This window comes from Photorhabdus viridis (assembly GCF_040256935.1).
In the GTDB taxonomy this organism is placed as follows: domain Bacteria; phylum Pseudomonadota; class Gammaproteobacteria; order Enterobacterales; family Enterobacteriaceae; genus Photorhabdus; species Photorhabdus viridis.
Genome location: NZ_JBEJZY010000004.1, coordinates 57,672 through 115,342, shown reverse-complemented (window position 1 = coordinate 115,342; position 57,671 = coordinate 57,672). Strand labels below are relative to the sequence as shown.

7 protein-coding genes (2 of these 7 cut by a window edge) are annotated in these 57,671 nt (G+C 52.4%); all 7 read left to right on the top strand.

Features of this window, described 5'->3' with window-relative positions; all coding sequences use genetic code 11:
* Positions 1–13,552: the 3' portion of an amino acid adenylation domain-containing protein gene (locus ABR397_RS02730; RefSeq protein ID WP_350304364.1), read on the top strand. Its footprint begins 5,978 nt before the window's first position; the window shows 13,552 of its 19,530 coding nt (coding positions 5,979–19,530); the start codon falls outside the window, past its left edge; it ends in the stop codon at positions 13,550–13,552.
* A 1,189-nt stretch (positions 13,553–14,741) separates the two neighbouring features.
* A complete protein-coding gene (locus tag ABR397_RS02725; RefSeq protein WP_350304363.1) occupies positions 14,742–31,052 on the top strand; it encodes an amino acid adenylation domain-containing protein in 16,311 nt (5,436 codons plus the stop codon).
* Between the two features lie 1,158 nt (positions 31,053–32,210).
* A complete protein-coding gene (pdtS, locus tag ABR397_RS02720; RefSeq protein WP_350304362.1) occupies positions 32,211–51,704 on the top strand; it encodes a photoditritide non-ribosomal peptide synthetase in 19,494 nt (6,497 codons plus the stop codon).
* Between the two features lie 918 nt (positions 51,705–52,622).
* Positions 52,623–53,831, top strand: a complete 1,209-nt coding sequence (locus tag ABR397_RS02715; RefSeq protein WP_350304361.1) for an aspartate aminotransferase family protein — start codon at positions 52,623–52,625, stop codon at positions 53,829–53,831.
* Between the two features lie 21 nt (positions 53,832–53,852).
* Positions 53,853–54,884: an arginine N-succinyltransferase gene (astA, locus tag ABR397_RS02710; protein ID WP_350304360.1), complete on the top strand. Its 1,032-nt coding sequence runs from the start codon at positions 53,853–53,855 to the stop codon at positions 54,882–54,884.
* Between the two features lie 3 nt (positions 54,885–54,887).
* On the top strand, positions 54,888–56,363 hold the full coding sequence (astD, locus tag ABR397_RS02705) for a succinylglutamate-semialdehyde dehydrogenase (RefSeq protein WP_350304359.1): 1,476 nt from the start codon (positions 54,888–54,890) through the stop codon (positions 56,361–56,363).
* A gap of 26 nt (positions 56,364–56,389) precedes the next feature.
* On the top strand, positions 56,390–57,671 hold the 5' portion of the coding sequence (gene astB / locus ABR397_RS02700) for an N-succinylarginine dihydrolase (RefSeq protein ID WP_350304358.1). The gene runs 62 nt beyond the window's last position; 1,282 of the gene's 1,344 nt are visible here — the first part of the coding sequence; the start codon lies at positions 56,390–56,392; its stop codon lies off the right edge, out of view.

The following is a 57,671-nucleotide window of genomic DNA, read 5'->3' as shown; positions in this document are numbered from 1 at the left end:
CTATGCGTTGTCACCGTTGCAGGATGGTATTCTGTTCCACCACTTACTGGCGAACGAAGGTGATCCGTATTTGTTAGCCGGCCAGATGGCCTTTGCTGACCGGTCTCTGTTAGACCGTTATCTGGCGGCGGTGCAACAGGTGGTTGAGCGCCACGATATTCTGCGTACCTCCTTTATTTGGCAAGGGTTGTCAGTACCGGTTCAAGTGGTTTGGCGGCAGGCGCCTTTGTCGGTCACTGAATTGACGTTGGACCCGGTTGATGGGCCGGTTGGTGATCAACTGGCAGAACGTTTTAATCCCCGTCATTATCGTCTCGATTTGGGGCAGGCGCCTTTGCTGTGTTTTGTGATTGCTCAGGAGACCGATGGCCGTTGGTTTTTACTGGAATTGCAACATCACTTGCTCGGCGACTATACCACAATGAAAGTGATGCACCGTGAAGTTCAGGCATATCTTGCTGAACGCGAGGACAGTCTGTCTTCCCCGGTTCCTTTCCGTAATCTGGTGGCGCAGGCCCGGCTGGGGGTGAGTCAGGCCGAGCATACTCGTTTCTTTACCGACATGTTGGCGGAGGTGGATGAACCTACACTGCCGTTCGGGCTGGCGGAGGTGCATCTTGATGGCTCGCAGGAGATGGAAGCCTACCGGATGCTGACGGCCGGGATGAGTGACCGTCTTCGCCATCAGGCCCGGCGTTTGGGTGTCAGTCTGGCAGCGTTGTGTCATCTGGCCTGGGCACAGGTCCTGTCGTGTACCAGTGGTCAGGAGAAAGTGGTGTTCGGCACCGTGCTGTTTGGGCGCATGGCGGCGGGAGAAGGCGCTGACAGTGGCATGGGATTGTTTATTAATACTCTGCCGCTGCGGCTGGATATGGATGAGACCCCGGTACGGGACAGCGTGCGGGCGGTGCATCTGCGGCTGGCCGGGTTGCTGGAGCATGAGCACGCTTCACTGGCGCTGGCCCAGCGGTGCAGTGGGGTTGCCAGTGGTACGCCCCTCTTTAGCTCGCTGTTGAACTACCGACATAGTGATCAGCTGGATCTGTTGGATGAAACGATGGACGGGATTGAATTCCTGGGCGAACAGGAGCGCACTAACTATCCCTTTGGGCTGTCGGTGGAGGATGATGGCGCCACATTGGGGCTGATCGCTCATGTGGTGCAGCCGTTTGAGCCGGATCGGATATGTGGTTATATGCAGCAGGCGCTGGAGAGTCTGGTGGAGGCCCTTGAACAGGCCCCGGAAACCCCGGTACGGGCGTTGAACATCCTGCCGGAAGCGGAACGCACGTTGTTGCTGAAAACTTGGAACGCCACGGAAAGCCCGTATCCTGATCCGTTATGTATTCATCAGCTGTTTGAGCAACAGGCAGAGCAAACCCCACAGGCCACGGCGTTAGAATATCAACATCAGTTCCTCAGTTATGCTGAATTAAATGCTTGCTCCAACCGCCTTGCCCATCAACTGATGACGCTGGGCGTCACACCGGATCAACCGGTGGCGATTTGCGTGGCACGTTCCCCGGTGATGGTAGCGGCGTTGTTAGCCGTGCTGAAAGCCGGTGGTGCTTATGTGCCGCTGGACCCAACCTACCCGGAGGAACGTCTGGCGTATATCCTAAATGATACGGCTCCATCGGTGGTATTGGCTGATGCAGCCGGTCGGTTGGCGCTGGGTGAAGAGATATTGGCTGGGCTGACGGTACTGGACCCGAATATTCTGCCGGACCAGCCGGACAGCAACCCGCAGGTTCCTACGTTGACACCCCGGCATCTGGCCTATGTGATTTACACCTCCGGTTCAACCGGGCAGCCGAAAGGGGTGATGGTAGAGCATCAGGCGGTGTATCAACGATATCTGGGTTTTAATGAGACTTATGCCGTCACCGCGCAAGACCGGGTGTTGCAATTTGCTGCATTTGCGTTTGATGTTTCGATCGAAGAATGCTTCTCGTCATTGTGCAACGGCGCCACGCTGGTGATGCGGGATGATAGCTGGCTGGCTTCGATGCCGGAATTTATTGCCTTAGCCGGGCAAAGCCGTATCACGGTGATGTCACTGCCGGCCTTATTCTGGTCTGAACTGGTGGTCAGAGATGACGGATTATCGTTACCGGATTGTCTCCGGCTCATTATCATTGGCGGTGAGGCGGTTAAAAAGAGCGCCATTCAGGATTGGTTTAGGCAGGAAACCCACCGGCCCCGGTTATTGAACGCGTATGGTCCGACGGAAAATACCGTGACGGCGACCTGTAAGGAAATACTCTCTCTGGCAGATGATAGTTCTATCGGCTGGCCGATTAAGAATACCTGCGTCTACCTGCTGAACAGAGACGGCCAACCCGTTCCATTAGGCTGCGTTGGCGAAATGTATATTGGTGGCGTCGGGGTGGCGCGGGGTTATCTGAACCGGCCGGAATTGAGTGCGGAATGTTTTATGCCGGATCCCTTTAGTCCGGTATCCGGTGCGCGGATGTATCGCACCGGGGATCTGGCCCGCTACCTGCCGGACGGTGATCTGGAGTTTCTGGGCCGTAACGACCAGCAGGTTAAAATTCGGGGCTTCCGGGTTGAGCTGGGTGAAATTGAGGCCCGGTTGATGGAACACCCGGTGGTACAAGAAGCGGCGGTGCTGGCATTGGATGATGGGCAGAACAAACGGCTGGTCGCCTATGTAGCGGCAGAAGCGAATGAGGGGTTGGCGGTCAGTTTACGTGAACATCTGAGTGCAGTTTTACCTGACTATATGGTACCAGTGGCCTTTGTACGCTTGGATACTTTCCCGCAAACCCCGAATCGCAAGCTGGATCGCCGGGCGTTGCCTGCGCTGGGGGAGGCGGCGTTTGCCCGTCAGGTCTATGAAGCCCCGCAAGGGAAGAGAGAAACGATGCTGGCGGCGGTCTGGTCTGAGTTGCTGGGTGTTGAGCAGATTGGCCGGCATGACAGCTTCTTTGCGTTGGGCGGCCATTCACTGCTCGCCGTGAGCATGATTGAACGATTGCGGCGTATCGGTTTGGGCGTATCGGTACAAGCGTTATTTCAGTGCCCAACCCTCTGTCTTCTGGCGCAGTCCCTGGTTCAGTATGATGAAATCCTGGTGCCTGATAACCCTATTACACCGGATACGGTGGCGTTGACCCCGGACCTGTTGCCGTTGATTGACCTGACTCAGCCTGAAATTGATCTGATCGTTGGGCAAGTGCCGGGCGGGATGGCCAATATTCAAGATATCTATGCCTTGTCGCCTTTACAGGACGGTATTTTGTTCCACCATTTGCTGGAGAGTGAAGGCGATCCGTATCTGTTAATCAGCCAGATGGCTTTTGCTGACCGGACACTGTTGGATAATTATTTGACGGCGGTTCAACGGATAATTGATCGGCACGATATTTTACGTACCGCTTTTATCTGGCAAGGATTGTCAGTGCCGGCGCAGGTAGTTTGGCGCCAGGCCCAATTGTCTGTCACTGAATTGACGCTGGATCCGGCCGACGGTCCGATCAGTGACCAGTTAACCCGGCGTTTTAATCCGCGTCATTATCGTCTTGATTTGGGTCGGGCGCCTTTGCTGCATTTTGTAATTGCGCAGGAAGGAGCCGGGGGACGCTGGATCCTGTTTGAATATCAGCATCATTTGATCGGCGACCATACCACGCTGGAAGTGATGAACCGTGAAGTACAGGCGTATCTTACCGGTCAGGAAAATAGCCTGCCTGAGCCGACGCCGTTCCGTAATTTGGTGGCGCAGGCCCGGTTGGGCGTCAGTCAGGCAGAACATATCAGCTTCTTTACTGAGATGTTAGCTGAGGTAGATGAACCGACACTGTCGTTCGGGTTGACGGAGGTGCATCGTGATGGTTCACAGGTGACGGAATCGCATCGAATGCTGACGACCGAACTGAATGACCGTTTGCGTAGTCAGGCCAGACATTTGGGCGTGAGTTTGGCGGCTTTGTGTCATCTGGCTTGGGCGCAGGTATTGTCGCGCACCAGCGGTCAGGAGAAAGTGGTGTTCGGCACGGTGCTGTTTGGACGTATGCAAGCGGGGGACAGCGCTGACAGCGGCATGGGATTGTTTATCAATACGTTGCCGTTACGGTTAGATATGGATGAAACCTCGGTACGGGACAGTGTGCAGGCAGCACATAGCCGACTCGCTGGATTATTAGCACATGAACATGCCTCACTGGCGCTGGCCCAGCGTTGCAGTAGTGTGCGGGCTGAGATCCCTCTCTTTAATAGTCTATTTAACTATCGGCATAATGTTTTGTCGGCAACAACAGATGAACTTATCAGCGGTATTGAGTTTATTGATGGACAGGAGCGGACCAACTATCCGTTAGCGTTATCGGTGGAGGATTTTGGCGAATCCTTAGGGCTGACTGCCCAGGTAGTGCAACCTATTGATCCGGAAAGAATATGCGGTTATATGCAACAGGCGCTGGAAAGTCTGATAGAGGCGCTTGAACAAGCCCCGGAAACACCGGTACGGACACTGAATATTCTGCCTGAAACGGAACATACGTTATTGCTGAAAACCTGGAATGCCACGGAAACCGCATATCCTGACCAGTGGTGTGTTCATCAGCTGTTTGAACAACAGGTGGAGAAAACCCCTGACGCGACAGCGTTGGTGTATGAAGAGCAAACCCTATGTTATGCGGAATTAAATGCCCGTGCTAACCGGCTGGCCCATCAACTGATTGCACTGGGCGTAGTGCCTGATCAACGCGTGGCGATTTGTGCTTCACGTTCACTGGCCATGGTGGTGGGATTGCTGGCGGTGCTGAAAGCGGGTGGCGCCTATGTGCCGCTGGACCCGGTCTATCCGTGTGAACGTCTGGTGCATATTCTGAATGATGCCGCACCGTCAGTGATATTGGCGGATGAGGCTGGATGTGCGGCACTGGGCAGGGAAGCACTGGCCGGACTGACGGTACTGGACCCCCATATTTTGCCTGATCAGGCAGACAGTAATCCGCAGGTCCCTGGGCTGACCTCCCGTCATTTGGCGTATGTGATTTACACTTCCGGCTCCACCGGTACACCGAAGGGTGTCATGATTGAGCATGGCTCTTTGTTAAATTTACATGGAACGCTGACAGAGAGCGCATTTGCGTGTTCGCCAGCGCCTTATCGGGTTAGCCTGAATGCCAGTATTTCCTTTGATGCGGCATTGCAAAACATACTTGGCCTGTTGAATGGCTACACGCTGGTGATTGTTCCACAAGATGTGCGCGCAGATAGTGCGGCCTTATTGCAATTTTTAATCAGGACAAATCTTGATGTGCTGGATTGTACGCCAATGCAATTAGAGATGTTGCTGGCAGCGGGTTTGTCTCAGCATCAAAAAGCGTTGACGTTGTTGATTGGCGGCGAACCCATATCAGTACAAACCTGGCGGACGGTAACCGGTATACCGCAACTGACAGCTTATAACGTCTACGGCCCAACCGAATGCACCGTGGAGGCAACGCTGGCCTGCATAGCGCCGGCGAATCCTTCCCCGACGATTGGTCGCCCGCTTGCCAATACCCGGCTTTATTTACTGGATAAATTTGGCTGTCCTGTACCGTTGGGCGTGGTGGGGGAATTGTATATTGGTGGCGCGGGTGTGGCGCGGGGCTATCTGAACCGGCCAGAATTGACTGCTGAACGTTTCCTGGTCGATTTGTTTAACGATAAACCGGGCGCACGGATGTATAAAACGGGAGATTTAGCTCGCTACCTGCCGGACGGTAATCTGGAATTCCTGGGCCGTAATGATCATCAGGTGAAGATCCGTGGCTTCCGCATTGAACCGGGGGAAATTGAAGCCCGGCTGATAGAACACCCAGAGGTACGTGAATCGGTGGTGCTGGCGTTGGGAGAAGGGCAGGATAAGCGTCTGGTTGCCTATGTGGTGGCGCAAGCGGATGACGGGTTGGTTAACCGTCTGCGCTCTCATCTGAGTACAATTTTGCCTGACTATATGGTGCCATCGGCCTTTGTGTGTTTGGATGTCTTTCCGTTAACCCCTAACGATAAACTGGATCGCCGGGCGCTGCCGGCACCGGGGGAAGAGGCGTTTGCCCGTCAGGTCTATGAAGCCCCGCAAGGGAAGATAGAAACGATGCTGGCGGCGGTTTGGTGTGAGTTGCTGGGGGTTGAGCAGGTCAGCCGGCATGACAGCTTCTTTGCTCTGGGTGGTCATTCACTACTTGTTGTGCGGATGATTGAACGATTACGACGTATCGGTTTGGGTGTATCGGTACAAACGTTATTCCTGCATCCAACACTTCATATTCTGGCGCAGTCCCTGGTTCTGCATGATGAAATCCCAGTGCCTGACAACTGTATTACACCGGATACGGTGGCGTTGACGCCGGACCTGTTGCCGTTGATTGATCTGACCCAGCCTGAAATTGACCTTATCGTCGGGCAGGTGCCGGGCGGGATCGCCAATATTCAGGATATCTATGCGTTGTCGCCGTTGCAGGATGGCATTTTGTTCCATCATCTGCTGGAGAATGACGGTGATCCGTATTTGTTGATCAGCCAGATGGTTTTCGCTGACCGGGCGCTGTTGGATCATTATTTAGCTGCGGTGCAACGGACAATTGATCGGCATGATATTTTACGTACCGCCTTTATCTGGAAAGGACTGTCAGTCCCTGCTCAGGTAGTCTGGCGTCAGGCCCAATTATCAGTGACTGAACTGATACTAAACCCGGCTGACGGCCCGATCAGTGACCAGTTAACCGGGCGTTTTGACCTGTGTCGGCATCGTATCGATTTGAGTCAGGCGCCCTTGCTACATTTTGTGATTGCGCAGGAAGGAGCAGAGGGTCGTTGGATACTGCTTGAATACCAGCATCATCTGATTGGTGACCATACCACGCTGGAAGTGATGGATCGCGAAGTACAGGCGTATCTTGCCGGTCAGGAAGCGTGTTTGCCTGCGCCGGTTCCTTTCCGCAATCTGGTGGCGCAGGCCCGGCTCGGTGTCAGTCAGGAAGAACATACCCGTTTCTTTACTGAGATGTTAGCTGAAGTAGACGAACCGACGTTGTCGTTTGGGTTGAAGGAGGTGCATCGTGATGGTAAGCAGGTGACGGAATCCCACCGGATGCTGACGAGCACACTGAATGACCGTTTGCGTAATCAGGCCCGGTGCTTGGGTGTCAGTCTGGCGGCGCTGTGTCATCTGGCCTGGGCACAGGTGCTGGCGTGTACCTGTGGGCAGGAGAAAGTGGTGTTCGGCACGGTGTTGTTTGGACGGATGCAGGCGGGTGATGGCGCTGACAGCGGTATGGGATTGTTTATCAATACGTTGCCGTTGCGGCTGGATATGGATGATACCCCGGTACGGGACGGCGTGCAGGCTGCACATAGCCGACTCGCGGGGTTATTAGTGCATGAGCATGCCTCATTGGCGCTGGCCCAGCGTTGCAGCGGAGTGCGGGGTGAGATCCCCCTCTTTAATAGTCTGTTGAATTATCGGCATAATACCCAACTGGAGACGTCGGATGAACTGATCAGCGGTATTGAATTTATTGGTGGACAGGAGCGGACCAATTATCCGCTAGCACTATCGGTAGAGGATTTTGGTGAATCCCTGGGGCTGACTGCCCAGGTAGTACAACCGCTTGATCCGGAAAGGATATGTGGTTATATGCAACAGGCGTTGGAAAGTTTGGCAGAAGTGCTGGAACAATCCCCGGAGACACCGGTACGAGCACTGAATATTCTGCCTGAAACGGAACGTACGTTGTTGTTAAGGACCTGGAATGCGTTTGAGACCGCGTATCCTGAGCAGCTATGCATTCATCAATTGTTTGAACAACAAGCGAAGGAAAATCCAGACACTATGGGTTTGGTGTATGAGGACCAGACCTTCAGCTATGCTGAACTGAATGCTCGGGCTAACCGGCTGGCGCATCAGCTGATTAGGTTGGGTGTCGTACCAGACCAGCGGGTGGTGATTTGCGTGGCACGTTCACCGGCGATGGTGGTGGGATTACTGGCGGTGCTGAAAGCGGGTGGGGCTTATGTGCCGCTGGACCCGGCCTATCCGGGTGAGCGTCTGGCGCATATTCTGATGGATGTCGCGCCGGCTATTTTGTTGGCGGATAATGTTGGACGTACAGCGTTGGGTGAGAAGGCATTGACAGAACGGGCTGTCCTTGACCCGAATATCCTGTTTGACCAGCCGGACAGTAACCCGCAGGTCCCTGCATTGACTTCACGGCATTTGGCGTATGTGATTTACACTTCTGGTTCGACCGGCACGCCGAAAGGGGTGATGGTCGAACATCGTAGCGTGGTTAATCTGGCTTTGGCTCAAATTACCCGGTTTGATGTTCGGGTAACCAGCCGGATATTACAGTTTGCCTCATTGGGTTTCGATGCCAGTGTGTCGGAAATGATGACCGCGTTGGGCGGAGGGGCCGGCCTGATTATTCCTGCCGATATAGTTCGTCAGGACCCGAACCGCCTTTGGCATTATCTGGAAGCACAGAAGGTGACGCATGCTTTTCTGACACCGGCTTTGCTTCAGGATGGCGCTGATTTACCGGCGCTAACGATAAAACCGACATTGATACTGGCGGGTGAAGCACCCAGTACGGCGCTGCTTCAGGTGTTGTATGGCCGGGTAAATCTGTTTAATGATTATGGTCCGACAGAAGTCACGGTGTGTGCCACCACCTGGCATTGTCCACCAGACTATACGGATACAGGGGTGCCTATCGGGCACCCGACGGCCAACACGCGGGTTTATCTGTTGGATGCTCACGGTCATCCGGTACCATTGGGAGCAGTGGGGGAATTGTATATTGGGGGGGCCGGTGTGGCGCGGGGTTATCTCAATCGTCCTGACTTGACCACTGAACGTTTCCTTATGGATCCGTTTAGCGAGAAACCCGGTGCACGTATGTACCGAACCGGGGATTTGGCCCGTTACCTGCCGGACGGCAACCTAGTATTTGTCGGCCGTAATGACCAGCAGGTGAAAATCCGGGGTTTCCGTATTGAACCGGGAGAAATCGAAGCGCATCTAACAGAGCACCCGGCAGTACGTGAAGCGCGGGTACTGGCGTTGAGGGACGGGCAGGATAAACGGCTGGTCGCCTATGTGGTGGCGCCAGAGGATGACGGGCTGATTAACAGCCTTCGTGCCCACCTGAGCGCAGCTTTGCCTGACTATATGGTGCCGACGGCCTTTGTCCGTTTGGATGCTTTCCCGTTAACCCCTAACGGCAAGCTGGATCGCCGAGTATTGCCGGCGCCCGGTGAGGAAGCCTTTGCCCGTCAGCACTATGAAGCCCCGCAAGGGGAAGCTGAAATTGCGCTGGCGGCTATCTGGCGTGAGTTGCTGGGGATTGAACAGATTAGCCGGTATGACAATTTCTTTGCCCTGGGCGGTCATTCGCTGTTGGCGGTGCGGATGATGAACCGGATAGTGGCTTTAGGTATTGAACTGCCGCTGAGCGCATTGTTTGAAGCCCCCGCTTTAATTGCCTTTGCTGAGGCAATGCGCACCCGGTTTGATGAACAGCGCAGGATATTGCCCGTCATCATGCCGATATCCCGTGAGGAGGTGTTGCCGCTATCATTCGCTCAACAACGTCTGTGGTTCCTTGCCCAGTTTGAGGGCGTTAGTGATACCTATCATATCCCGATGGTACTGCGCTTGTGTGGTCGGCTGGATATCGTTGCCTGGCAGCAGGCGCTCGACACGTTGTTTGCCCGTCATGAAGCGCTACGTTCTGTTTTCGTCTCCATTGACGGTCAGCCAAAGGTGCAATTGTTGGCTGCGGACAGCGGTTTGCCGTTGTCTCAACATGACCTGCGTGGGATCCCGGATGCTGAAACCGTGCTTGAACGCCTGAGCGCCGAGGAAACTTACACGCCATTTGATCTCGGTCATGGCCCGCTTATCCGTGCTTCGCTTATCCGGCTCACGGATGATGAATATCATTTTTTGCTCACTCAGCATCACATTGTGTCGGACGGCTGGTCTGTCGGCGTGTTGATGCATGAGTTAAGTACTCTCTATACGGCTTTTCTGGCCGGACAACCTGACCCGCTACCACCGTTGGCGATTCAATATCTTGATTATTCCGCCTGGCAGCGTCAATGGCTGTCGGCTGAACAGATTCAGGCCCAATCCGACTATTGGCGTACCATGCTGGTTGATGCGCCGGTACTGCTAGATTTGCCAACCGATCGGCCACGCCCTCCTCAGCAGTCGTTTACGGGGAATATTGTACCTATCGATCTGGATGCGGAATTGACACAATCCCTTAAGCGCCTGAGTGAACAGCAAGGCGTCACGTTATTCATGACCCTGTTGTCAGCTTGGGCGACGGTTCTGTCGCATTTATCAGGTCAGGAGGATCTGGTTATCGGCACACCGAGTGCAGGCCGTAGTCGCCAGGAAGTGGAATCCCTGATCGGCTTCTTTATCAATACGCTGGCGTTACGTATTGATTTATCGGGTGCGCCGAATGTGATTGAGTTGCTGGCGCGCGTGCGGCAAACCGCATTGGCGGCACAGATGCATCAAGACTTGCCATTTGAACAGGTGGTGGAAATTGTGCAGCCGCCACGCAGACTGGCGCATACCCCGCTGTTCCAGGTAATGTTTGCCTGGCAGAACAATGAGAGCCTGGAATGGAGGCTGCCCGAGTTGGTTGTCTCACCTGTTGATCCCGTTCTCGATATAGTCAAGTTTGATCTGGAACTGGAACTGTCTGAGGAGGAAGGCAGGATTGTGGGTATGCTGAGTTATGCCACGGCCCTGTTTGACCAACCAACAATCGAGCGCTATGTGGGGTATTTGCATACGGTATTGCAAGCGATGGTGGCCCATCCTCAACAGCCAGTTAGGGAAATTGATATTTTGGCCCCGGCAGAGCGCAGGCTATTGCTAGAAACCTGGAATGCCACTGAAACCGCCTATCCTGACCAGCTGTGCATTCATCATTTATTTGAACAACAGGCCGGGAAAACGCCGGATATGACGGCACTGGTGTATCAAGACCAGACTTTCAGCTATGCCGAACTGAATACCCGGGCTAACCGGCTGGCGCATCAACTGATTGCGCTGGGTGTAGAACCGGATCAGCGGGTGGCGATTTGCATAGCGCGTTCACCGGCAATGGTGGTGGGATTGCTGGCGGTGCTGAAAGCGGGGGGAGCCTATGTGCCACTGGACCCGGCCTATCCGGGTGAGCGTCTGATGCATATTCTGATTGATGCCGCGCCGATTATCTTGTTGGCGGATAATGCCGGATGTGGCGCACTGGGTGAGAAAGTACTGGCGAGTCTGACAGTGCTTGACCCGAACTCACTGCCAGACCAGCCGGACAGTAACCCTCAGCTACCTGCATTGACCGCACGGCATCTGGCGTATGTGATTTACACCTCCGGTTCGACCGGCACGCCGAAAGGGGTGATGGTGGAGCATCATAGTGTGGTTAATCTGGCTCTGGCGCAAATAACCCGGTTTGACGTGAATGTAACCAGTCGGGTATTGCAATTTGCTTCCTTTGGTTTCGATGCCAGTGTGTCGGAAATGATGACCGCGTTGGGCGGTGGGGCCGGCCTGATTATTCCTGCCGACTCGGTTCGTCAGGACCCATCACGCCTTTGGTACTATCTGGAAGAACAACGGGTGACGCACGCTTTCCTGACACCGGCTTTGCTCCAGGAAAGAAGCGATTTACCGGCGCTAACGATGAAGCCAACCTTGGTACTGGCGGGTGAAGCGCCCAGCACGGCGCTGCTTCAGACATTGCGAGATCGGGTAAATCTGTTCAATGATTATGGCCCGACAGAAATCACGGTGTGCGCCACGACCTGGCATTGTCCGTCAGACTATGCGGATACATGGGTTCCTATCGGGCGTCCGACGGCCAATACGCGGGTTTATCTGCTGGGTGCTCAGGGCCAGCCAGTGCCTTTGGGGGTGGTCGGTGAGCTGTATATTGGCGGCGCGGGTGTGACGCGGGGTTATCTGAACCGTCCAGAGCTGACGGCTGAACGTTTTCTGACAGATCCGTTTAGCGATAAACCGGGTGCACGTATGTACCAAACCGGGGATTTGGCCCGTTACCTGCCGGACGGCAACCTGGTGTTTGTCGGCCGTAATGACCAGCAGGTAAAAATCCGGGGCTTCCGGATTGAAGCGGGGGAAATCGAGGTGCGTTTGACTGAACATCCGGCGGTGAGTGAAGCGCGGGTACTGGCGTTGGGTGATGGGCTGGATAAGTATCTGGCGGCTTATGTGATAGCTCAGGAGAATGATGGATTGGTTAACAGTTTACGTGAACACCTGAGTGCTTTGCTGCCGGATTATATGGTGCCGGGCGCCTTTGTGTGTCTGGATGCTTTCCCGCTGACGCCTAATGGTAAGCTGGATCGTCAGGCATTACCCGCACCGGACGAAAAAGCCGTTGCTCGTCAGGTTTACGCCGCACCGTATGGGGAAACAGAAATGGCATTGGCGGCGATTTGGCGTGAATTGCTGGGGGTTGAACAGGTCAGCCGGCATGACAACTTCTTCGCCCTGGGCGGTCATTCACTGCTTGCCATACGAATGATAAATCTTGCCGCCGGTCAGGGGTTGATTTGTACCTTGAATGCTTTGTTCCAATGTCCTGTGTTGTCCGAATTGGCTGCGAAAATCACCTCAGATTTGCAGTCTCAGTCGCAAAGCAGCGCCATCCCGGTGCGACTGGGTGGAACAGAACTGCCGTTGTTCTTTGTGCCCAGTGGAATGGAAGACTATTCCTATGTCTTCGTGCTGGCTCAACATATCCGGCCGGGATATCCGATTTATGCGGTATCTTGGTCGTCCATCAATGAAGAAGCGGTGCCGACGATGGAAGAGCAGGCGACCAGAATGATCAGCTTGATGAAAGCGGTTCAACCGGCAGGCCCGTATCGGATATGTGGTTACTCTTCCGGCGGCATATTGGCTTATGCTATTGCCCAGCGGCTTTTGCATGCCGGTGAGACGGTGAGCTTCCTGGGATTGATTGATACGCCGGCGCCTCATTATATCAGGGAGCAGCCTATGCAACTCAAACATCAATTCTTTGACGAGTTAGTCAGGCAGTTTGGGGAAGAGCACACTCAGGAGATGGCGGCGTTGTACCGGCGAATTGATGAGCTGAATTTAGTGCAATTTATTGAAGTAGCACAAGAATTGGCGTTATACCCCGCCAATCTGCGCCCTGAATTAGTCGCAAAAAGTTGGGAGCAGATAGAGTGTTATGCGCAAATAGTTGGAGATTATGAGCCACAGGTATTAACGGTAACGCTGCATCAGTTTTATGCGATGGAACGTCCCCCTGCGAGTCCTTTTGCGACGGATGAAAAACCGAAGCCTTTAACTATTGACCCATCGTTAGGTTGGGCACAGATAATACCTGACTCTTCACTTCGGTTGATTGCTGTTCCGGGTAATCATTTTAGTTTATTGGAGGATAATGAGAATAGAATCGCCTTAGCTCAGGCCATGAATAGGGCGTTGGCAATCGGTTGTAGTGGGGAGGTATTATAATACAGATATATTAATCAATATTGAATGATTTAATATTTGTGTAATGATCCGGTATATATTGTTTATACTGGATTATTTCTATGCTAGAAAAGAATCAGGAAAATGATAATTTCATAATAAATTATTTGATTATATTTCTTCGTTATTGTTGTTATTTTCTATTATGTGATCTAAATCTAATTTTATTGTTAATTTTATTTTATTTTTTTGATTGAAAGGGTATCTAGACTAGGTATTTAGTTGTAGAGTAATTGTTGAAAATATTTATTCTGATAAAAATAATCGAAAATTTGATAATGGTAATGTTTTTACTGATGGTCATATAGGTTGATTTAATCAGCTTTAATTTTATGACCTCTCTTTGGTATATATTTTTTTATTTTAAATAACTAGGGATAATAAGAGTGAAAAAACGGTGGCGGATAGTCTCAATGTATATGTTAGTCGGTATTTTTGAACTGAATAACATTAAATTTTTTTCCTGCTTGTATCTCGTGATAGTCAATATCGCCAGATGTCCGATAAATCGCATCAAAGAGCGATTTCTTTGTAATTTTTGTAATTTAAATCAATATTATACGGAGTTTTTGATTATGCCTGTTACATTGTTCCATTCTTATGGAATAATATGTGGTGGAATTAATTGTGAATTATAATTGTTTCTTGGTGATATTGGATTAAATAACATTTCTATTTGTGGTGGAATTTAATTGTTATAAGTCAATGTGCTTAAGTTGGTGTGGATTTGTTTATGGGTATCTACACTAGAGGTGTAATTTATTGTTATAAAATAATATCATCTGTGATTATTTATAATCTGAAGTTATATTTTTATTAAATATGCATAATAAATGCAGGGAATTGGCTTGCTTTTAATTGTGTAATTTATCGTCAGTCAATGGGAATTATAGAGAATTAATCTAATTTATCTAAAAAATAGGAGCGAAAATGGAATTTTTTATTCCAGATCATAAATTGAATTATTTATTTGGTTGCCAGGGGAGTTAATGTTGTAGCGTTGTTAATGATATGGCTATTCACCGGGTTATGGCATCCAGTATTTGCGTATTTTGAATAGATGTCGGATATATCCATTTTTATTTCTTGGGGCAAGAAGTAAGGAAAATACTGGTGATGGCTGTCAGGAATGACAGTTTTCAAATTTCTAGCAAATTCGTTGGAGTAGTAAATGAAAGATAGCATTGCTCAAGCAGAAAGTGCTCTTAACGCTGAATTCTTCTCTCAGACATCAGAAAACATAATCAGCGCGAATGACGCTTTACCACAGACTAAAAATACAAAGAATATTCTCAAGGCGCTCACACCCGGTGAATTATTCTGGTATGAGCGCCTTGCCGCTTTGCAACCGCTCCAGTTACCTTTCGAGACCGTCGGGGAGCAAGCGGAGCCCAGATGGGCAATGAGCTTTTGGCAGTCTCCGTTGCCAAAAAATGGGGAAGAAGACCCATTGCGGACACTGTTGCAGGCATTTGTTATTTACCTTGCGCGCCTGACTCAGCAGACCGAATTCCAAATTGGTTGGGGCGTGAAGGCAAACGATAACCTGGCCGATCTGGCGCCTGTGGCGCCGATGACCATTGAGGTGGCGTTTGATAAGCCGTGGAGAGCGGTAGCTGACTGGATTGATAACGAGCTTGTCCAGTTGGCGCGGCACCGGGCATTTAGTCATGATCTCCTTATTCGCTTTCCTTCATTGCAGGCTATTCCAGCGTTGACAACCCGCTGGCCGTGGCAGATAGCCGTCTCGGTGATACAAGATGAGATACCGTGTGATCAGAAGGTATCCGGTGAATTGCTGACGCTCCAGGTGAATGCACAGGGCGTTTTTCGCTGGGTATACGATGAAAATCGTTTGAGCGGGGAAGGGGTTCTGCGGATGAGCGAACACTTACAGGTGTTGGCTGCGTCAAAAAGGCAGGGTGAGGAAATCCCCGTCGGACAGCTTAATGTGTTGTCTGAGGCGGAACGCACGTTGTTGCTGGAGACCTGGAACGTCACGGAAAACCCTTATCCTGACCCGTTATGTATCCATCAGCTGTTTGAACAACAGGCAGAGCTGGCCCCGCAGGCCACGGCGTTAGAATATCAAGAACAGATCCTCAGTTATGCAGAATTGAATAGCCGGGCCAACCGTCTGGCCCATCAACTGATTGCGCAGGGGGTCGCACCGGACCAGCGGGTGGCGATTTGCGTGGAACGCTCGCCGGCGATGGTGGTGGCTTTGCTGGCAGTGCTGAAAGCCGGCGGCGCTTATGTGCCGCTGGATTTAACCTATCCGGGGGAACGTCTGGCGTATATCTTGAATGATACGGCGCCGTCAGTGGTATTGGCTGATGCGGCTGGGAGGGCGGCGTTGGGTGAAGCCGCACTGGCGGGGCTGACAGTGTTTGATCCGAATACCCAGCCAGACCAGCCGGGCAGCAATCCACTGGTCCCGGCGTTGACGCCACAGCATCTGGCGTATGTGATTTACACCTCCGGCTCAACCGGGCAACCGAAAGGGGTGATGGTAGAACATCAGGCGATTTATCAACGTTATCTGGGTTTTAATGACGCCTATGCTGTCACGGCGCAAGACCGGCTGTTGCAATTTGCCGCGTTTGCCTTTGATGTTTCAGTGGAAGATTTCTTCTCGTCATTATGTAACGGGGCTACGCTGGTTCTTCGCGATGACAGTTGGCTGGCGTCGATGCCGGAATTTATTACCTTAATCCGGCAAAATCGTATTACGGTGGTGTCGCTGCCGACCCTGTTCTGGTCTGAATTGGCGGCCAGAGATACAGGGTTACCGCTGCCGGATGGTCTCCGGCTCATTATCATTGGCGGTGAAGCGGTCAAAAAGAATGCCATTCAGGACTGGTTCAGGCAGGAGGGCCATCGGCCCCGGCTGTTAAACGGTTATGGCCCGACGGAAAATGTGGTGACGGTGACCTATAAGGACGTGTTATCCCCAGCCGATGCGCATTCTATTGGCCGGCCGGCTAAAAATGCTCGCATCTACCTGCTGGACCCATATGGTCAACCGGTGCCGTTAGGCTGCGTGGGTGAAATGTATATTGGCGGCGTCGGGGTGGCGCGCGGTTATTTTAACCGGCCGGAATTAAGTGCAGAGCATTTTATGCCGGATCCTTTTAGCCCGATAGCCGGTGCGCGGATGTATCGCTCCGGCGATTTGGCCCGTTATCTGCCGGATGGTGATCTGGAGTTCCTAGGCCGTAATGACGAGCAGGTTAAAATCCGCGGCTTCCGTATTGAGCTGGGTGAAATTGAAACCCGGTTGCTGGAACACCCGATGGTGCAAGAGGCGGCGGTGCTGGCGTTGGATAGTGGGCAGGGCAAACGTTTGGTTGCTTATGTGGCGGCGGCGGCAAATGAGGGATTGACGTCCGATTTGCGCGCCCACCTGAGTGCCATTTTACCCGACTATATGGTACCGGCAGCCTTTGTGCGTCTGGAGTCCTTCCCGCAGACCCCGAATGGCAAGCTGGATCGCCGGGCGTTGCCTGAACCGGGGGGAGATGATTTTGCCCGGCAGATTTATGAAGCCCCACAAGGGGAGACTGAGATCGCCCTTGCCGCCCTTTGGCGTGAGTTACTGGGTATTGAGCAGATAAGCCGGCATGACAGCTTCTTTGCGTTGGGCGGTCATTCACTGCTTGGCGTGCAGATGATTGAACGCTTGCGTCGCTTGGGATTGACACTGGCGGCGCGCGATCTGTTCCAGTCGCCGGTGCTGTCAGACCTGGCCCAAACGTTGGGACGGCATCAGGCCGTGATAGTCCCACCCAATAGCATGACACCGGCCGCCACGGCGCTGACCCCAGCGATGTTGCCGCTGATTGAGCTGACTCAGACTGATATTGACCACATCGTCGGCCAAGTGCCGGGTGGGATAGCCAATATTCAGGATATCTATGCGTTGTCGCCGTTGCAGGACGGTATCCTGTTCCACCACATATTGGAAAAGGAAGGCGACCCGTACTTAGTGCTCTATCCGGTGGCCTTTGCTAACCGCGCTCTGCTGGATCGTTATCTGGACGCGGTGCAACAGGTAGTTGATCGTCATGACATTCTGCGTACGGCGTTTATCTGGCAAGGGTTATCTGTGCCGGCGCAGGTGGTTTGGCGTCAGGCGACCTTGCCGGTGACGGAATTGACGCTCGACCCGGCTGACGGGCCGGTTATTGATCAGTTAACCCGGCGTTTTGATCCGGATCACTATCGTCTTGATCTGAATCAGGCCCCGCTGTTGCATTTTGTTATCGCGCAGGAAACCGATGGCCGCTGGTTTTTACTGGAGTTGCAGCATCACCTGATCGGCGACCATGAAACAATGGAAGTGATGCACCGTGAAGTGCAGGCGTTTTTTGCCGGGCAGGGGGAGAGTCTGCCTGCACCGGTTCCTTTCCGCAATCTGGTGGCTGAGGCCCAGTTGGGGGTGAGTCAGACCGCGCATACCCGTTTCTTTACCGATATGTTGGCTGAAGTGGAGGAGCCGACGCTGCCGTTCGGGCTGACGGATGTGCATCATGATGGATCTCAGAAGACGGAATCCTACCGGATGTTAACCGCCGGGTTGAATGACCGTCTGCGCAGTCAGGCCCGGCGTTTGGGCGTCAGTCTGGCGGCATTGTGTCATCTGGCTTGGGCGCAGGTGTTGTCGCGTACCAGCGGGCAGGAGAAAGTGGTATTCGGCACCGTGCTGTTTGGGCGTATGGCGGCAGGTGAAGGCGCCGGCAATGGCATGGGGTTGTTTATCAATACCCTACCGTTGCGGTTGGATATGGATGATACCCCGGTACGGGACAGTGTGCGGGCGGTGCATCTGCGACTGGCCGGGTTGTTGGCGCATGAGCATGCGTCACTGGCGCTGGCCCAGCGATGCAGCGGGGTTACCAGCGGTACGCCCCTCTTTAGCGCTTTGTTGAACTATCGACATAATGTTCAACCGGATCCGCTGGATGAAACGATGGCCGGGATTGCGTTCCTGGGTGAACAGGAGCGGACCAACTATCCGTTTGTGCTGTCGGTAGAGGACGGTGCCGCCACGCTGGGGCTGACCGCTCAGGTAGTGCAACCGTTTGATCCGGAAAGCCTGTGCGGTTATATGCAACAGGCGCTGGAAAGTCTGGTGGAAGCCTTGGAGCAAGCCCCGGAAACGCCCGTTCGGGCATTGGAAATCTTGCCGGAAGCGGAACGTACCTTGTTGTTAAAGACCTGGAACGCCACGGAAACCGCGTATCCTGACCAATTATGTATTCATCAGTTATTTGAGCTGCAAGTAGAGAAGACCCCGAAGGCGACGGCGCTGATAGCAGGAGATAACACTTTGAGCTATACGGAACTGAATACCTGCGCTAATCGGCTGGCCCGTCAGCTGATCGAACAGGGAATTCGCCCGGATGACCAGGTTGCGATTCTGTTAGAGCGATCGATAGAACTGGTAGTAGCTCAGTTGGCTATTCTCAAAGTGGGGGCTGTTTATGTACCGATAGATCCCAGTGTGCCGGATGAACGGAAAAACTGGCTGATAAGCGATTGTTCAGCCAGGTTGCTGCTCACCGATACACGGGCGGCTATTCCGGCTAATCTGGCTGTTCCGCTATTGCGTTTCTCGGATGAGACAGACCCGGGCAGCGAGGAAGATGACATCAACCCTGGCTTACCGCGTTCCAGCGCCGGGTCAGCGTATATTATGTATACCTCCGGCTCGACGGGTATGCCCAAAGGTGTGGTGGTGCCGCATCGTGCGGTGGTCCGGCTGGTCATCAATAATGGTTATGCCGAAATTGGACCAGACGATCGGGTGGCCTTTGCCGCTAACCCGGCTTTCGATGCCAGTACGTTTGAAGTCTGGGCGCCGTTGCTCAACGGCGGCGCGCTAGTGGTTATCGACCATGCCGCGTTGCTGACGCCACAGGAGTTAGTACCGGCTTTCCAGACGCACCGCATCACGGTGTTGTGGCTGACTATCGGGCTGTTTAACCGGTTGGCGGCAGAGTTGTCCCCGGTACTTCCGCAGCTCAAGATCCTGATTGTTGGCGGCGATGTGCTGGATCCACATGTGATTGCCCAGGTTTTGCGTGATAGCCCTCCTCAACAATTGTTGCAGGCCTATGGACCGAGTGAGGGAACTACCTTTACCACGATATACCCTATCGTGGCGTTAGCACAGGGCGTGACCCGTATCCCGATTGGCCGGCCAATCGCGAATACCCGTGTTTATCTGCTGGATGCTTATGAGCAGCCGGTACCGCCGGGTGTGATCGGTGAGATTTATGTCGGTGGAGATGGCGTTGCTCAGGGTTATTTCAATCGGCCTGAGTTAACCGCCGAACGTTTCCTGGTTGATCCGTTCAGTGATAACCCGGATGCACGCATGTACCGCACCGGGGATTTGGCCCGTTACCTGCCGGACGGCAATCTAGAATTCCTGAGTCGTAATGATCAGCAAGTTAAGATCCGCGGCTTCCGGATTGAACCGGGTGAAATTGAGACGCGTCTGGCAGAGCATCCAGCGGTACATGAAGTCGCCGTGTTGGCTCGGGGGGAAGGGCCGGATAAACGGCTGGCGGCCTATGTGGTGGCGCCGGCGGATGATGGGCTGGTGAACAGCCTGCGTGCCCACCTGAGCGCCATTTTACCTGACTATATGGTGCCGTCGGCTTTTGTGCGTCTGGATGCATTTCCGTTGACGCCTAACGGTAAATTGGATCGCCGGGCATTGCCGGCCCCGGATAATGAAGCCTTTGCTTATCAAGTTTACGAAGCGCCCCAAGGCGAAACGGAAATCGCCCTGGCGGCGATTTGGCGGGAATTACTGGGGATTGAGCAGGTTAGCCGGCATGACAGTTTCTTCGCTTTGGGGGGACATTCGCTGCTGGCGATACGGATGGTTGAACGCCTGCGTCATCTGGGATTAACACTGACGGCGCGTGATCTGTTCCAGTTTCCGGTGCTGTTTGAACTGGCCCGGTCACTGGGACAGCATCAGGCTGTGACAATACCGCCTAACGTCATCACCCCGGCAGACACGACACTGACGCCGGCGATGTTGCCGCTGATTGATCTGACTCAGGCTGAGATTGACCGTATCATTGAACAGGCGCCGGGCGGGGTAGCCAATATTCAGGATATCTATGCCCTGTCGCCGTTGCAGGACGGTATTTTATTCCACCACTTACTGGCGAACGAAGGGGATCCGTATCTGTTGACGGGTCAGATGGCCTTTGCTGACCGGTCTCTGTTAGATCGTTATCTGGCCGCAGTTCAACGGGCGGTTGATCGGCACGATATCTTACGTACCGCTTTTATCTGGCAAGGATTGTCAGTACCGGCGCAAGTGGTCTGGCGTCAGGCCCAATTGTCGGTGACTGAGCTGACGCTGAATCCGGTTGACGGTTCGGTGAGTGACCAATTAACCCGGCGTTTTGATCCGCGTTATCATCGTCTTGACCTGAGCGAAGCGCCGTTATTACGTTTTGTGGTAGCGCAGGAGACCGATGGCCGTTGGATTGTCTTGCAATTGCTGCATCACCTGATTGGCGACCATGAAACAATGGAAGTGATGCACCGCGAAGTCCAGGCATACCTTACGGATCAGGCGGATAGCCTGCCTGCGCCGGTTCCTTTCCGCAATTTGGTGGCGCAGGCCCGGTTGGGCGTGAGTCAGGAAGCGCATACCCGTTTCTTTACCGAGATGCTGGCGGCGGTAGATGAACCGACGCTGCCATTCGGGCTGGCAGAAGTGCGCCGCGACGGCTCACAGGTGACGGAATTTCACCGGATGCTGGTGCCTGAGCTGAATGACCGTCTGCGCAGTCAGGCCCGGCATTTGGGGGTCAGTCTGGCGGCGCTGTGTCATCTGGCTTGGGCGCAGGTGTTGTCGCATACCAGCGGGCAGGAGAAAGTGGTGTTCGGCACGGTGTTGTTTGGACGGATGCAGGCAGGGGACAGCGCCGACAATGGTATGGGGCTGTTTATTAATACCCTGCCGTTGCAGCTGGATATTGATGAAACGCCGGTACGGGACAGCGTGCAGGCCGCCCATACCCGACTGGCCGGATTATTAGCCCATGAACATGCGTCACTGGCGCTGGCCCAGCAGTGCAGTGGGATTGCCAGCGGTACGCCCCTTTTCAGCGCCCTGTTGAACTATCGACATAATGTTCAACCGGATCCGCTGGATGAAACGATGGACGGCATTGAATTCTTGAGTGAACAGGAGCGGACCAACTATCCGTTTGTACTGTCGGTGGAGGATTTTTCTGAATCCCTGGGGCTGACGGCTCAGGTAGTGCAACCGTTTGATCCGGAAAGGCTATGCGGTTATATGCAGCAGGCGCTGGAAAGTCTGGTGGAAGCGCTTGAGCAAGCCCCGGGTATGCCCGTTCGGGCACTGAACATCCTGCCGGAAGCGGAACGTACGTTGCTGTTAAAAACCTGGAACGCCACGGAAACTGTATATCCTGATGCGTTGTGTATTCATCAGTTGTTTGAACAGCAGGTGGAGAAAACCCCGGAAGCGACGGCGCTGATAGCGGGAGAGAAGACGCTGAGCTATACGGAACTGAACGCCCGTGCCAACCGGCTGGCTCGTCAGTTGATCGAACAACAGGTTTGCCCCGGCGACCATGTTGCGCTCCTGTTAGAACGATCGATGGAGCTGGTGGTGGCTCAATTAGCTATCCTTAAAGCTGGCGGCGTTTACGTGCCGATAGATCCCAGTGTGCCGGATGAACGGAAAAACTGGCTAATAAACGATTGCTCAGCCAAATTGCTGCTCACCGATACACGGGCGGATATTCCGGCTAACCTGACTATCCCGCTGTTGCGTTTCTCGGATGAGACAGACCCGGGTAGCGGGGAAGATCGCCTCAACCCTGGATTACCGCGCTCCAGCGCCGGGTCAGCGTATATTATGTATACCTCCGGTTCTACCGGTACGCCCAAAGGGGTTCTGGTGCCGCATCGGGCGGTGGTCCGGCTGGTCATCAATAATGGCTATGCCGAAATTGGACCAGATGATCGGGTGGCCTTTGCCGCTAACCCGGCTTTCGATGCCAGCACGTTTGAAGTCTGGGCGCCGTTGCTCAATGGCGGCGCGTTAGTGGTGGTCGATCGTGTCACTTTGCTGACACCGCTGGAGTTTGTACAAGTTCTACAGGTTCAGCGAATAACGGCGCTGTGGCTGAGTGTCGGATTGTTTAACCAGCTGGCGGCGGAGTTGTCTCCGGTTCTGCCGCAAATAAAGCTCCTGATTGTCGGGGGAGATGCCCTTGATCCCCATGTTATCGGGCAGGTATTGAGCACGAGTCCGCCACAACAGTTATTGAATGGCTATGGGCCGAGTGAAGGCACTACCTTTACCACGACATACCGTATCACGGCATCAGCGCAGGGAGCGATCCGTATCCCGATTGGCCGACCGGTAGCCAACACGCGGGTTTATCTGTTGGATACGCATGGTCAGCCGGTGCCGTTGGGGGCGGTCGGGGAGATTTATGTCGGGGGCGATGGAATTGCTTGTGGTTATCTTAATCATCCTGAATTGACGGCTGAACGTTTTCTGGTTGATCCGTTCAGTGATAATCCGGATGCACGCATGTACCGTACCGGGGATTTGGCGCGTTATCTGCCGGACGGCAATCTCGAGTTTCTGGGCCGCAACGATCAGCAGGTGAAAATCCGCGGCTTCCGCATTGAACTGGGTGAAATTGAGGCCCGGCTGGCAGAACACCCGGCGGTGCGTGAGGTTACGGTGTTGGCATTGGGTGAAGGGTCGGATAAACGGTTGGCGGCCTATGTGGCGGCAACAGCGGATGAGGAGTTGATGAACAACTTGCGTGCCCACCTGAGTACCGTTTTGCCTGACTATATGGTGCCGTCGGCTTTTGTACGTCTGGAGGCGTTTCCGTTGACGCCGAACGGTAAGCTGGATCGTCATGCGCTACCGGCGCCGGATGGTGAAGCCGTTGCCCGTCAGGTTTACGAGGCGCCGCAAGGCGAAACGGAAATCACTCTGTCGGTTATTTGGCGTGAATTACTGGGGGTTGAACAGGTCAGCCGGCATGACAGTTTCTTTGCCTTGGGCGGCCATTCACTGCTCGCGGTACGCATGATTGAACGCCTGCGCCATCAGGGATTGACACTGACGGCGCGTGATTTGTTCCAGTCGCCGGTATTGTCGGCGCTGGCCCAAACGTTGGGACGGCATCGCACGGTGATGGCGCCGGCTAATGTGATTACACCCGCGACGACGACGCTCACCCCAGAGATGTTGCCGCTGATCGATCTGACTCAGCCTGAGATTGACAGCATCATTGAACAGGTACCGGGCGGAATAGCTAATCTTCAGGATATTTATGCCCTGTCACCGTTGCAGGACGGTATTTTGTTTCACCACTTACTGGCAAACGAAGGTGATCCCTATTTGTTAGTCAGCCAGATGGCTTTTGCTGACCGGCCTCTGCTGGACCGTTATTTGGCGGCGGTACAACAGATGGTTGATCGGCACGATATTCTGCGTACGGCTTTTATCTGGCAAGGATTATCAGTGCCGGCGCAGGTGGTCTGGCGTCAGGTACCGTTATCGGTCACTGAATTGACGTTGGACCCGGCTGATGGGCCGGTGGGTGATCAACTGGTTCAACGTTTTGATCCCCGTCATTATCGTATTGATTTGGGTCAGGCGCCGCTGCTGCGTTTTGTCGTGGCGCAGGAGACTGATGGGCGCTGGTTTTTACTGGAATTGTTGCATCATCTGATTGGCGACCATACCACGCTGGACGTGATGAATCGCGAAGTACTGGCGTATCTTACCGGTCAGGAGGACAGCCTGCCGGCGCCGGCGCCGTTCCGCAATCTGGTGGCGCAGGCCCGGTTGGGTATCAGTCAGGAGGAACATACCCGCTTCTTTACCAACATGCTGGCGGCGGTGGATGAACCCACGCTGCCGTTTGGGCTGGCGGATGTGCATCATGATGGATCGCAGGAAACAACATCCTACCGGATGCTGACTGCTGGGTTGAATGACCGTCTTCGCTATCAGGCCCGGCATTTGGGCGTCAGTCTGGCGGCGCTGTGCCATCTGGCTTGGGCGCAGGTGTTATCACATACCAGTGGTCAGGAGAAAGTGGTGTTCGGCACCGTGTTGTTTGGGCGCATGGCGGCGGGAGAAGGGGCTGATAATGGGATGGGGCTGTTTATTAATACTCTGCCGTTACGCCTGGATATCGATGATACCCCGGTACGGGACAGCGTGCGGGCGGCTCATTTACGGCTGGCCGGGTTGCTGGCCCATGAGCATGCGTCACTGGCGCTAGCCCAGCGGTGCAGTGGGGTTGCCAGCGGTACGCCTCTCTTTAGCGCTCTGTTGAACTACCGGCATAATGATCAACAGGATCCACTGGATGAAACGATGGACGGCATTGAATTCCTGGGCGGGCAGGAGAGCACTAACTATCCCTTTGGGTTGTCGGTGGAGGACGGGGGTTCCACTTTGGGGCTGACGGCTAGTGCAGTGCAGCCGTTTGATCCGGACAGGATATGCGGCTATATGCAGCAGGCGTTGGAGAGTCTGGCGGCTGCCCTTGAGCAGGCGCCGGAAACACCGGTACGAGCACTGAGCATCCTGCCGGAAACGGAACGCACGCTGTTGCTAGAAATCTGGAATGAGACAGAAACTCCGTATCCTGAGGCGTTATGTATTCATCAGCTGTTTGAGCAACAGGCAGAGCAAACCCCACAGGCGACGGCATTGGTGTATCAGGAGCAGACGCTCAGTTATGCCGAATTAAATGCCTGCGCCAACCGTTTAGCCCATCAATTAATTACGTTGGGTGTCACTCCCGACCAGCTGGTGGCGATTTGTGTGGCACGTTCCCCAGCGATGGTGGTGGGATTGCTGGCGGTGCTGAAAGCTGGCGGGGCTTATGTGCCGCTGGATTCAACCTACCCGGAGGAACGTCTGGCGTATATCCTGAGTGATACCGCCCCGGCAGTGGTGCTGGCTGATACGGCTGGACGGGCTGCGTTGGGCGAAGAGGTGCTGGCAGGGTTGACGGTACTTGACCCGAATACGCTGCCAGACTTGCCGGACAGCAACCCGCAGGTCCCGGCGTTGACGCCACAGCATCTGGCGTATGTGATTTACACCTCCGGCTCAACCGGGCAGCCGAAAGGGGTAATGGTAGAGCATCAGGCGATTTATCAACGGTATCTGGGTTTTAATGAGACCTATGCTGTCACGGCGCAAGACCGGGTGCTGCAATTTGCTTCTTTTTCTTTTGATGTTTCAATGGAAGAACTTTTCGCGTCATTATGTAATGGTGCGACGCTGATTATCCGTGATGATAGCTGGCTGGCTTCGATGCAGGAATTTATCACCTTAATTCGACAAAACCGTATTACGGTGATATCTCTGCCGACTTTATTCTGGTCTGAATTGGTGGCCCGAGACAAAGCATCACCGCTGCCGGATTGTCTCAAGTTAATCATTATTGGGGGTGAAGCGGTACAGAAGAGAGCTATTCAGGTGTGGTTTATACAGGAAACTTATCGCCCACGGTTATTAAATACGTATGGCCCAACGGAAAATACTGTGACTGCAACCTGTAAGGCGGTGTTATCCCCTGAGGATGATAGCTCTATTGGCCGGCCGGTTAAAAATACCTGCATCTACCTGTTGGACAAATACGGTCAACCGGTGCCATTAGGCTGCATTGGCGAAATGTATATTGGCGGCGTCGGGGTGGCGCGGGGTTATCTGAATCGGCCGGAATTAAGTGCAGAACGTTTTATACCGGATCCCTTTAGTCCGGTAGCGGGTGCGCGGATGTACCGGACTGGGGATCTGGCCCGTTATCTGCCGGACGGTGATCTGGAATTCCTGGGCCGTAACGACCAGCAGGTTAAAATCCGCGGCTTCCGGGTTGAACTGGGGGAAATTGAAACTCGGTTACTGGAATACCCGGCGGTACAAGAGGCGGCGGTACTGATGCGGAAGGATGGGCAGGACAAACGTCTGGTGGCTTATGTGGCGGCGGAAGCGAATGACGGGTTAGTTGCCTGTTTGCGTGAGCATCTGAGTGCGATTTTACCTGACTATATGATACCCGCGGCCTTTGTACGCCTGGATACCTTCCCACAGACTCCGAATGGTAAGCTGGATCGCCGGGCATTACCGGCGCCTGGCGAGGAAGCCTTTGCCCGTCAGATCTATGAAGCGCCGCAAGGGGAAGCTGAAATTGCGCTGGCGGCGATTTGGTGTGAAGTCCTGGGGATTGAACAGATCAGCCGGCATGATAACTTTTTTGCGTTGGGCGGTCATTCGCTGTTGGCGGTACGGATGATGAACCGGATAGCGGCGCTGGGTGTCGAACTGCCATTAAGCGTATTGTTTGAAATGTCCACTTTAATGGCCTTTGCTGAGGCAATACGTGTCCGGTTTGATGAACAGCGCAAGATATTACCCACCATTCTGCCGATATCCCGTGAAGGGGCTTTGCCGTTGTCATTCGCTCAACAGCGTTTGTGGTTCCTTGCCCAGTTTGAGGGCGTCAGTGATATTTATCATATCTCGATGGCGCTGCGCTTGTGTGGTCAGCTGGATATCGTGGCCTGGCAGCAGGCGCTCGACACGTTGTTTGCCCGTCATGAAGCGTTACGTTCCGTCTTCGTCTCCGTTGACGGTCAACCACAAGTACAACTGTTGGCTGCGGATCGTGGGGTACCGTTGTCTCAGTATGACCTGCGTGGGGTACCGGATACCGAAACGGTGCTTGAACATCTGAGCATCGGGGAAGCCAGTACATCATTTGATCTCAGTCATGGTCCGCTTATTCGCGCCTCTCTTATCCGGCTCACAGATGACGAATACCAATTCTTGCTTACCCAGCATCACATTGTGTCAGACGGCTGGTCTGTAGGTGTGCTGATCAGTGAATTGAGTACGCTCTATACGGCTTTTTTGGCCGGGCAACGTGATCCCTTGCCACCGCTGGCGATTCAATATCCTGATTACGCCGCTTGGCAGCGTCAGTGGCTGTCGGCTGAACGGATCCAGACGCAATCGGACTATTGGCGTACCTTGCTGGCTGACTCCCCCGTATTGCTGGATTTGCCAACCGATCGGCCTCGTCCGCCTCAGCAGTCGTTTGCCGGGGGGGTTATGTTCATTGATCTGGATGCGGAATTAACGGCATCTCTTAAGCACCTGAGCGAACAGCAGGGTGTGACATTATTCATGACCCTGTTGTCAGCTTGGGCGATGGTCCTGTCGCGCCTGTCAGGTCAGGACGATCTGGTTATCGGCACACCGAGTGCGGGCCGTAGTCACCAGGAAGTGGAACCCCTGATTGGTTTCTTTGTCAATACGCTGGCGTTACGGATTGATTTATCGGATGCGCCGAATGTCATTGAATTGTTGGCACGTGTGCGGCAAACCGCATTGGCGGCACAGGCGCATCAGGACCTGCCGTTTGAACAAGTGGTGGAAATCGTGCAGCCGCCACGCCGACTGGCGCATACCCCGTTGTTCCAGGTGATGTTTGCCTGGCAAAACAATGAGAGCCCGGAATGGGAACTGCCAGAGTTGGCTGTTTCGCTTATTGATTCTGTTCTTGAAACAGACACAGTTAAGTTTGATCTAGAATTGGAACTGTCTGAAGAGAATGGCAGGATTGTGGGATCTCTGGGTTATGCTACGGCTCTGTTTGATCAACCTACAATCGAGCGCTATGTGGGGTATTTGCACTCGGTGCTGCAAGCGATGGTAGTTGATCCTCAACAGCCCGTTGGGAAAATCGATATTTTGACACCAGCAGAACGCAGGTTGTTGCTGGAAAACTGGAATGAGACGGAAGCCGCCTATCCTGATCCGTTGTGCATTCATCAGTTGTTTGAACAGCAGGTACAAAGGACTCCGAATGCAACCGCACTTGTGTGTGGGGCTGAGACACTGAGCTATGTTGAACTGAACAGGCGGGCTAACCGGTTGGCCCATGAGCTTATTGCACAGGGGGTGATACCGGAGCAACGTGTTGCGCTTTGTGTCTCTCGTTCTGCGTCGATGATGATAGGGTTGTTGGCTATATTGAAGGCCGGAGGTGCTTACATCCCGCTGGATCCTGCTTATTCGAGTGACCGTTTGAGGGGGATTTTAAGTAATGCCGCTCCGGTCATGGTAGTGGCGGATGCGATGGGGCGTACGGCTTTGGGTCAGGATGTACTGAAGGGGCTGAAAGTATTAGAACCGGATACGGATTGGGCACAACCGGACAGCAACCCTCAGGGATTATCACTGCATTCAAGACAGCTGGCCTATGTGATTTATACTTCAGGTACCACCGGTGTGCCCAAAGGGGTGATGGTGGAACATCGTGGCGTAATAAATTTGGCAATCGACCATATTGATCGCTTGGGTGTTAAACCGGATAGCCGGGTTTTGCAATTTGCCTCCATTAGCTTTGACGCCAGCGTTGCGGACATTGTGATGGCCTATGGCGCGGGCGCCGCCCTCCATATTCTGTCAGACGATGTCCGCTATGACAGGAATGCCCTGTGGCATTATCTGGATGAACAGCGTATTACTCATCTGACTTTGCCGCCTGCCGTCCTTCAGAATGCTCGCGAGCTGCCTCCGTTACAAACGCCTTTAACCTTGATATTTGCAGGGGAGGCGCTGGGTTCTGCATTATTGCAATCGTTAGCCGGCAGGTATAACACCTTTAATATTTATGGCCCAACCGAAGCCACCGTTGCGGTCATGGCATGGCATTGTCCACCCGATTATCAGGGGGAGGAGATCCCTATTGGCCGTCCAATAAACAATACACGTATCTACCTGCTTGATGCGCGGGGTCAGCCAGTGCCGCAGGGCGCGGTAGGTGAACTCTATATCGGGGGGGCGGGTGTCGCCCGGGGTTATCTGAACAGGCCGGATCTGACCGCAGAGCGTTTCCTGGCTGACCCATTCTCAGCGATCCCGGATGCTCGCATGTATCGGACAGGTGACCTTGCCCGTTATTTGTCGGATGGTAACCTGATTTATGTGGGGCGCAATGATCAGCAGGTGAAAATCCGAGGATTCCGTATCGAACCTGGAGAGATAGAAGCGCGGCTGATGGAATACCCTGCCGTTCGGGAGTCATTGGTGGTCACGGATGGTAAAGGGGAGGATAAGCGTCTGATCGCTTATGTGGTCGCGGATGATGAGGAAAGACTGGCTCAACATTTGCGTTCGCATTTGTCAGCCCGATTACCTGAATATATGATACCGTCGGCGTTTGTCCGGCTGGGCGCTTTCCCGCTGACCCGGAATGGCAAGTTGGATCTCCGGGCATTACCCGCACCGGACGAAAAAGCGTTTGCCCGTCAGGTTTACGCTGCACCACGAGGAGAAACAGAAACTGCATTGGCGGACATCTGGCGTGAATTGCTGGGGATTGAACAGGTCAGCCGGCATGACAACTTCTTCGCTCTGGGCGGCCATTCACTGCTTGCCATTCGAATGGTCAATCTTATCGCTGGTCAGGGTTTGATTTGTACCTTGAACGCCTTGTTCCAATTCCCTGTGTTGTCTGAACTGGCAGCAAAAATCACCTCAGATTTGCTGTCTCAGCCGCAGACCAGCGCCATACCGGTGCGACAGGGCGGAACGGAGCTGCCATTGTTCTTTGTGCCTAGTGGAATGGAAGATTATTCCTATGTTTACGGGCTGGCTCAACATATCCGGTCAGACTATCCGGTTTATACGCTGCCCTGGCCGTCCATCAGTGAAGAACCGATGGCGACAATGGAAGAGCATGCGGCCAGAATGATCAGCTTGATGAAAGCAGCTCAACCGGTAGGCCCGTATCGGATAGCGGGTTACTCTTCCGGCGGCATATTGGCTTATGCCATTGCCCAGTGGCTTTTACATGCCGGGGAGGAGGTTAACTTCCTGGGATTGATTGATACGCCGGCTCCTCATGATGTCAGTGAAGAGCCTGTGCAACTCAACCACCTATTCTTTGCTGTGTTAGTAAAACAGTTTGGGGAGGAACACACAGAAGAGATTGCGGCATTGTACCGGCGAATTGATGAGCTGAATTTGGTGCAGTTTATTGAAGCAGCACAGGAATTGGCGTTATATCCCGCCAGTCTTCGCCCTGATTTAGTTGCCAAACGTTGGGAGCAGGGAGAGCATTATATACAAATAGTCGAAGAGTATGAGCCGCAGGCATTAGCGGTAACGCTGCATCAGTTTTATGCGATGGAACCTTGCCCGCCTAATCCTTTTGTTACGGATGAAGAACCGAAATCTTTAACTATGGATCCATCGTTAGGCTGGGCACAGATAATGCCTGACTCTTTACTTCAGTTGATTGCTGTTCCAGGTAACCATGCGAGTTTGATGGAGAATAAGGAACATAGAATCGCTTTAGCTCAGGCGCTGAATAGGGCGTTGGCAATGCATTGTGATGGGGAGGCGGTGTAATACTGACATATTAATCAATATAGAATAATTTGATGTTGATGTGATGATCCGGTATATATTTTTATACCGGATTATTTTTATATTAAAAAAATAATAAAATGGATAATTTTATTAACAATTTTTTTAATTTCATTTATCCATTGCTGTTATTTTATATTATGTGATCTAAGTCTGGTTTTATTATTAATTCTATTCTGTTTCTTTGATTTTCTGGGTATTTTAATCCTGTGCTTGGCTGTATAATCATTGTTGAAAATGTTTGTGTTGATAAATAATATCTGAAGTTTTGATAATGTATTTTCTAGTGGTGATATAGGCTGATTTAATCAGTTTTTATTTCATTTTCTCTCTTTGGTCTATATTGCTTTTATTTTAAATGAATTGTTGTAATGGGAATAAAAGAACGGTAAGGGACAGTCTCAATGTATGTATTAATCGGTATCTTTAAACTGTATTCCTGCTTGCGCTACGGTGCAGCCCAATATCGCAGGATGTTCGTAAAATCACATCAAAGAACGATCCTTCTGGAATTTTTGTCTTTTTAATCAATATCATAGTAAATTAATAATTATTCCTGTCACATTATTTTATTGCGGAATAATATGTGGTGTAGTTAATTGTAAATTTTAATTATTTCTTGGTGTTATTGGATGAAATAACATTGCTATTTGCAATGCGACTTGGTTTTTATAAAACAACATGTAATGAGGTGAGTTGGTGCCGGTCTGTTTTTCGTGTTCACGTTGTTGGTGATTCTTTTATTGTTAAATTTAAATGAGATTGTTTTTGATCTGAAATTATATTTTTGCTTAATATGATAATGAATTCATTGGATGGGTTAATATTTAATTATTTAATTTGATGCCAGTCAATGAAAATTGTAGAAAATTAGTCAAATTTATCTAAAAAACAGGAGCGAAAATGGAATGGCTTATTCCGGATCATAGAGTGAGTGATTTATTCCATTATCAGGGTAATTAGCATCGTAGCGTTGTTAATGATATGGCTATTAACCGGGTTATAGCATCCAGTATCTGATTATCTTGAATTGATGCCGGATGTGCCTGTTTTTATTTCCTGAAGGTAAGAAGAAAATATTGGTGATGGCTGTCAGGAATGACAGTTTTCAAATTCTTAACAGATTCGTTGAGGTCGTAAATGAAAGATAGCATTGCTGAAGTAGGAAGTGCTCTTAGCGCTGAATTCCTCTCTCAGACATCAGAATACATAGCCAACACAAATGACACCTCACCACAGACTCAAAATACACATCATATCCCGCAGGCGCTCATACCCAGTGAATCATTTTGGTATGAACGCCTTGCTGCTTTGCAACCGCTCCAGTTACCTTCCGAGACCGCCACAGAGCAAGCGGAGCCCAAATGGGCCATGAGTCTTTGGCAGTCCCCGTTGCCGAAAAACGGAGAAGAGGGGCCATTGCGGACATTATTGCAGGCATTCGCTATCTATCTTGCGCGCTTGACCCAGCAGACTGAATTCCAAATTGGTTGGAGCGTGAAGGCAAACGATAACCTGGCAGATCTGGCGCCTGTGGTGCCGATGACCATTGAGGTAGCGCTTGATAAGCCGTGGAGAGCGGTAGCTGATTGGATTGATAACGAACTTGTCCAGTTGATGCGGCACCAGACATTTAGTCGCGATCTCCTGATCCGTTTTCCTGCATTGCAGGCTATTCCGGCGTTGGCGACCCGCTGGCCGTGGCAGATCGCCGTCTCGGTGAGACAGGATGACAGACTGTATAATCAGGAAGCGTCCGGCGAATTATTGACTCTTCAGGTGAATGAGCAGGGCGGTTTTCGCTGGATATACGATACAAACCGTTTGAACGCGGAAGTGGTTCAACGGATGAGTGAACATTTACAGATGCTGGCATTGTCGAAAAGGAACGGTGATGGCATCCCCGTCGGGCAACTGAATTTGTTGTCCGAGACTGAACGCAGGTTGTTGCTGGAAACCTGGAATGCCACGGAAACCCCGTATCCTGACCCGTTATGTATTCATCAGTTATTTGAGCAACAGGCAGCGCAATCCCCGGGCGCTATTGCGCTGGTGTATCAAGAGCAGATGCTCAGTTATGCGGAATTAAATGCCAGCGCCAACCGCCTGGCCCATCAATTGATGGCGCTGGGCGTTACTCCCGACCAGCGGGTGGCGATTTGCGTGGCCCGTTCACCGGCGATGGCGGTGGCGCTGTTAGCCGTGCTGAAAGCCGGCGGTGCTTATGTGCCGCTGGACTCAACCTATCCGAGGGAACGTCTGGCGTATATCCTGAATGATACAGCGCCGTCGGTTGTATTGGCTGATGTGGCCGGTCGGGCAGTGCTGGGCGAGGAAGTGCTGACCGGGTTGACAGTACTGGACCCAAATACGCGGCCAGACCAGCCGGACAACAATCCGCAGGTCCCGGCGTTGACGCCTCAGCATCTGGCTTATGTGATTTACACCTCCGGCTCAACCGGGCAGCCGAAAGGGGTAATGGTAGAGCATCAGGCGATATATCAACGGTATCTGGGTTTTAATGAGACTTATGCTGTCACCGCGCAAGACCGGGTACTGCAATTTGCCGCGTTTGCCTTTGATGTTTCCGTGGAAGATTTCTTCTCGTCGTTATGCAACGGGGCTACGCTGGTTATTCGCGATGACAGTTGGTTGGCGTCAGTGGCGGAATTTATTGCCTTAGCCCGGCAATATCGTATTACGGTAATGTCACTGCCGACTTTATTCTGGTCTGAACTGGCGGCCAGAGACAACGGATTACCGCTGCCGGATTGCCTCCGGCTGATCATCATTGGCGGTGAAGCGGTGAAAAAGCACGCCGTTCAGGACTGGTTTACCCATGAAACCCATCGACCCCGGTTGTTGAACGGTTATGGTCCGACTGAAAATGTCGTGACGGTAACTTATAAGGATGTGTTATCCCCGGAAGATGCCCGTTCTATCGGCCGGCCGGCGAAAAATGCCCGCATCTACCTGCTGGATAAATATGGTCAACCGGTCCCCGCAGGCTGTGTTGGCGAAATGTATATTGGCGGCGTTGGAGTGGCGCGTGGTTATCTGAACCGGCCGGAACTGAGTGCAGAACGTTTTATACTGGATCCTTTTAGCCCTGAACCCGGTGCGCGGATGTATCGCTCCGGGGATTTGGCCCGCTACCTGCCGGATGGTGACTTGGAGTTCATTGGCCGTAACGACCAGCAGGTTAAAATTCGCGGTTTCCGGGTTGAACTGGGGGAAATTGAAACCCGGTTGGTGGAACATCCAGCGGTGCAAGAGGCTGCGGTGCTGGCGCTGGATGATGGACAGAGCAAACGATTGGTCGCTTATGTGGCAGCGCAAGCGCAGGAGGGATTGGCAGCCCGTTTACGTGAATACCTGAGCGCTGTTTTACCCGATTATATGGTCCCGGCGGCCTTTGTGCGTCTGGAGACCTTCCCACAAACCCTAAATGGTAAGCTGGATCGCCGGGCATTACCGGCGCCGGGCGAGGATGATTTTGTCCGTCAGATTTATGAAGCCCCGCTAGGGGAAGCAGAGATCACCCTGGCTGCTCTCTGGCGTGAGTTATTGGGCATTGAGCAGATAAGCCGGCATGACAGCTTCTTTGCCTTGGGCGGCCATTCACTGCTTGGCGTACAGATGATTGAACGTCTGCGTCATCAGGGATTGACACTGACGGCGCGTGATCTGTTCCAGTCGCCGGTGTTGTCAGACCTGGCGCAAACATTGGGGTGCAGCCGGGCGGTAATGGTACCGCCTAATGTGATTACGCCGGCCGTCACGGCGTTAACACCAGCGATGTTGCCGCTGATTGATCTGACCCAGGCTGAGATTGATCATCTTGTCGGGCAGGTGCCGGGCGGAATCGATAATATTCAGGATATCTATGCCTTGTCACCGTTGCAGGATGGCATTTTGTTTCATCATTTGCTGGAAAGCGAAGGCGACCCGTATCTGGTGCTCTATCCGGTAGCCTTTGCAAACCGCGCTTTGCTGGACCGTTATCTGGCGGCGATGCAGCAGGTGGTTGATCGCCATGACATCCTACGCACTTCTTTTCTTTGGGAAGGATTGTCTGGGCCAGCGCAGGTAGTCTGGCGTCAGGCGACTTTACCGGTGACTGAACTGACGCTGAACCCAGCTGACGGCTCTGTTATTGACCAATTAACCCGGCGTTTTGATCCGGGTCAGTATCGTCTTGACCTTAGTCAGGCCCCGCTATTGCATTTTGTCATTGCGCAGGAAACTGACGGTCGCTGGTTTTTATTGGAATTGCAGCATCACTTGATCGGCGACCATGAAACGATGGAAGTGATGAAACACGAAGTTCAAGCCTATTTTTCCGGGCAAGAGGAGAGCCTGCCTGACCCGGCGCCGTTCCGCAATCTGGTAGCGCAGGCCAGGTTGGGAATGAATCAGGCCGAGCATACCCGTTTCTTTACCGACATGTTAGCGGAGGTAGATGAGCCGACGTTGCCATTCGGGCTGGTGAATGTGCATCATGATGGATCTCAGGAGATGGAATCTTACCGGATGCTGACGGCCGGGTTGAATGACCGCCTGCGTTATCAGGCCCGGCGTTTGGGCGTCAGTCTGGCGGCGTTGTGTCATCTGGCTTGGGCACAGGTATTGTCGCGTACCAGCGGGCAGGAGAAAGTCGTGTTCGGCACCGTGCTGTTTGGGCGCATGGCGGCGGGAGAAGGGGCTGACAGCGGCATGGGGTTGTTTATCAATACTTTGCCGGTGCGGTTGGATATCGATGATACCCCGGTACGGGACAGTGTGCGGGCGGTACATCTGCGGCTGGCCGGGTTGTTGGCGCATGAGCATGCCTCGCTGGCGCAGGCTCAGCAGTGCAGCGGGGTTGCCAGCGGTACGCCGCTCTTTAGCGCCTTGTTGAACTACCGGCATAATGAACAGCCGGATCCGCTGGATGAAACGATGGCCGGGATTGAATTCCTGGGCGAACAGGAGCGAACCAACTACCCGTTTGTGCTGTCGGTAGAGGATGGGGGCGCCACGTTGGGGCTGACCGCTAATGTGGCGCAGCCGTTTGATCCGGACAGGATATGCGATTATATGCAGCAGGCGTTGGAAAGTCTGGTGGAAGCTTTGGAGCAGGCCCCAGAGACCCCGGTACGGACGCTGAATATCTTGCCGGAAACGGAACGCACGCTGTTGCTGAAAACCTGGAATACCACAGAAACCCCGTACCCTGATCCGTTATGTATTCATCAACTGTTTGAGCAACAGGCGGCGCAAAATCCTCATGCCGCAGCACTGGTGTATCGGGAACAGACGCTTAGTTATGCTGAATTAAATGCTGGCGCCAATCGCCTGGCCCATCAACTGATTGCGCTGGGTGTCACACCCGACCAGCGGGTGGCAATTTGTGTGGCGCGTTCCCCGGCGATGGTGGTGGCATTATTAGCTGTACTGAAAGCCGGCGGTGCTTATGTGCCGCTGGACTCAACCTATCCGCAGGAACGTCTGGCGTATATCCTGAATGATACAGCGCCGTCAGTAGTATTGGCTGATGTGGCCGGTCGGGCGGTGTTGGGCGAGGATGCGCTGACCGGGTTGACGGTACTGGACCCGAATACGCGGCCAGACCAGCCGGACAACAACCCGCAGGTACCGACGTTGACGCCTCAGCATCTGGCGTATGTCATCTATACCTCCGGCTCAACCGGGCAGCCGAAAGGGGTAATGGTAGAACATCAGGCGATTTATCAACGTTATCTGGGCTTTAATGACACCTATGCTGTCACCGCGCAAGACCGGGTGTTGCAATTTGCCGCGTTTGCTTTTGATGTTTCCGTGGAAGATTTCTTCTCATCACTGTGTAACGGGGCTACGTTGGTGATGCGGGATGACAGTTGGTTGGCGTCTGTGGCGGAATTTATTGCTTTAACCCGGCAATATCGTATTACGGTGATGTCACTGCCGACCTTATTCTGGTCTGAACTGGCGGCCGGAGACAACGGATTACCGCTGCCGGATTGTCTCCGGTTGATCATCATTGGCGGTGAAGCGGTGAAAAAGCACGCCGTTCAGGACTGGTTTACCCATGAAACCCATCGACCCCGGTTGTTGAACGGTTATGGTCCGACTGAAAATGTTGTGACGGTAACTTATAAGGATGTGTTATCCCCGGAAGATGCCCGTTCTATCGGCCGGCCTGCGAAAAATGCCCGCATCTACCTGCTGGATAAATATGGTCAACCGGTCCCCGCAGGTTGTGTTGGCGAAATGTATATTGGCGGCGTTGGGGTAGCGCGCGGTTATCTTAACCGGCCGGCACTTAGCGCAGAACGTTTTATGCCGGATCCTTTTAGCCCGGTAGCCGGTGCGCGGATGTATCGCTCTGGGGATTTGGCCCGCTACCTGCCGGACGGTGACTTGGAGTTCATTGGCCGTAACGACCAGCAGGTGAAAATCCGTGGCTTCCGTATTGAGCTGGAGGAAATCGAAACCCGGCTGGTGGAATATCCGGCGGTGCAGGAAGCTGTGGTGTTGGCGCTGGATGAAGGTCGGGATAGACGGCTGGTCGCCTATGTGGTGTCGGAGGAGGAGGGATTAGCTGCTCGTTTGCGCGCACACCTGAGTGCTGTTTTACCCGATTATATGGTCCCGGCGGCTTTTGTGCGTCTGGAGTCCTTCCCGCAGACTCCAAATGGCAAGCTGGATCGCCGGGCATTACCGGTGCCGGGAGGGGAGGCATTTGCCCGTCAAATTTATGAAGCTCCGCAGGGAGAAACTGAGATTGCCCTGGCGGCTATTTGGTGTGAGTTATTGGGCATTGATCAAGTTAGCCGGCATGACAGTTTCTTTGCCTTGGGCGGCCATTCATTGCTCGCGGTGCGGATGATTGAACGCCTGCGTCATCAGGGATTGACACTGGCGGCGCGTGATCTGTTCCAGTCGCCGGTATTGTCGGCACTGGCGCAAACATTGGGACAGCATCAGGCTGTGAGGGTGCCGGCCAATGTGATTACGCCGGCCGCCACGGCGTTAACACCGGCGATGTTGCCGCTGATTGATCTGACTCAACCGGAGATTGACCGTATCGTGGAACAGGTGCCGGGCGGGATGGCGAATATTCAGGATATTTATGCGCTATCGCCGTTACAGGACGGTATTTTATTCCACCACTTACTGGCAAATGAAGGTGATCCCTATTTGTTAGCCGGCCAGATGGTTTTTGCTGACCGGACTCTGCTGGATCGTTATCTGGCAGCGGTGCAACAGGTGGTTGATCGCCATGATATTTTGCGTACCGCGTTTATTTGGGAAGGCTTGTCTGTACCGGCTCAGGTGGTTTGGCGCCGGGCTCCGTTGTCAGTCGCTGAATTGACGCTGGACCCGGTTGATGGGCCGGTTGGTGATCAACTGGCGCAACGTTTTAATCCCCGTCATTATCGTATTGATTTGGGCCAGGCCCCTCTGCTGCGTTTTGTCGTGGCACAGGAGACTGATGGCCGCTGGTTTTTACTGGAGTTGCAACATCACTTGCTTGGCGACTATACCACAATGAAAGTGATGAACCGTGAAGTGCAGGCGTATTTTTTCAGACAGGAAGACTGTCTGCCTGACCCGGCGCCGTTCCGCAATCTGGTGGCGGAGGCCCGGCTGGGGGTGAGTGAGTCAGCGCATCGCCGTTTCTTTACCGACATGTTAGCGGAGGTGGATGAACCCACGTTGCCATTCGGGCTGACGGAGGTGCATCTTGATGGATCTCAGGAGATGGAATCCCACCGGATGCTGACGACTGGGTTGAATGAGCGTCTTCGCCATCAGGCTCGGCGTTTGGGCGTCAGTCTGGCGGCGCTGTGTCATCTGGCCTGGGCACAAGTATTGTCTCGAACCAGCGGGCAGGAGAAAGTGGTGTTCGGCACGGTGCTATTTGGGCGCATGGCGGCAGGTGAAGGCGCCGGCAATGGCATGGGATTGTTTATCAATACCCTGCCGCTGCGGCTGGATATCGATGATACTCCGGTACGGGACAGTGTGCGGGCGGTACATTTGCGGCTGGCTGGATTGCTGGCCCATGAGCATGCCTCGCTGGCGTTGGCCCAGCGGTGCAGTGGGGTTGCCAGCGGTACGCCTCTCTTTAGCGCTTTGTTGAACTACCGACATAATGATCAGCCGGTGACGCCGGATAAAACGATGGAGGGTATCGAATTCCTGAGTGAACAGGAGCGCACTAATTACCCCTTTGGGTTGTCGGTGGAGGATGGAGGCGCCACGCTGGAGCTGATCGCTCATGTGGTGCAGCCGTTTGATCCGGGCAGGATATGCGGATACATGCAACAGGCGCTGGAGAGTTTGGCGGAGGCGCTGGAACAGGCCCCGGAGACACCGGTACGGGCACTGAACATTCTGCCTGAAACGGAGTGTACGTTGTTGTTAAGGACCTGGAATGCGACGGAAACTGCGTATCCTGACCAGTTATGTATTCATCAATTGTTTGAACAGCAAGCAGAAGAAAACCCGGACGCTACGGCTCTGGTGTATGAAGACCAGACTGTCAGCTATGCGGAATTGAATGCCCGGGTTAACCGACTGGCGCATCAACTGATTGCGCTGGGTGTCGTACCGGATCAGCGGGTAGCGATTTGTGTGCCTCGCTCACCCGCGATGATAGTGGGACTGTTGGCGGTTTTGAAAGCCGGGGGCGCTTATGTGCCGCTAGACCCTGCTTATTCTGGCGAGCGTCTGGCGCATATTTTGATTGATGCCGCGCCGGCTATTGTGTTGGCGGATAGTATCGGACGGGAGGCATTGGGTGAGGAGGCGCTTTCGGGGTTGACCGTACTCGATCCGAATATCCTGCCAGAACGACCGGACAGTAACCCGCAGATATCGGCATTAACTTCACAGCATTTGGCGTATGTGATTTATACCTCTGGCTCGACCGGTATACCAAAAGGGGTGATGGTGGAGCATCGTAGTGTGGTCAATCTGGCTTTGGCGCAAATTACCCGGTTTGATGTGAGGGCAACCAGCCGGATATTGCAGTTTGCTTCCTTTAGTTTTGATGCCAGTGTCTCGGAAATGATGACTGCGCTGAGTGGTGGGGCCAGCCTGGTTATTCCTGCCGACACGGTTCGTCAGGATCCATTACGTCTTTGGCATTATCTGGAAGAATGTAGGGTGACGCATGCTTTCCTGCCCCCAGCTTTGCTTCGGGAAGGGGTTGATTTACCAGCGCTAACGATAAAACCGACATTGATATTGGCGGGTGAAGCACCTAGCACGGCGCTGCTTCAGGTGTTGTGTGGCCGGGTAAATCTGTTCAATGACTATGGCCCGACAGAAATCACAGTTTGCGCCACGACTTGGCGTTGTCAGTTAGACCATCTGGAGACAGGGGTTTCTATCGGGCGTCCGACGGCCAACACGCGGATCTATCTGCTGGATGATCATGGTCAACCAGCGCCATTAGGCTGCGTGGGTGAAATGTATATTGGCGGTGTCGGGGTGGCGCGCGGTTATCTGAACCAGCCTGAATTGACAGCTGAACATTTCCTGACTGATCCATTTAGTCATAAAACGGATGCGCGCATGTACCGCACCGGGGATTTAGCCCGTTACCTGCCGGACGGTAATCTGGAGTTTGTCGGTCGTAATGACCAACAGGTTAAAATCCGGGGATTCCGGATCGAGCCGGGAGAAATCGAAGCACGGCTAACAACGCACCCGGCGGTACGTGAAGCGCTGGTATTAGCGCTGAGTGACGGTCAGGACAAACGGCTGGTCGCCTATGTGACGGCGCCCGAGGATGAGGGACTGGTTAACAGCCTGCGTGCCCATCTGAGTGCCGTTTTGCCTGACTATATGGTACCGGCGGCTTTTGTTCGTTTGGATACCTTCCCGTTAACCCAAAATGGCAAGCTGGATCGCCGGGCATTACCGGCGCCAGGTGAAGGGGCGTTTGCCCGTCAGGTTTATGAAGCCCCTCAAGGGAAGAGAGAAACGGTGCTGGCGGCGGTCTGGTGTGAGTTGCTGGGCATTGAGCGGATCAGCCGGCATGACAGCTTCTTCGCGCTGGGTGGTCATTCATTACTCGCTGTGAGTATGATTGAACGATTACGGCGTATTGGTCTGGGTTTATCGGTACAAACATTATTCCAACATCCAGTACTCTGTGTTCTGGCGCAATCCCTGATGCAGCATGATGAAATCCAGGTGCCTGACAACGGTATTACACCGGATACGGTGGCGTTGACCCCGGATCTGTTACCGTTAATTGACCTGACTCAGTCGGAGATTGATTGCATCGTTGGTCTGGCTCCGGGTGGGATCGCTAATATTCAGGATATCTATGCGCTGTCGCCGTTGCAGGATGGTATTTTGTTCCACCATCTGCTGGAGAATGAATATGATCCGTATCTGTCAATTAGCCAGATGGCTTTTGCTGACCGGACTCTGTTGGATCATTATTTAGCGGCAGTGCAACGGGTGATTGATCGGCACGACATTTTACGAACCGCCTTTATCTGGCAAGGATTATCAGTGCCGGCGCAGGTAGTTTTGCGTCAGGCTCAATTATCCGTTACTGAATTGACACTGGATCCGGCCGACGGCCCGATCAGTGACCAGTTAACCGGGCATTTTAACCTACATCATTATCGTCTCGATTTGGGTCGGGCGCCTTTGCTGCACTTTGTGATTGCGCAGGAAGGCATAGAAGGGCGTTGGATCCTGCTTGAATATCAGCATCATCTGATCGGTGACCATACGACGCTGGAAGTGATGAACCGTGAAGTACAGGCGTATCTTACGGGGCAGGGGGACAGCCTGCCTGCGCCGGTACCGTTCCGCAATTTAGTGGCTCATGCCCGGTTAGGTATCAGTCAGGAAGCGCATACCCGTTTCTTTACTGAGATGTTAGCTGAGGTGGATGAACCGACGCTATCATTTGGATTGACGGAAGTACATAACAATGGTTCACGGGTGACGGAATCCTATCGGATGCTGACGTCTGAGTTGAATGACCGTTTACGTCGTCAGGCCCGGCGTTTGGGGGTCAGTTTAGCGTCGTTATGTCATTTGGCCTGGGCGCAAGTATTATCGCGCACCAGCGGTCAGGAAAAAGTGGTGTTCGGCACCGTGCTGTTTGGACGCATGGCGGCGGGTGAAGGTGCCGACAGTGGCATGGGGCTATTTATTAATACCCTGCCGTTGCGGTTGGATATGGATGAAACCCCGGTACGGGACAGCGTACAGGCCGCCCATACCCGGTTAGCGGGATTGCTGGTGCATGAACATGCCTCATTGGCGCAGGCTCAACGTTGCAGTGGGGTTGCCAGTGGGATACCGCTGTTCAATGCATTGCTGAACTACCGGCACAATTTGCCGCCGGTCGCTGCGGATGAACTTATCAGCGGCATTGAATTCCTGGGCGGACAGGAGCGGACCAGCTATCCATTTGCCTTGTCAGTGGAAGATTTTGGTAACGCTCTGGGCCTGACCGCGCAAATTGTCCAGCCGTTTGATCCGGAACGGATATGTGGGTATATGCAGCAGGCGTTGGAGAGTTTGGTCGAGGCACTGGAGCAGGCCCCGGAAACGCCGGTACGGCAGTTGGAAATTTTGCCGGCTGCGGAGCGTACACTGTTGCTGAAGACCTGGAATGCCACTGAAACTGTGTATCCTGACACGTTGTGTATCCATCAATTGTTTGAACAGCAGGTGGAGAAAACCCCGGATGCGGTGGCTCTGAAGTATAAAGAGCAAACGCTCAGTTATGCGGAACTGAATGCCCGCGCTAACCAACTGGCTCATCAACTGATGATGCAGGGGATCGCACCGGACCAGCGAGTGGTGATTTGCGTGTCACGTTCTCTGGCTATGGTGGTGGGGGTGTTGTCAATATTGAAAGCAGGTGGCGCTTATGTGCCATTGGATCCGGCTTATCCGGGTGAACGTCTGGTGCATATTTTGAATGATGCCGCGCCGGCTATTGTGCTGGCAGATAATATCGGACGGGAAGTCTTGGGTGAGGAGGCGCTTTCGGGGCTGACCGTATTCGACCCGAATATCCTGCCTGAGCAACCGGACAGTAACCCGCAGATAACGGCATTGACTTCACAGCATCTGGCGTATGTGATTTACACTTCCGGCTCGACCGGCACACCAAAAGGGGTGATGGTTGAACATCGTGGGTTGGTCAACTTGACTCTGGATAAAATTGCTCAGTTTGGCATTGGCGCTGATAGCCGGATATTGCAGTTTATCTCATTGGGATTTGATGTCAGTGTCCAGGACATTATGATGGCGTTGGCAGGTGGGGCGACTTTGGTTATCCCTGCTGATACAGTCCGTCAGGACCTAAACCGCTTCGGCTATTATCTGGAGGAACAGGCAATAACGCATGCCTGCTTGACCCCGGCTTTGCTCCAGGACGGTGCAGGTTTGCCGGTGATGACGATGAGACCAACGTTGATATTGGGGGGAGAGGCTCCCAGTACCGCGTTGCTTCAGGCTCTGAGTGACCGGGTAACGCTGTTCAATGATTACGGACCGACGGAAATCACGGTGTGTGCGACGAGTTGGCGTTGCCCGTCAGACTATTCCGGTGAGCTGGTTTCTATTGGCCGACCGACGGCCAACACACGGCTTTATTTGTTGGATGCTGATGGTCAGCCGGTGCCGTTAGGGGCTGTGGGGGAGCTGTATATTGGCGGGGTTGGCGTGGCGCGAGGTTATCTTAATCGCTCTGAATTAACCGCTGAATGTTTCCTAGCTGACCCGTTTAGTCCTGCATTGGATGCACGAATGTACCGCACCGGGGATTTAGCCCGTTACTTGCCGGATGGCAATCTGGTGTTTGTTGGCCGTAACGACCAACAGGTGAAGATTCGTGGTTTCCGGATTGAACCGGGGGAAATTGAGGCGCTCTTGGCAGCACACCCGGCGGTGCGTGAGGTGATGGTGCTGGCGCTGGGTGACGGGCAGGATAAGCGTTTGATCGCCTATGTAGCAGCGGAAGCGCAGGAGGGGCTGGTCAACAGTTTGCGTGCCCGCCTGAGCGCCATTTTACCTGACTATATGGCGCCGGCTGCCTTTGTCCGTTTGGATGCCTTCCCGTTAACCCCGAATGGCAAGCTGGATCGCCGGGCATTACCGGCGCCAGATGAGGAGGCGTTTGCCCGTCAGGTCTATGAAGCCCCGCAAGGGAAGAGAGAAACGATGCTGGCGGCGGTCTGGTGTGAGTTGCTGGGCATTGAACAGATCAGTCGGCATGACAGCTTCTTTGCGTTGGGCGGCCATTCACTGCTCGTTGTACGGATGATTGAACGATTGCGGCGTATCGGTCTGGGTGTATCGGTACAAACCCTGTTCCGGCATCCAACCCTTTGTGTTCTGGCTCAGTCTCTGGTTCAGCATGATGAAATCCAGGTGCCTGAAAACCGTATTACACCGGATACGGCGGCATTGACGCCGGACTTGTTGCCATTGATTGACCTGACCCAGCCTGAGATTGATCGAATCATCGGGCTGGTGCCCGGAGGGATCGCTAATATTCAGGATATCTACGCGTTGTCGCCGTTGCAGGATGGTATTTTGTTTCATCATCTGTTGGCAAATGAAGGTGACCCGTATCTGTCGATTAGCCAGATGGCTTTTACTGATCGGACGCTGTTGGATAATTATTTAGCGGCGGTTCAACGGATAATTGATCGGCACGACATTTTACGTACTGCCTTTATCTGGCAAGGATTGTCAGTGCCGGTTCAGGTGGTTTGGCGTCAGGCCCAATTGCCAGTTACTGAATTGACGCTGGATCCGGCTGATGGGCCGATAAGCGGCCAGTTAGCCGAGCGTTTTAATCCGCGTCATTATCGTCTCGATTTGGGCCGGGCGCCTTTGTTGCATTTTGTGATTGCGCAGGAAGGCGCAGAAGGTCGCTGGATCCTGCTGGAATATCAGCATCATTTGACTGGCGACCATACCACGCTGGAAGTGATGAACCGCGAAGTACAGGCGTATCTTACCGGTCAGGAAGACCGCCTGCCTGCGCCGGCGCCATTCCGCAATCTGGTGGCGCAGGCCCGGTTGGGTGTGAGTCAGGAAACGCATACTCGCTTCTTTACCGATATGCTGGCAGAGGTGGATGAGCCCACACTGCCGTTCGGTCTGACGGAGGTGCATCGTGATGGTTCACAGGTAGTGGAATTTCGCCGGATGTTGACGGGCGCGCTGAATGACCGTTTGCGGAGTCAGGCCCGGAGTTTGGGCGTCAGTCTGGCTTCATTGTGTCATCTGGCCTGGGCGCAGGTCCTGTCGCGTACCTGCGGTCAGGAAAAAGTAGTGTTCGGCACCGTGCTGTTTGGACGGATGCAGGCGGGAGACGGCGCTGATAGTGGCATGGGATTGTTTATCAATACGCTGCCGTTGCGGCTGGATATTGATGATACCCCGGTACGCGACAGTGTGCTGGCCGCCCATACCCGACTCGCCGGATTATTAGCACATGAGCACGCGTCACTGGCGCTGGCCCAGCGTTGCAGCGGTGTGCGGGGTGATATCTCACTCTTTAATAATCTGTTGAATTATCGGCATAATAGCCAACTGGAGACGTCGGATGAACTTATCAGCGGTACTGAATTTATTGGCGGACAAGAGCGGACCAACTATCCGTTAGCGTTATCGGTAGAGGATTTTGGTGAAGCATTGGGTTTGACGGCTCAAATTGTTCAACCGTTTGATCCGGACAGGATATGCGGGTACATGCAGCAGGCGCTGGAGAGTTTGGCGGAGGCGCTGGAACAGGCCCCGGAGACGCCGGTACGGGCACTGAACATCCTGCCTGAAACAGAGTGTACGTTGCTGTTAAAAACCTGGAACGCGACGGAAACCGCGTATCCTGAGCAGTTATGCATTCATCAGTTATTTGAACAGCAAGTGGAGGAAAACCCGGACGCTACAGCTCTGGTATATGAAGACCAGACTGTTAGCTATGCAGAATTGAATGCCCGGGCTAACCGGCTGGCGTATCAACTGATTGCACTGGGTGTCGTACCGGATCAGCGGGTGGCGATTTGCGTGTCTCGCTCACCCGCGATGATAGTGGGGTTGTTGGCAGTTTTGAAAGCCGGTGGCGCTTATGTGCCATTGGATCCGGCTTATCCGAGCGAGCGTCTGGCGTATATTTTGATTGATGCCGCGCCGGCTATTGTGCTGGCGGATGATGCTGGGCGTACAGCGTTGGGAGAGAAGGCTCTGGCAGAACGGGCTGTACTCGACCCGAATAGTCTGTTTGACCGGCCAGACAGTAATCCGCAGATATTTGAACTGACCGCCCGACATCTGGCGTATGTGATTTATACCTCTGGCTCGACCGGTATACCAAAAGGGGTGATGGTGGAGCATCGTAGTGTGGTCAATCTGGCTTTGGCGCAAATTACTCGGTTTGATGTGAGGGTAACCAGCCGGATATTGCAGTTTGCTTCCTTTAGTTTTGATGCCAGTGTCTCGGAAATGATGACCACGCTGAGTTGTGGGGCCAGCCTGGTTATTCCTGACGACACGGTTCGTCAGGATCCATTGCGTCTTTGGCATTACTTGGAAGAGCGGAGGGTGACGCATGCTTTCCTGACCCCAGCTTTGCTTCAGGATGGCGCTGATTTACCGGTGCTAACGATAAAACCGACATTGATACTGGCGGGTGAAGCACCTAGTACGGCGCTGCTTCAGGTGTTGTATGGCCGGGTAAATCTGTTCAATGACTATGGCCCGACAGAAATCACAGTTTGCGCTACAACTTGGCATTGCCTGTCAGATCATATGGAAACAGGGGTTTCTATCGGGCGTCCGACGGCCAACACGCGGATCTATCTGCTGGATGATCATGGTCAACCGGTACCATTAGGCTGCGTGGGTGAAATATATATTGGCGGCGTCGGGGTGGCGCGGGGTTATCTGAATCGCCCTGAATTGACAGCTGAACGTTTCCTGACTGATCCATTTAGTCATAAAGCGGATGAGCGGATGTACCGTACCGGGGATTTAGCTTGTTACCTGCCGGACGGTAATCTGGTATTTGTCGGCCGTAATGACCAACAGGTTAAAATCCGGGGATTCCGGATTGAGCCGGGGGAAATCGAGACACATTTAACTAAACACCTGGCGGTGAGTGAAGCGCGGGTATTGGCGTTGGGTGATGGTCAGGACAAACGGCTGGTTGCCTATGTGGCGGCGCCCGAGGATGAGGGGCTGGTTAATAGCTTGCGTGCCCACTTGAGCGCCATTTTGCCTGACTATATGGTGCCGGCAGCCTTTGTTCGTTTGGATACTTTCCCGTTAACCCCGAATGGCAAGCTGGATCGCCGGGCATTACCGGCGCCAGGTGAAGGGGCGTTTTCCCGTCAGGTCTATGAGGCCCCGCAAGGGGAAGCTGAAATTGCGCTGGCGGCGATTTGGTGTGAAGTCCTGGGGATAGAACAGATCAGCCGGCATGATAATTTCTTTGCGCTGGGTGGTCATTCGCTGTTGGCGGTGCGGATGATGAACAGGATAGCGGCGTTAGGTTTCGAACTGCCGCTGAGTACGTTGTTTGAAGCTCCGGTGTTAATTGCCTTTGCTGAGGCAATGCGTGCCCGGTTTGATGAACAGAGCAGGATTTTACCCGCCATTTTGCCGATATCCCGTGAGGGAGCGTTGCCGTTGTCATTTGCTCAACAGCGTCTGTGGCTTCTTGCCCAGTTTGAGGGGGGCAGTGATACCTATCATATCCCGATGGCGCTGCGCCTATGTGGTCAATTGGATATTGTTGCCTGGCAGCAGGCGCTCGACACGTTGTTTGCCCGTCATGAAGCGTTACGTTCCGTCTTCGTCTCTGTTGACGGTCAGCCACAAGTACAACTGTTGGCTGCGGACAGAGGATTACCGTTGTTTCAGTATGACCTGCGTGGAATAGCGGATGCCGAAACTATGCTTGAACATCTGAGCACTGAAGCCCGCACGTCATTTGATCTCAGTCGTGGCCCGCTTATCCGTGCTTCGCTTATCCGGCTCACGGATGAGGAATACCGGTTCCTGCTTATCCAGCATCACATTGTGTCAGACGGCTGGTCTGTAGGCGTGCTGATAAGTGAACTGAACACGCTTTATACAGCTTTTCTGACCGGGCAACCGGATCCATTGTCACCGTTGGCGATTCAATATCCTGATTACGCCGCCTGGCAGCGCCAGTGGCTATCGGCCGAACGGATCCGGGCCCAATCGGACTATTGGCGTACTATGCTGGCTGATGCACCCGTGTTGCTTGATTTACCAACTGATCGGCCACGTCCGACTCAGCAGTCGTTTGCGGGGCATGTTGTGTTCATCGATTTGGATGAGGAATTAACGGCATCTCTTAATCGTCTGAGCGAACAGCAGGGCGTCACGTTATTTATGACCTTGTTGTCAGCTTGGGCGACGGTTCTGTCACGTCTGTCAGGTCAGGAGGATGTCGTTATCGGCACCTCAAGTGCGGGCCGCAGTCGTCAGGAAGTGGAATCCCTGATCGGCTTCTTTGTGAATACGCTGGCCTTACGGATTGATTTATCGGGTGAGCCGAATGTGACGGAGTTGCTTACGCGTGTGCGGCAAACCGCACTGGCAGCACAGGCGCATCAGGACCTGCCGTTTGAACAGGTGGTGGAAATTGTACAACCGCCGCGCAGACTGGCGCATGCCCCGCTGTTTCAGGTGATGTTTGTTTGGCAGAACAATGAGAGCTCGGAATGGGGACTGCCCGGGTTGGCTGTCTCGCCTGTTGATCCCGTCCTTGACACAGTCAAGTTTGATCTGGAATTGGAACTGTCTGAGGAAAATGGCAGGATTGTGGGAGCGTTGAGTTATGCCACAGCCTTGTTTGATCAACAGACAATCGAGCGCTATGTGGGGTATTTGCACACGGTACTGCAAGCGATGGTGGATGACTCTCAACAGCGGATTGGGGAAATTGATATTCTGACGCTGGCGGAGCGCAGATTGTTGCTCGAAACCTGGAATGCCACGGAAACAGCCTATCCTGACCTGTTATGCATTCATCAGTTATTTGAACAACAGGCCGGGAAAAACCCAGATGCCATGGCTCTGGTGTATGAAGAACAAATTTTCAGCTATGCGGAATTAAATGCCCGTGCTAACCGGCTGGCTCACCAATTGATTGCGCTGGGTGTAGAGCCGGATCATCCGGTAGCGATTTGCGTAGCGCGTTCACCGGCAATGGTGGTGGGATTGTTGGCGGTATTGAAAGCGGGTGGCGCCTATGTGCCGCTGGACCCGGCCTATCCGGGTGAGCGTTTGGCGCATATTTTGATTGATGTCGCGCCGGCTATTTTACTGGCGGATAACGCCGGACGTACTGCGTTGAGTGAGAAAGCGTTTGCGAACCTGACGGTGCTTGACCCGAATGTATTGCCGGACCAGCCGGACAGTAATCCGCAGGTCCCGGCATTGACTGCACGGCATCTGGCGTATGTGATTTATACCTCTGGCTCGACCGGTATGCCGAAAGGGGTGATGGTGGAGCATGGCGGCGTGGTCAATCTGGCGCTGGCGCAAATTACCCGGCTTGATGTGAGGGTAACCAGCCGGATATTGCAGTTTGCCTCGTTGGGTTTCGATGTCAGTGTTGCGGAAATCATGACGACTTTGAGTGGCGGGGCTTGCCTGGTTATTCCTACCGACACAATTCGTCAGGACCCGGTACGCCTTTGGCATTATCTGGAAGAGCACAGGGTGACGCACGCTTTACTGGCCCCTGCTTTGCTCCAGGAAGGGCGTGATTTACCGGCACTAACGATAAAGCCGACTTTGGTACTGGGTGGTGAAGTGCTCAGTACGGCGCTGCTTCAGGTGTTGTGCAGCCGGGTAAATCTGTTTAATGATTATGGCCCGACAGAAATCACGGTGTGCGCCACCACTTGGCATTGTCCGTCAGACTGTACGGAGACAGGGATGCCTATCGGACGCCCGATAGCCAACACGCGGGTTTATCTGCTGGATGCCTATGGTCAGCCAGCGCCTTTGGGGGTTGTCGGAGAGCTGTATATCGGTGGTGTGGGTGTGACGCGGGGTTATCTGAACCGCCCTGAGCTGACGGCTGAACGTTTTCTGACAGATCCGTTCAGCGATGTTCTGGGGGCGCGTATGTATCGTACCGGGGATTTGGCCCGCTATCTGCCGGATGGCAATCTGGTGTTTGTCGGCCGTAATGACCAGCAGGTTAAAATCCGCGGTTTCCGTATTGAACTGGGAGAAATCGAAGCACGTTTGATTGAATACCCGGTGGTGAGTGAAGCGCGGGTATTGGCGTTGGGTGATGGGCTGGATAAGCATCTGGTTGCCTATGTGGTGGCGCCGGCCAATGATAGGCTGGTTAACAGCTTACGTGAACACCTGAGTGCTTTGCTGCCGGATTATATGGTGCCGGGCGCTTTTGTGCGTCTGGATGCCTTCCCGCTGACCCCGAACGGTAAGCTGGATCGGCAGGCATTACCTGCCCCGGACGAAAAAGCGGTTGCCCGTCAGGTTTACGTTGCACCGCATGGGGAAACAGAAACTGCATTGGCGGCGATTTGGCGCGAATTGCTGGGGGTTGAGCAGGTTAGCCGGCATGACAATTTCTTCGCACTGGGTGGTCATTCACTGCTTGCCATACGAATGGTAAATCTTGCCGCCGGTCAAGGGTTGATTTGTACATTGAATGCTTTATTTCAATGTCCTGTGTTGTCCGAATTGGCTGCGAAAATCACCTCAGATTTGCTGTCTCAGTCGCAAAGCGTTGCCATACCGGTACGATCTGAGGGAACAGGGTTGCCATTGTTCTTTGTGCCCAGTGGAATGGAAGACTATTCCTATGTCTTCGGGCTGGCTCAACATATCCGGTCAGGTTATCCGATTTATACGGTGTCCTGGTCGTCCATCAATGAAGAAGCGGTGCCGACGATGGAAGAGCAGGCGGTCAGAATGATCGGCTTGATGAAAGCGGTGCAACCGGCAGGTCCATATCGGATATGTGGTTACTCTTCCGGCGGTATATTGGCTCATGCTATAGCTCAGAGGCTTTTGCATGCCGGTGAGACGGTGAGCTTCCTGGGGTTGATTGATACTCCGGCGCCTCATTATTTAGAAGAGCAGCCTATGCGATCCAAGCATCTATTCTTGGCTGAATTGGACAGGCAGTCAGGGGAGGAGTGCACAGAAGAGGTTGCGATATTACACCGGCGAATTGATGAGTTGAATTTGGTGCAATTTATTGAAGCGGCGCAAGAATTGGCGTTATATCCCGCCAATCTGCGCGCTGATTTAATCGCAAAAAGTTGGGAACAGCTAGAGAACTATGCACAAATGGCCAAAGATTATAAGCCACAGGTATTAACGGTAACGCTGCATCAGTTTTATGCGATGGAACCTCTCGCTCCGACCCCTTTTGTTTCGGATGAAGAACCGCAGCCTTTAACCATAGACCCATCGTTAGGTTGGGCGCAGATAATACCGGGTTCTTTACTTCAGTTAACTGCTGTTCCGGGTAACCATACTAGTTTAATGGAGAATAAGGAGCATCGAATCGCTTTAGCTCGGGCCCTGAATAACGCATTGGCGATCAGTTGCGATGAGGAGACACTGTAATATTAATATATTAAGAAATATTGAATAATTTAATGTTGATGTGATAATCCGGTATATATTGTTTATACCGGATTGTTTACCTCCAAATTCCCCTCCCGCCGACATCATCCACGCTGATGTTGAATGTATTGTTTCACCACTCCGCCTGACCGCAATTCTTAGTTGAATCAATAAGGAGAGCGTAAAAACGAGGGGAACCATAGATTTTTTATGCTCTCCTTATCTGTCTCTCTACCCAGGTAAATCATCAGGATAAGTCTGAATGCGATCAATTTGTTACAGATAATTCGACGAGGTAGTGATGTTGTTATTGCTTGAAATTTAACAAAGTTCAGACATCGCTAATTTTCTTGGCGGAATAGTTAATTTTGTATTAAGTTATAGTCGGATTGTTCATTTATTTTGTTATTTTGATTATAGATTTACCTTGGTTTTTGCAAAATTAAATTCCGTCAAATTTTATTTTACATTTAAGTGGATAAGTTTCTGACGTTATTAATGAATAATTATTTATTTATTCTTTTCATCTATATGTAGCAAGTTTAATTTATTCATCATTTATTCCCTTTTTATTCATAATAAGTGCATAAAGTGTGCATAAAAATACTTCTTGGAATTTTGAACGAGATCAAAAAGTATTTTTTTTGTTTATGACTTGTGTTGACTTTGTTAAGCATGAGCAACAATATCTGTCTAATGGCTGAGCAACTATTTTTCGAAAATAATGATGAGGATTAATAAGCATAATATTAACTGAATCCTGTAATTTTATTATTTTTAAGGCTTTTTAGGTTTCACTTTAGTTAAATTTTCACCTCGGCATTCATTAATAATTTGTGTAAGTATGAGATGAAAAATGATGCGGAGCATATTGTTTTATCTCGTCCGAATACTCTCTATTTTAAGGGGAAATGATCTATGTCAGAAAATATTCAGAGAAGTTGGTTTGATCACTATATGGTACCTTGTTTTTCTCCTGCTAAGTTCATACCTGTTAGGGCTGAAGGTTCGAGAGTATGGGATCAGGATGGCAAGGAATATATTGATCTTGCTGGTGGAATTGCGGTGAATTCATTAGGGCATGCCCATCCGGAATTAAAAGATGAGTTAATTTCTCAGATTGAGAAATTATGGCATATAGGAAATGGTTACACTAATGAGCCCGTTCTGAAATTAGCAAAGAAACTTGTGGAAAATACTTTTGCTGATAAGGTGTTTTTCTGCAATTCAGGGGCAGAAGCTAACGAGGCGGCATTAAAATTAGCTAGAAAATATGCTGCTGATAACTATGGGAAAAATAAGAGAGAAATTATCTCATTTAAAGATTCTTTTCATGGTAGGACATTATTTACTGTTACGGTAGGAGGACAACCAAAATATTCACAAGATTATGCTCCTCTTCCTCAAGAAATCACTCATCTTCCTTATAACGATTTATCTGCGATCAGAGAACGCATTTCTGAAAATACCTGTGCGGTTATTGTCGAGCCGATTATCGGTGAAGGTGGCGTTATTCCCGCCGATCCTGCATTTTTGCAGGAATTGCGTATGTTATGTGATCGTTTTCAGGCGCTGCTCATTTTTGATGAAATTCAGACTGGCATGGGCCGTACCGGATATCTTTATGCTTATCAGGAATATGGAGTTACGCCTGATATTCTTACCAGCGCTAAAGGCCTCGGAGGGGGGTTCCCTATCGGCGCCATGTTGACAAAACAACATATTGCAGAGGTTTTTCAACCTGGAACACACGGCACGACGTTTGGTGGTAATCCATTGGCAGCCGCCGTTGCCAATAAGGTGTTTTCAATAGTTAATCAGACGGAACTCCTCGCCGGAGTTCAGCAGCGCCATGAATACTTCATGGACAAGTTATCGGAACTGAATCAGCGCTATCAATTATTTAGCTGTTTGCGGGGCAAAGGGCTGCTTTTAGGCGCTGAATTGAATCAAGCCTGGCAGGGTAAGGCGAAGCAGTTAACCAATATAGCAGCAGAGGAAGGATTAATTGCCTTAATTGCCGGCCCGGATGTGTTGCGCTTTGCGCCGGCATTAAACATCGAATTTGCTGATATTGATGAAGGTCTGGTTCGCCTTGAAAGCGCCATTATGCGGTTTGTGGGTTAATGGTAAGTTGAAGGTGACGTTATGATGCTTTTCCGAACTGTCCGGCATAGTGACTTAAATGGCATTCAGTCCTTATCTGAACGCGCTGGTATAGGTCTGACATCCTTGCCAAATAACCTGGAGCAATTACGTTCACGTATTTCACGTAGCGTGGATACTTTCAATGGAAAACTGACCAGGGCCCAGCAGGGATTCCTTTTTGTGCTGGAAGATACCGGCGAGAATCGTGTCGTGGGCGTCAGCGCGATAGAAGCGGCGGTAGGATTGGAGGAGCCGTTTTATAACTTTCGCGTACAAAGAACCATTCGTTCGTCACGTGAGTTGGGAGTCTATAAAGTTATTGAAGCTTTATCGCTGGAACAAGATCAGACCGGTAACAGCGAATTATGTACCTTGTTCCTGGATCCGGAATATCATAAAGGGAAAAACGGCATGTTTCTTTCTAAAGCGCGTTTCCTTTTTATTGCGGCATTCAGGGATCTATTTTCTAAAATAATATTCGCTGAAATGCGTGGTGTCGCGGATGAGAAGGGAAATTCACCTTTTTGGAATGCCTTGGGACAGCACTTTTTTGGTATTCCTTTTTCCCAGGCAGATTATTTAACCGGTATTGGGTCGAAAACCTTCATTGCTGAGTTGATGCCCCTTCATCCTGTTTATATATCCCTATTACCCGCTGAGGCACAGCGGGTAATAGGGCAGGTTCATGAGAAAACGGTACCGGCCCGTACGATCCTCGAAAAAGAGGGTCTGGCCTATGAAGGCCATATCGATATTTTTGATGCAGGCGCTTTACTACAGGCCGAGATCGACCGGATACGCGCAGTAAAAGAGAGTCGGCTTATTCCTGTCCGCCGGGTTAAGTCAGTTGCCAGAACTGATGGGGTACCCTGCATCATTTCTAATCAGCGCTTTAGTGACTTTCGTGCGCTGTTACTGCATGTTGCGTATGACAGTAATGAGATTTTTTTAACATCAGCAGAAATGGATGCACTCCAAATCAATGACGGAAATCAGGTACGACTCGTCACTCTTTTTCCAAGGGAACACTAAGATATGAATCATCAAGTACATTACATTGGGGGCGAATGGGTTGAGGGGCAGGGTGAGTTGATGACTAAATTCGCCCCAGTAGATCAGAAAATTCTGTGGCAAGCTAACAGCGCTGATCCTTCTCAAGTTAGAGCAGCTTGCCAGTCTGCCCGTGAGGCGTTTTATTCGTGGTCACATTTGCCAGTTAGCGAGCGAATGAAGATTGTCCAGACGTTTGCCGCTTTACTGAATGACGAGAAAGAATCTTTGGCGCGTGTTATCAGTCAGGAAACCAGCAAGCCATTATGGGAAGCCGGTACTGAAATACAATCCATGATAGGTAAGGCGGCGATTTCTATCGAAGCATGGGAACAGCGCACTGGAGAGTCGGAAATCATTATGCCGGACGGCCGGGCCTTGCTGCGTCATCGCCCTCATGGTGTGATGGCGGTTTTTGGTCCGTATAATTTTCCTGGTCACTTACCGAATGGTCATATAATTCCTGCGCTTATTGCCGGTAATACGTTGGTGTTTAAACCGAGTGAACTGACACCGATGACCGCGGAAGAAACTGTAAAGCTGTGGGAAAAAGCCGGTTTGCCCGCCGGTGTGCTTAATTTAGTTCAAGGGGCGCGTAATACGGGGACGGCGCTGCTGGAGGACAAGCAGATTGATGGTGTGCTGTTTACTGGGAGCGCTAATACTGGCTTTCATTTTCACCGCATGTTTGGCGGTCAGCCAGAGAAAATGTTGGCGCTTGAAATGGGAGGGAACAACGCACTGATCGTAGATGCTTGCGATGATATTGATGCTGCCGTTTACACTATTGTGCAGTCAGCATTTATCTCCGCCGGTCAGCGTTGCACTTGTGCCCGCAGATTACTGGTAAAAAATGGCGCGCACGGGGATGCGGTAATTAAGCGGCTGGTTGCGGTGACTGAACAGATTGTTCCAGCTCATTGGGATGCACAACCCCAACCGTTTATGGGGGGCGTTATTTCTCTACAGGCGGTTCAGAATCTGTTAGAAGCGCAAGATCGACTGCAAAAACTCGGTGGGGTTTCGCTGGTTTCGCTGGAACAACACGATCCTCAATCAACGTTGCTGACCCCCGGGATTATCGATGTTAGCCGGGTGGCCGATGTGCCTGATGAAGAGTATTTTGGTCCGCTACTCACTCTTATGCGTTATGACATGTTTGATGAAGCGTTGGCAATAGCGAATAACACCCGGTTCGGATTGGCCACGGGTTTGATTTCGCCGGATGCTTCGTTGTTCCAACGCCTGTCGGAAGATGCGAGAGCCGGAATTGTGAACTGGAATAAACCGTTGACAGGGGCTTCCAGTAAAGCACCTTTTGGTGGCATTGGCGCTTCGGGAAACTTCCGCCCTAGTGCTTATTATGCTGCTGATTACTGTGCCTGGCCTATGGCATCTTTGGTTACTGACAAACTCGCGTTACCTGAAGCGCTCGCGCCGGGGATCCATTTTCCTGATTAACTTACACAATTTTTCCAGAGGTATTTATGTCCGGTTTTGAAGCAAATTTTGATGGTTTGGTTGGTCTGACTCATCATTACGCAGGGCTTTCAGTCGGCAATAAAGCGTCTATACATAACCGGGACCGGGTGTCTAACCCACGCAAAGCCGCGCTTCAAGGGCTGATGAAAATGAAAGCGCTGGCTGATGCGGGATTTGTTCAGGGGGTGCTGCCACCACAACAACGTCCCAATATTCCAGCCTTACGTAATTTAGGTTTTACAGGTAGTGATGAGCAAATACTTGATAAAGCAGATAAATATTCTCCAGTGTTGTTATCAAAACTGAGCTCTGCTTCATCAATGTGGACAGCAAATGCGGCAACCGTGTCACCTTCGGTGGATAGTGCTGACCAACGGGTACATTTCACCGTGGCAAATTTAAATAACAAACTGCACCGTTCGTTGGAAGCAGAAACCACGGCAGCTGCGTTAAAAGCCACTTTTGCTGATCAAAACCATTTTGTTCATCATCAGGCGCTTGTGCAGCATGAAAATTTTGGTGATGAAGGGGCGGCAAACCATAATCGCCTCGGTGGCGAATATGGTACGCCGGGCGTACAAGTGTTTGTCTATGGCCGTAGCGCGTTTCGCGGTAGCCCGGTGCCCCAGCGCTATCCCGCACGACAAACACTGGAAGCAAGTGAAGCCATTGCACGGTTGCATCAGCTTAATCCGGCACAAACCGTTTTTGTGCAGCAAAACCCAGTCGCTATTGACAGCGGTGTTTTCCATAATGATGTGATTGCGGTGAGTAACCGGAATGTCCTTTTTCATCATCAGCATGCTTATCTGGATCAGGATCAGGTTCTGGCTGAAATTAAAGAGAAAATGGCGGTGTTGGGACATGATTTTGTCTCAATTGAGGTCTCTTCAGAGCAGGTCAGTATCGAAGACGCGGTTGATTCTTATCTCTTTAATAGTCAATTACTGAGTAAAGCTGATGGAAAAATGATGATTGTTGTGCCTGAAGAGTGCCGCCAGAGCGCAACAGTTTGGGCCTATTTACAGTCACTGACTGCGCAAACATCATCACCCATTAATGAAGTATGCGTTTTTGATCTGCGGGAAAGTATGCGTAATGGCGGCGGCCCGGCATGTTTGCGTCTGAGGGTTGTGTTGAATGATGCTGAATTTAGCGCGGTCAATCCTGCGACAATAATGAATACCCAGCTTTATGGACGCCTGGCTCAATGGATAAAACAGCATTATCGTGATGAGCTATGTGCCGGCGATCTGGTTGATCCCCAATTACTTCGAGAAGTTTATA

Coding starts and splice junctions, on each gene's coding strand:
- ABR397_RS02725 (WP_350304363.1), top strand. CDS start 14,742: ATGAAAGATAGCATTGCTCAAGCAGAAAGTGCTCTTAACGCTGAATTC.
- pdtS (WP_350304362.1), top strand. CDS start 32,211: ATGAAAGATAGCATTGCTGAAGTAGGAAGTGCTCTTAGCGCTGAATTC.
- astD (WP_350304359.1), top strand. CDS start 54,888: ATGAATCATCAAGTACATTACATTGGGGGCGAATGGGTTGAGGGGCAG.
- ABR397_RS02715 (WP_350304361.1), top strand. CDS start 52,623: ATGTCAGAAAATATTCAGAGAAGTTGGTTTGATCACTATATGGTACCT.
- astA (WP_350304360.1), top strand. CDS start 53,853: ATGATGCTTTTCCGAACTGTCCGGCATAGTGACTTAAATGGCATTCAG.